Here is a 57,671-nt window from a genome sequence, read left to right on the forward strand (position 1 = left end):
GGTACAATTGCATCATCAAAATAGTTTCCAGCCTGGGTATTCGCGGCTTCAACAGGGTAGGGCTTTTGAGCTATCGGGATAGCAATGCCTAACCCTATAACTGTCAAAACAAGCAAGGCAACACCGTAACGCCGGTATCCTCTGGTTCCGTCAGTTTGTTTGGCTGGCATTAGTAACACAGCGAAAATCAAAAACATAAGAGCAAGATCAAGACGCGGGACGAGTGCCCAGCCGTTTAAACCCGATTCCCAGAGTGACCATATCAGTGTTGCGATAAAACTTAAGGCATAAAAATAAAGACCAACGATCCAGCGAGATAAGAGCATGAGCCCAATGATGACCCAGGCAATGCCTGTAATTAAATAATATGGACTACCTGAAAGCTTAACGAGGTTAAATCCCAGGACTGCCAGTACGGCACCAGACAGGATCAGCAACAGGCCAAACCCCAACATTCCCAGCGTTCGCAGGCGCGAATGCCGGGCACTTCCTTCACGTGATGAATTCATGGATAAGCTCAATAGATGTGTAGAAAATGTGCTTACAATGTCCATGGTGTAATTTGAAGCCTGCATCATGAACGCTTTTAGTTACAGATAATTAACAACAAAAGATACGTATGTAACAATTTATCTATACCTTTATAATCTAGGTATGTAGAATAGTGAAGTCAAGCCCTACACCTACCTAAATATACATATATCTTATTGATTAATAGGTTTTTACTAATATGCGCCAGTCAGAGCATGGATTCATAAAAAGTGTGTTAAGACTGGAATAAGGATGAAATACATGGCCTGTAATGGTGTAAAAGCTCGCAGTAATTACGCTCTTGCGTTGCTGGTAGCCGTAACCTTTTTTATGGAAAACCTTGATGCAACAGTAATTACAACCGCTATACCCCAGATGGCAAAAGATTTTTTGATAAGTCCTGTGGTGCTGAATGTTGGAATCAGCGCCTATTTGTTAGCAGTTGCAGTAGGTATTCCTCTAAGCGGCTGGCTGGCAGAGCGATACGGCGCACGCAATATATTTGCCTCAGCCATCCTCCTTTTTACAGTTGCTTCAGTTTTATGTGGTATGAGTGACAGCCTGACACAGTTCACTCTCAGTCGTATTCTGCAGGGTTTCGGAGGGGCGCTGATGGTGCCGGTTGGCCGAATGGTGATTTTACGGGTCACCGAAAAAAGGACATAATAAAGATAATTGCTCTGATTACCTGGCCAGGACTAATTGCGCCAGTACTGGGACCGCCTCTTGGTGGGTTCATTGTCACTTACGGACAATGGCCCTGGATTTTCTGGCTGAACATCCCGCTCGGGCTTTTGACAGTCATCGCAACATATTACCTTGTACCACAGCTAAAAAATGTTGAAGTCCGTCGCTTAGATGTTCGCGGTTACCTTTACACATCTGCAGCCTTCACAACGTTGATTATCGCGCTTGAATGCCTGGGACAGGCTGAATTTCTTAGTGGCATCATATTATTAACTACCGGGGTGTTATGTGCTTTTAAGACATATAACCACAGTCTACGTTATCCAAATCCACTGCTGCCTTTTTCAACACTGAGAATTGATACTTTCCGGAATACCATAGTCGGCGGCTCGCTGTTCAGGGCATCAATCAATGCCATTCCTTTTTTATTACCATTACTTTTTCAGCTCACTTTTAACTGGAGCGCTGCTCAAGCCGGAGGTATGGTGCTATGGGTCTTTGCAGGAAATCTGGCAATGAAGCCTGCAACCACCTGGCTAATGAAGCGATGGGGTTTTAAACGCGTTTTAATAGTTAACGGGACCATCAGCTTTGTATCAATGTTAAGCCTGCTGTTTATCAACCCCGGACTGGATTATTACGTTATAGCTCTTATTCTGTTTATTGGTGGTCTGTCACGCTCTTTACAGTTTAGTTGTTATAACAGTGTTGGTTTTGCAGATATTCCACAAAATAAAATGAGCGATGCATCAATAATTTTCAGCATTTTCTTTCAGTTCAGCATGAGTGCAGGCGTTGCTATCGCTGCACTTTTACTGCGAGCCTCTATGTTCTGGTCCGGTAACGTCAGCCTCACTCACAGCAATATCAATGTTTCCTTTATTGGTATCGCCGCGTTAATCATGTTATCCCTTTATGATGCTTTTAAATTAAAGAGCAATGCAGGTTTGAAGATATTGTTAAAATAACGCTGACTCAGGTTCTGCATAAAAGCATGTCAATACAAACAGTTATTTAAAATCTTAATTATCCGCTATAACAGCGGGGAAGGAAGATAGCATTCCTGTTGCAAGGCTTGGTTATCTGGATCTTATGGCGCTGATGTACCCCTGATTAGACGTTCACCCGGTAAAGAAGAGATGCCCGTAAACTCAGCGCAAAAAATATGGTGATTTCTTCAGACGCAAAATCCATGGGACAAATGGCCTATAAATTTGCCATCATTATTGATATCGTACCGTAGTTTCATGATTTGAATCCTTATGTCACTACACCTGCGCCTCAGGGAGCTTTAGTTCTTGTCAGGTATCTTGGTCCAGTCGAACCAATCCTCAGCTCGTCTGTGGCGGAAAAACAGTGGCAGGCTCGCTCATCGGCATATTTGAAGAAACACAGGAGATGCTGGATTTGTGCGGCAGTCACGGCTGAATCAGACACCTCAGGATCTTTTAAGATGACTTAAAAGAGAGGTGCCCATAAGCGGTAAACGTTATCCCTAAGAGTTCAAAATTGAGGCGGTCTATCAGGCGGTTTCGTGGTCATTCCATTGTAAGTGTCGCCACCCGTCCTGATATCGCCACGCACAACCTCTATGTCTGGATAAAAAGTACGGCCCTGATTCATCAGCCAATAAAACTCAGTCCGATACCCTGTCTGAGATCCGCCGACTCCAGAAAGAACTAAAGCGGGTTACCGAAGAGATATATATTAAAAAAATCGCGGCGTACATCGCAAAGCTGTCCGACTGAGATACGCCTTTATGCGCGACGACAGCTGTTGCTGGCCTGTTCGTTTGCTCTGCCGGGTTCTGGATGTTCATCCGAGTGGATTTTATGCCTAGCTTCAGCTGCCGTATTCACAGCGACCCCAGGCAGACCAGATGCTGACCGGAGAGATCAAACAGTCTGGCTTGAGTCAGGCTGCGTCTCTGGTTACCGCAAGATTCATCCCGACCTGCGTGATACAGGTCAACAGTGCGGGTTGACCGGGTCTGGCGACTGATGAAGCATGCCGAAATATAGGCCTAGGTTGGTTACCGAAGCCCGCGGGCACGCAAAGGTGAAGCCAGTATCGTGACGCTCAACAGACTTCAGCGGCAGTTTAATCCGTACGCGTCAGATAAGCGTTGGGTAACGGACATAACCCACATCCGGACCCACGAAGGCTGACTGTGTCTGGCCGTGGTTGTTGACCTGTTCTCCCGGAAAGTTATCGGCTGGTCAATGCAACCCCAGATGACAAAAGAGATTGTCCTGAATGCCCTTCTGATGGCCATATGGCGGTGTAATCCTCAAAAACAGGTTCTGTTTCACTCAGACCAAGGCTGTCAGTTTACAAGTCATGAGTGGCAGTCGTTCCTGAAATCACACGATCTGAAAGGTAGCATGAGTCGTCGCGGCAAATGTCACGACAACGCGGTTGCAGAAGGCTTTTCCAGCTACTGAAACGCGAACGGATAAAGAAAATGAGCTACGAAGAGCGGGGTGAAGCCTGCGGTGATGTTTTTGATTACATCGAAATGTTTTATAACAGTAAGCATTGGCATGGTTCGAGCGATCAGATATCGCCGACTGAATATGAAAAACCAATATCATCAACGGCTCGGAAGTGTCCAGATTATCCATAGCAATTCAGTACATTATGATGACTCGCCGGGAACTCTCTTTATACCAAGTGTAAAAATCTTTATTAAGGTTATCATGTCCTTTAGGGTTATCATTCTTCAAGAATAAAATTGAATCTTCTCATCTGACAGGCTTAATATTCGCATAACGATGTCAAAAATTTGAGGCTAAAGTCTGAACAGATGAGTAAAAATGCCGAAATTTCCGCCAATACTAATTCAAACGGCCTACCCCCACCTTTAGTCACTGCCAAAGAAACACAGTCAGCTGTAGCTTATAGATTGCTCAAGCAGCGGATACTCGATGGCGCGCTGCCGGCTGGTACGCAGTTACTTGAACATGAAGCAGCCGACTTGCTTGGTATGAGCCGGACGCCCGTACGTGAAGCCATGATCCGGTTACACAAGGATGGCATGGTCGACATTCGCCCTCGTCATGGAATGCGGGTTTTGCCCATCTCTGCCGATGACATGCAGGAAATTTATGATGTTCTTACTTTACTTGAAGGCTCAGCAGCCGCGACGCTCGCAGAAAGAGGGATAACGGATGAACAAAAGCAGGAGCTTGAAGCTACGGTCGCCGCAATGGATCGCGCGCTGGAACAGGATGATCTTCAGGCTTGGGCTTCTGCTGATGAAGTATTTCACGCGAAGCTCATTGAGTTCAGTGATAACAAACGCATGATCGGCATGGTTTCTCAACTCTGGGAACAGTCACACCGTGCCAGGATGTTAACGCTAAAAATGCGCCCCCGCCCGACCAAATCTAATCGGGAACATCAGGCTCTGATTGAGACTATTTCTGCAGGAAAGGTGAAGCAGGCACGTCAGATGCACGAATCACACCGTAAGAAAGCAAGCTCGATGCTCGTGAAGCTCATCAGAGAGCTAGGCGCCACGCAGATTTAATTAACCGAACTGCGGGACTAAAATCACATCCTGCAGTTACCCGGTTTCCGTTCCGCTAGCATCATGGATGCTTCACATCTTCCTGCATAAAAGGACCTTTTTATTAAATTCAATGTAAAATTTTCTAGATTAAATTCCGGCTTAAATTATAACTTTTCATGCATAACACCCTGATCAATAAATCCTTTAATGCATACAACTCTCGTTGTGGATCGTGAATTCTTAATGATGTGGTGTGTTTAACACTGCCGTTTAGGTTTTATATTCCAGCGCAGCTACAACAGCTTTGCATGACATTACATTATAAATTACTGACATGACTCATTTGGGCTTCTACAGCCCTTTTTATTGCCTGATCCTTTAATGATTTATCCGAAGCGTTGCCAGCCCTTCAAAAAAACTGCGTCACTATCATTCCTAAAACGCAATCGCCGCTTTCATGATAACTGGTCACAAATTATTTTCCTGCAAGTTTGATAACGATCACACATCCGTAACTTTGCCATTTTAGGCCAATTGACTTAAATCAATGCACTAATTAACGTATACGTTAACGAGTGTGTTACGAGTACGTAATTTAGTACACACAGGAAACGAGGAAGTACAACATAATGTTCAAGGCGTATCTCGCTGACACAACCAGGAATAACTACTATGTCTAAAGCACGCTATGCACTGGTGGCTGTAGCTTTCAGTCTTACCGCTCTGCTCTTTGTTGACCGAATTGCTATCTCCGTTGCAAAAGGCCACATCGAATCTGATTTTGGTTTAACGGATACTGAATTCGGCTGGGTACTTTCAATGTTTTCGCTGGGCTATGCACTTTTCCAGTCCCCCACAGGAGCTATGGCTGATAAATGGGGCCCACGCTCCATGCTGGCGCTGTTTGTGATCACCTGGTCAGCGTTAACCGGCCTTACTGGTCTGGCCTGGGGATTCGCGTCGCTCATGGTTGTGCGCTTCCTGTTCGGGATCGCCGAAGCGGGTGCTTTTCCGACATTTGCACGTGCCATGTACAGCTGGTTACCTGCAAGTGAGAGGGCTTTAGCGCAGGGTATCAATTTATCCGGTGCACGTATTGGTGCCGCATTTGCATTACCGTTTGTGGCATGGATGCTTGACGCTGCGGGCTGGCGAGAGTCTTTTTATATCCTGTGTGCTGTCGGTGTCATCTGGGCTGTGTGCTGGTATATGTGGTTCCGCAATGACCCGGCCGATCACCGTTCAATCTCGAAAGCAGAATTAAAATTCATTGAAGAAGGCCGTGAGACAAAGCTTTCTAATGCTAATGAGCGCGTTACCATAGCCGAGCCAGTGGATATGTCCTTCCGCTCAAAAACGATGTGGCTGCTCATGCTTCAATATTTCGCGCACAGCTTCACCTTCTATTTTGCCTTAACGTGGTTATTCCCGTACTTACAGAAAACCTATGGCCTGAGTGCTGTCACTACCGGTTTTCTGGCAGGTGCGCCACTAATTGCCAGCGCAATTGGTAACTGGGTAGGTGGTGCTACAGTAGATATGATGTACCGCAGAGGATACGGACTTTGGTCACGCCGGCTGCCTGCCATCATTGGTTTTATCTTGTCTGCGGCCGGCCTGGTTGGCGCGATGATGAGTGATTCAGCATACATGGCTGTTGCCTGGCTCTGCCTTGCGATGTTCGGTACCGATGTGACCGTACCACCATCATGGGCATACTGTATCGATGTGGGTGGAAAGAAGTCTGGCGCAGTCTCAGGCAAGATGAATATGTGTGGTAATCTCGGCGCCTTCCTGACCAGTATCGCCTTCCCTTACATGTTGACAGCTTTTGGTAGCACCATGCCTTTCTTCATTTCAGCAATCGTTCTGAACCTGATTGGTGCTTACTTCTGGTTCCTGATTAACATCAAGAAAAAAGTCATGGTGTCTTTGCTAAAGCTAGCTGACAAAAAAACGTAGTGTTTACTCCTGGCCAGCTCTGCTGGCCTTTTTTCGTTTCAGTTAAAATGAGATTCTTAAGGTATGACAGCTCCTGTAGTGAATGCTCTGCTGCCCGTGGTGATATTGATACTGATAGGTTTTGCAGCCGTGCGTAGAGGCTGGCTGAAGAGCAGTGCAATAATGGATATTTCTAACCTGGCCTTTCTCATCCTTGGTCCCGCGCTCTTCTTCCGCAGTATGGCGCAGGTGCATCTTAACGAACTGGATTTTAAACCTGTCATCGTTTACTTCCTGACGATATGGGTCGTGTTCTTCGCCACGATGTTTACACAGGGCATTAATCGCCGGGGTGCGATCATGGCGCTTTCAGCCACCTTTTCGAATGTGGCAATGATTGGGGTGCCGCTGATCAACTTTACCTGGGGGCAGGAAGGACTTATCGTACTATTCACACTAATGTCAGTTCATACGCTAATTATGCTGACAATGGTTACTAGTCTCATTGAGTTTTCCATATCGAGAGAACTGGCTGCAGGAAACACAACTTTACGTACAGGCAGGTTAAGGTCTTTTTTCAGGACGTTCGGCGTATCTATGCGTAAAACGCTTCTGCATCCCGTCCCACTACCTGTTATTTGCGGAATACTTTTCGGTTTGACCGGACTTAAAATACCCACACCGGTAGATAACGTTCTGGTTCTGCTTGGACATGCTTTCTCGCCGGTGGCGCTGATCCTCGTAGGAATGACGCTTGCTACCAGCAAATCAATATCACGCTGGCGTGTACCTCTCATGATGGCATTGGCTAAGAATTGCCTTCATCCTGCCGCATTACTCATCATGGGATTACTGACTAACCTGTCAGGCTTAAGCCTGAAAGTGATGATGATTACCGCTGCTTTGCCCATTGGTGCTAACGTTTATTTGTTTGCCCATCGTTATAAGGTGGCACAGGAAGAGGTCACCGCAGCGGTGGCTATTTCAGCGGTATTGGGACTGATAACGCTGCCAGCTGTAATGCTGCTTCTTTCATTTATTGGTTAGGTAAGAAATAAAAAAGCCATTACCTCTTTAGATAATGGCTTTGGATCCGGGCGGAACTTAATCAGTTTTAAACAACAGCCATAATGGCCGACAGGATAATGAGAAAATACAAAGTAAGCTCTCAACAGAGTATGCCAAACGTCGCCACAGCCAGTGAAAAAGGGCCGCCGCCTCAGACATCAGCTTTTCATTCCACTCAATGCTTCTTTTTCTGGCTCAGTGAGATATCTCACCTTCATATCTTCAAGAAGGAATTTCAGCTTCGCTGTTTCTTCCAGCTCTTCGGCATTATCTGATGCATTAATGAAGTCAGTACCTGTTACCACCGGGCCATGATTTGCCAGAAGCACCGCGGTATATCCTTGCGATGTATATTTGGCAATCTCCTTACCAATTTCATTTGATCCCGGACGGAAATAAGGCAAAAGTGGCAGTTTACCTATCCTCATGACGTAGTAGGGGGTGAAAGCCTCAATCACGTTTTCTTTCTCGATATGATCGATCGACGAAAGCGCAGTAAGATAAGTAGAATGGAGATGAACCACTGCATTTACTGCCGGATTACTACGGTATATATCGAGATGAAAACCGACTTCTTTAGAGGCTTTTTTACCCGATATAAGCTCGCCATCAAGGGTCACTACGGAAAGTTCATCTTCCACTAAACGCCCAAGGCAAGACCCCGTCGGTGTGGCCAGAATATTACCATCGGGCAGTTTGAGTGAGAGATTACCCCTCCGCCGCATGTGTATCCGCGCTGGAAAAATGACAGTCCCTGGGAGACCATTAACGCTCTGTAATTCATCATCAGTACCTCGATTCCTGGATGAGAGACTTGGCACGTTCAAAAAAATCATCGTCACCAAAATTGCCTGATTTCAGTGCGAGAAACAGGCTCTTATCCAGCGTTGCAACCCAGGGAACGCCGGGGCAAATTAACTTACCCACCAGCAGTTCTTTAACATTGAGTGCCTGAGTTACGGCACCGGAGGTTTCTCCACCTGCGCAGATAAAATTACTGAATCCGCGCTGCTTCAATTTTTTAACCATGTGCGTAAACAGCACTTCGATACGTGCGGAAACGTCAAAGTCATATGTCGCCTTAATTTCAGCCAGACGTTCCTTGTTGACTGTGGCACAGATCATTGGAGGGTAATCAGCAGAAACATTCGCATTTAACCATTCTGCAATTTCCTCACTGTAGGCGTCGACATCGTCAAGCTTATCGACATCAACCTGATGTGTGCGGGCAAGGGACTTATAGGAGTTTACCTGCCGGTTTGTCTGCGTCGAGCAAGAGCCTGAGATCACCACTGTTTTACCCTGGCTTGGCTTAAAGGCCTTACTTCCTCCAGTATCACCCTGACGGTTGGACAGCGCTTTAGCCATGCCATGACTCAGACCCGAAGCACCAGTAACAAAGGGATGATTAGCAAATGCAGCACCTATAGTCGCCAGATGTTCATCATTAAACGCATCAATAACAACGTAGCGGTTCCCCTGTTTTGTCAGCCCCTCAAAAGCCTGACGTACAGCAATAATCCCTTTCTCAACGGTTTCATAGTCGATCAGGCCGGTAGTTCCCTGCGACTGACTGTCCATAAGTCTGATCAAATTGGCATCACGCATTGGCGTCAGCGGGTGATCTTTCATGCCCGATTCGTCCAGCGGTTCACCTTTGACAAAAAGATTACCATAGAAAACTTTTCGGCCGTTGACCGGTAGCGAAGGGACAACGATCGTCGAAACCAATCCCGCTTCATTCAAGATGGCATCAGTAACGGGGCCAATATTGCCCTCAGAGGTGCTGTCAAAAGTTGAGCAATACTTGAACTGAATGACATCGCAGCCTTGTTTTTTCAGCCACTTCCAAGTAGCTACACAATCTGCAACGGCCTTTTCAGGTTTTTGTGTTCGACTTTTAAGACTTACTACGATGGCATCTGTTTCAAGTGGCACGTCATTTAACTGGACACCACTCAGCTGGATGCAACTCATTCCCTCTTCAACCAGAAAACTGGCTGCATCCGTGCCGCCAGTATAATCATCAGCAATGATTCCAACTTTCATAAACGCCCCTACTTCTTACTGCAGATGTTTCTTCACGGCATCAGAAATCTCTTTCAGGCCGGAAGTTCCACTCAGTTCATAAGGCAGCAGCTTTTCTGCCTCATAGGCTTTAAGCACCGCATCTTCAATATTTCTGGACGCGATCGCCAGCTCCTCGCAGTCGTGTTTCTCTGCCAGGTAATCAAGCATCATGGAGGCTGAAAGAATCATTGCGGTAGGATTGGCTTTACCCATGCCAGCGATATCGGGTGCAGACCCATGGCAAGGCTGGAAAAGTGCGTGGGTATCACCGATTTCACCGCTTGGTGCCATCCCCATACCACCCATAAGTGCTGCAGCGAGATCGGACAAAATGTCACCGTACTGATTTTCAGTAGGCATAACGTCAAATTCCCACGGACGGCGAACCATATCTAGCGCTGCAAAATCGACATACTTGTGCGCCGCATTGACATCAGTAAAGTCTTTGGCCACCTCATAAAACCATTCACGCGCGTGATGCTGTGAAGACAGCACGTTGGCTTTATCGATGTGTGTCACGAGGTTTTTACCGCGACCTTGAGAAAGACGACGGCGCGCGAGCTTAAAGGAGAAGTCAAAGAGCTTCTTCGATACCGTACGCGAGATACGCATCAGGTTATGTTTGTATTCTTCATCGTCTGTCGTGAAGCCGCGCGGGAACGCGAATAAGCCTTCGGTAGATTCGCGAATAATGACGAAGTCGAGATTTTTGGTTCTCTCATCAACTAAAGGTAACGGTAAAGATGGGATGGTTTTACACGGGCGGACACCAGCATAAAGACCCAGACGCTTGCGCAAATCATGTTGTGGTCCAATTTCCGTGCCATCCGGGTAACGAATGTCCGGATGTCCCATCGCACCCAACAGAATCGCATCAGCTTTCTCTGCTCGCTCAAAATGGCTTTCAGGGAAAGCATCGCCAGTTTCAGCATAAAACTGAGCCCCTGCGTCTATATGGTCATAGACCAGACCTACATCCAGATTACGTGTAGCCGCATCCATAATCTCCAGAGTTGGAGCCATGATTTCACGACCGATTCCATCGCCTGGCATAACTGCAATATTGAATTTTTTCATGGGTTACCTCGCCATTATTTTTGAATAAGGTCGTAAAACATAACGTCTTTGCTCACCAGCATTCCGGCAGTTTCAGCATCAAAGCTGAGAAAATGAGCAGTCTTCAGATGCACTTTGAAAGCTTCCATATCTTTATATTCTTCATAGAGAAGGAACTCGACCTGATGTGATTCTTCATTCGTCATTTCAGAAACACTGAAGAAATCACAACCTGGCTCAGTCAATGAAGTGGCAGCATTTGAAAGCAGGAGGGGTTTGAAGCGCGGGTAGTCATTCTCATCCACTACCATCTTCACTAAGACAGTTAACATTTGCCTACCTTTCGTATTCGTTAATGTATGCATTAATCAGGGTGCATGTTACGATACACTCGCCTTTTGCAACAGTGCCACGCGTTTTTTTCACAAAAATTATACGCAGGTCACACTTGTGATTTCACATATGAACATTAACAGAGCCACTGGGAAATCAGGATAATCAATAAGTTACTGATTTATTTGGTTGAAATTTGAGAGATAGAATATGATCCCGTTTCAGCGCCAGAAACTTCTCCTGCAGATCGTCGAAGAATGTGAGTACGTCAGTATAAATTTTCTGACTTCTCATTTCGGTGTTTCTCATATGACTATCCGTCGAGATATCGCTGAGCTTGAAAAGCATCAAAAGGTCAAGGCGGTTTCCGGAGAGGTACGTAAAGCCGGCGGTGAAAGCACGGAATTGCCGCGTGCATTTAAAGTCAACATCGCGCGGGATGCAAAAACTGCAATTGCTAAATCAGCAGCAAACTTACTGAATTTCGAAAAAGTGATTTATCTTGATGCAGGCACTACCTGTTACGAGATAGCACGTGAACTCGCCACGCGAAATGATCTGATTTTTATCACCAATGATATTGAAACGACGAACCTGCTCATAAAGTTAACTCGCTCAGAGGTTTACTTCATTGGTGGTAGAATTGATAAAGAAAATGGATCTTCTGTCGGTTTGCTGGCATCGGAAACACTAAGCAAATTTAACATAGATTTGGCCTTTATCTCCGCTGCCGCGTTTAACGCTACAGGAATATCTTCCAGTGATGAGAACAAAGCTCAAATAAAAAAAGGGTTTCTTTGGTTTCATTAAAAAGCATTCTTGTTGCAGACGCGTCAAAATATGGGCTAATTGCACTCCATAAGTGTCTACCTCTTAATAAATTCGACACGCTAATCTCAGATAGTAACCTCCCCGACCATGTTCGTGAGAAACTTGAGACAAGCGTCTCAAATATTATCATCGCCCAACCTAATGTGAATGAATGACTTTTACAATGTGAATCCATGTGATAAATTAATTATCAGTAAGTTTTGGGCGAAATCTTCCCGGCTACTAACACGATTAATTTATTGATATTAAAAACATCCTGTTCATTAGATAGCTTAATTAACCCCCCTGTCTTCTCTTCATCCATAAAACCCAATAATTGGCAATCTGAAAACGCTAATACTGCAACCCGTCACACAAAGCTTATAGGCTTAATATTTATATTTCCGTTCAAGTCACATTTATTAACCACCCGCATAGCCATTTATTATTTTTCATATTTAGTTATTACCGAGTTTAACTTTTTATGTACATGTTGTCCTGCCTCCAGCCCGGACAGCTTTGCTTTTTGCAACGCCAGATAGCTTAGTTATGGAGCATTCAAATCATGTCTAATTCAATCGACACCTCTTCAGGAATGAGCTGGAGTATTGGTGGAATATGCAGACTTATTATGAAAAATCTCTACCTACAGGTAGTCATCGCAATGGTGATTGGGATTTTATTGGGCCATTACTTTCCATCTATGGCAGCGGAAATGAAACCGTTTGGTGACGGTTTTATCAAGCTAATCAAAATGACGATTGGCATGGTCATTTTCTTTACCGTGGTGTCCGGCATCGCCAATATGCGCAACTTCAAAGAGGTGGGCAAAATTGGTGGTGCTGCGCTGATCTATTTTGAAATCGTTTCGACCATCGCATTGTTGATTGGCATGGTTGTGGCGCATGTCCTTCAACCTGGTGCCAGTTTTAATGTGGATCCGGCCAAACTCGATGCAAGTCAAATCAGCCAATACGTTACTGCCTCTCATACCGGTGGAATGGCTGATTTTATACTTAGCATAATTCCCAAAACGCTTTTGGGTGCTTTTACCGGTGACAGTATTCTCCCTGTTGTCTTTGTCTCTGTGTTAATGGGGCTGGTACTGGGACGTATGGGTGATAAGGGTAAACCTTTGCGCGATTTTGTAGACGCGGGTGCAGAATGGATTTTTGGCATCATCAACGTGATCATGCGCTTCGCACCGATCGGTGCTTTCGGTGCAATGGCATTTACCGTAGGTAAGTTTGGCGTTGCATCTCTCAATTCTCTGCTCGTGCTAATTGTTTGCTTCTACATCACTGCTGTGATTTTTGTTTTTGTGATACTGGGTTCAATCGGCCTTAAATATGGCTTTAATATCATGTCCGTGTTGCGCCATTTCAAAAGTGAACTCCTGCTGGTATTAGCGACGTCTTCATCTGATGCAGCTTTACCATCGGTAATGCGTAAGCTTGAAGATCTGGGTTGCCGTCCCGGTACTGTAGGTTTAGTTGTGCCTGCCGGTTATGTGTTCAACTCTGATGGCACCAATATCTATCTTACAATGGCCATACTTTTCCTCGCTCAGGCCATGCATGTCGAACTAACCATCTGGCACCAGTTGATGATTTTGGCCGTAGCTACCCTCACCACGAAAGGTTCAGCTGGCGTACCTGGCGCAGGCTTTGTATCGCTGGTTGCCACTCTAGCTCTTGTACCCGAAATTCCACTGGTGGGCGTAACGATGCTTTTGGGTATTGATCGCATCATTAGCGAAGGTCGCGCGATAGTTAATGTCATTGGCAATATTGTTGCCACCCTCGTTATTTCCAATCGAGAAAAAGAAATTACTCCACAAAGCCTGAAGCTGGCCATGCTTCAGGAAAAACATAACAAATCTCAGCCTTCTTAATCTGTCATTCATTCCAGAGGTAGATATGACAATTGAAAATGATGTACTGGTCTCTGAAAACCAATTAACTGCATTTAGCACTCAGATTTTAAAGAATATTGGCGTTCCCTCAAATGATGCTGAAATTGTGGTAAAGAACCTCATTGAGGCCGATCTGCGAGGAGTTTACTCACATGGCGTAGTACGTTTCCCAATTTACGTAAAGAGGATACTTGATGGTGGCACGAACCCAAAAGCCAGGATGAGTATTCTACGCGAGACACGGACTACTGCCGTTATTGATGGCGATAACGGACTGGGTCATCTCGTCGGCGTTCAGGCCATGCAATTAGCTATAGAGAAAGCTGCCGAAGGCGATTGCGTTTTTGTTGCAGTGAAGAACAGCAATCACTTCGGAGCTGCAGCCTATTACACCGAAATGGCTGCGCGACATAATATGATTGGCTTTTCCTTCACTATAGGCGCAATTAATCACATGACGCCCTGGGGCGGTGCCGAAGCCATGCTGGGGAATAACCCCTTCTCCGTAGCTTTCCCGACACGAGAAGATTTTCCCGTGGTTCTGGATATGGCATGCAGTATCGCGGCGCGTGGAAAAATTATCGTTGCGGCCAAAGAAGGTAAACCTATTCCGAACGACTGGGCAACCGGGCCGGATGGGCTTCCCACCACTGATGCGGTTGAAGCACTGAAGGGCTTTGTTACGCCACTCGGTGGCCCTAAAGGTTATGCTCTGACTTTAACCGTTGGTCTTTTGAGCACCATGCTGTCAGGTGCATTCTTTGGCAGTGATGTCGGAGACCTTTACGAGGAAACATCAACAGCGCAGAACAGTGGTCACTTGTTTGGTGTCTTGCCAGTGTCTTCATTTGATGAGATAGAAAATTATTTAAGCCGGATGGATAAGGCAATGGCCGATATGCGTAACGCTAAGAAAGCCACTGGTATTGAACGTATATACCTTCCAGGAGAACGTGAGCATCTCTCTTTATTGAAAAGTCGTAAAGAGGGCATTCCGTTAGGGCAAGCATTATTTAAGGAGTTAGTTGCGTTAGGAGAAAAACATCATTTATCTCTTGAAAAAATTGGGTAGCACGTAAATTGCAAATTCAACTGCCCGGATAGCTAAATCCGGGCCCATCTGAACTAACGGCTTAACGTCAGATGCTTTATCAACGCTGATGTCCCATCATTAAGCGCACTGCTGTTTGACCACGCTATCCACAATTGCCTGAATGACCAATGATCATTCAATTTAATAATACGCAAGTTTCTCTCTGGCGGTGCGTATTACAGCAGAACGCGGCAAAACTGAAATGCCCAATCCCGCCTCAATAAGGCTGATGACGGCTTCAAACGAGGTAACCTGAAAGGGAATATCAAGCGTTTTACCTAGAGAAACAGCCGCGTCTTTAATGAGATCCAGAATGGCGCTGCCATTATTGAGTCCGACGAAGCGCTGATCGACAATTTGCGAAAAGTCACACTCCTCTCCCATTTCTGGCCTGAACATTGAGGGTGCCACTACGACCATCTGATCAATGCGATAGGTTTTCTTCTCCAAGCCTCGTGCATCAATATTACCAGAGAAAATCCCGATATCAATTTCGGCATGATTCAGTGCTTTTATAATTTCAATGCTCAGTCTCTCTTCAAGCAAGATCTTCATATCCGGATGTAAAGTTTGAAATGCATAGAGATCATTGGGTAGAAATTGCACTATTGATGACGTATTAGCCCAAACCTTTATATTTTCACTGATCCCCACCAAAAACTCATTCATGTTCTTAGTAAGCAAGTCGACGCTTGCCACTACTGACTTTGCCTGCATCAGTATGAATTCACCGGCGGGTGTTAAATGTAACCCCTGAGGACGACGGTCAAAAAGACGCTGGCCTATAAGTTTTTCCAGTTCATTGATTCGTTTACTCACCGCGGAAAGCGTCATAAATACGTGCTCAGACGTCAGTGTCAGGCTGCGCGTATGCGCTGCAAGAACAAAAATCCGAAGTGTTAACAGATCCAGATTGCTGATGTTGATCACACTTAAAGCTCCCGACTTGTTTATTAAAGGCATTTGTAACGAAGAGATAAAATTGATAGAAAATGAATAAGAATCCTATCTGTTAAGTTTGAAGGCTGTCAGCCAGGGTCCGTTTATAACTCTAATATCAGATATAACCACGTCGCGGTGGTAAAATGCCATTGAGATAATAATCCCCCACTGCGGCATATTTCCAGCGTACAGGATCATGCAGAGTATGAGTTCTCGCGTTCCGCCAGTGCCGGTCCAAATTGTACTGCGCCAGTAAAGCTTGAGAACCGGCATGCTCAATAAGCTTATTACTGGCATTCAGGCAAAGTTCGGTTGAAAGTATTTTAACTTCGGCGACCGCTATTGATGCTTTCGCCAGAGACGATGCTCCAGGGGATGATTTAATAGAATCGACGACCTCAGCAGCGTCTATGATCAGCGTTTCAGCGGCGTGCAAATCTGTCATCAGGGCACCAAAATCTGCCAACAGCAAGGTGTCCTTTGCGGCAAATCCCATTTCACAGTCTATCCATGGCCGTGAACGACTGGTCACAAACGATCTGAAATCATTCAGAGCAGCTCGCGCAATGCCAATCTGTATGGCTGCATGATAAAGCTGAGAATAGGGTCCTAACCGGGTTGGATTATCAAATAATGACTGAAAAGGCAGAACGTCTGCCCTGTTGACCAACACATTATCGAGCAGCACCGTGCCGCTGGCTGTTGTACGCTGTCCCATTGCCGTCCAGTCATTGCGCAATGTCAGTCCGCTGCTTTCTTTTGGCACATAAGCCATGTGCTGGAATCCATCATTGTCTTTAACAAAAACGGCCAGCCAGTCGCACAACAATGCCCCAGTGCAATATGCTTTAGTCCCATTGATGCGATTACCAGCTGGTGTTTTTGAAATAATAGTGGAGCGATGTAAAGCTGATGCAGTTTTACCCTGAGTTTCAGCAACAGCATTGCCAAAACGCTTTCCCTTTAATACTTCATTAAAAAAATATTGCTGCTGTTGCTTGTTACCCAGTAAACGGAAGCACTCAACCGAATAGAAATGCGTTTGTGGAATTTGGCCAACGGATGGGTCGGCCTCGCTTAGTTTTATCACAACTTCCACCAGCGTACGTGCGCTCACATCGGCACCACCATACGCTTCAGGTACAGTTATCCCCTGCAACCCACTTTGCGCTAAGAGGACAAGCTCGCGAACGGGTAAAGCACGCGTAGAATCACGAGCGGCAGCAGTCTCTTTGATAACGGGAATAAGAGCTTCAATGACTTCCAGCGCTTCGCTGTTCGATCGTATAACATGGGCAGGCTTTGAGATCCCGGGTGCGGTGAGGCGAATAAATTCTGACACGCGTTGCTCCAATTAAATGAAAGAATGACGTTGAGGAAACTCATCATTGAGCCAGTAGCTGCCAACAATTTTATACTTCCAGCGAATCGGATCATGAAGAGTATGCGTACGGGCATTGCGCCAGTGGCGATCCAGACCATGTTGGCTGAGTGTCGAACCCGTGCCGGCCAGCTCAAATAGTTTTTGTGAAGCATCCAGTGCGATTTGCATCGTCAGAATACGGGCTTCTCCAACCGTAACTGAGACTTCGGCGGACACCTCAGCCGAAACGCTGCTGTCTTTAAACCTATCCAATGTGCAGGCTGCTTTTCTCAATAACCCGAGGGCAGCTTTTTGTTTTACAGAGAGCAAGCCGATAGCCGCCACAATATAGGGGTCGTCTGCCGCCGCTTCCTTGCCGCTGTCTATCCATGGGCGCGATTTTGTTTTAACAAATTCCATCGTATCGCTGAGTGCAGCAGAGGCAATTCCAGCGTCTATCGCCGCATGCAGTAGTTGTACATAAGCGCCCTGTAATGAAAGCTGATTGTCATACAGTTTATGCGCAGGCAGGATCTGCATCTCATTAACCGATACCTGGTCAAATACTATGCTTCCACTGCCAGTAGTACGCTGCCCAAAACCGCTCCAGTCGTTGTGCAATGTCACGCCAATGCCATTAGTGGGCACTAAAACTCGTGTCAGTTGGCTATTATCATCAAGCGCCAACACCTGTAGCCACTGCGAAAACTGAGATCCGGCACAATAAAATTTGGTGCCATTGAGGATAAATCGGCTCTCATGTCGGTTAAGGGTTGTCTTGATATCACGAGCATGTTTAGTGTTACGTTCCGATGACGCACTGCCAAATCTCTCTCCTGCCAGAATGCGTTTAAAGTAGAGGCGTTTTTGTGCGTCCGATCCCAGGGTTTTAAGGCTGTTTATTGCTTCAAAATGCGTTAATGGAATTTGACCGATAGAGGGATCTGCTTCTGAAATTACACGGATAATCTCGACAAGCGTAGTGAGGGAAATATCGGCACCGCCGTAGGCGACTGGCAAAGTACAGCCTAAGAGACCAGAAGAAGCAAAACGCTCCATCTCATTTTCAGGCGGCGTTCTCTTCTCATCGCGCTCAGCCGCATCCTTTTCATAATATTCAGCCAGTGTTTTGGCTACCAACAACGCCTCGTTATCATTTTTTATTAATCTGGTCGAATTTTCCTGATCGACTGGGTATTGATTCTTTAACATATTAAGCCTGCCTTTACGCTTTTTCTCTGTGAATATTAAGTGCTGAGAAGGATTGCTTGACCGGCATGATTTCAATTGAATTGACATTGACATGTTCAGGCAAAGTCGCAATCCAATAGACTGTCTCAGCAATATCTTCCGCACTCAGCGCTTTAACATTCTCATAGCGTTTCCTCGCTGCCTGTTCATCGCCATTCAGGCGTACGGTGGTAAATTCTGTACCACCAATTAATCCTGGCTCAACATTCGTAACCCGGATATCTGTACCAATTAGATCTGCGCGCAAGTTCTGGCTAAACTGTTTAACAAAAGCTTTAGATGCCCCATATACATTTCCCCGGGATAAGGATATTTACCAGCGACGGAACCGATATTAATGATATGCCCGAAATTCGACTTTATCATTTTTGGCAAAATAGCATGCGTAAGCAAAGCGAGTCCTGTGATGTTAGTATCTATCATCTTTTTCCAGTTTTCGGTATTGGAACATTGTGCAGTTTCCACCCCCAATGCCAGACCTGCATTATTCACAAGCACGCTAATATCGGAAAAATCATCCGGGATCGCTTTCAGGAAATTTGTATATGAATTGATATTGGAAATGTTATGCTGTAATGGAAAGAAACTCTCTCCAAGCTCATCTTTAATAATACCCAGACGCTCTTTTCGTCTCCCTGTACCGATGACTGCCCTTCCTTCAGCAATAAATCTTTTAGCAATAGCAAGACCAATACCTGAAGTAACACCGGTTATTAATACTGTCATAATGCCTCCTGTTGAAATATCCGCATTCTGGTTGAACAGTAGTTACAATCCACTTGAGAGATAATCAACCTATATTTCCACAGAAGAAACCTAACTGAAATGAAGCGGATTTTGCGGTGATAATTCGGTTTTTATTGTTTTTAGTTATTAGCAGGCGGATTCTGGTTATAAAAAGGGCAGCCTACATGCGAATAATAAAATTAGTTATGCGCAATATGTCATATGCATTTATTAATGATAAAAAATACTTTAGGCGTAATGAGCAAGCCCAATACCTTGTCGGGAATTAATTACACCGCAGGAAGTTGAAATGACATCGTTTAATAAAAAGAATTTGGTCACTGCTATCATTACAATAAGCTCTGTGACATTTATCCTTTCGACACATGCTGCAACACCAGCGGATACTCTTGTAGTGGCAAAAAACTTGGAGGATGTCATCTCGCTGGATCCCGCTGAGGCGTATGAAAACACCACCGGCGAAATCATTAACAACAGCTATTCAAGGCTAGTACATCGCGATAAGCATGACGCGACCAAAATCGTTGGCGACGTGGCACAGAGTTGGGATGTTTCCAGCGATGGCAAGACATACACATTTACGCTTAACCCAGCCGAGAAGTTTCCGTCCGGTCGGGCCATCGCCGCAGAGGATGTTGTTTACTCTTTACAGCGGGTGATCTTGCTAAATAAAACCCCTGCCTTCCTGCTGCGAAATTTCGGCTGGAATAAAGACAATGTAAACAGCAATGTTCAGGCAATTAAAGGTAAAGTCATCATTCATATACAGGATGCAATCGCACCGCAATTGGTGTTGCAGATTCTGGCAACATCAGTAACTTCAGTTGTAGATGAGAAGCTATTACAGCAGCACTCTAAAGATAACGATTATGGAAATGGGTGGTTACGCACTGCCTGGGCGGGTTCTGGCCCCTTCTCTATCCAGACATGGCAACCCAAGCAAGCCATCGTTCTGGAGAAAAACAGTGCCTATTATGGTGAGCAGGCAAAAATTTCACGCGTGATTTTCCGCCACGTACCTGACAGCAGTACTCAGACGCTTTTACTTACAAAAGGAGACGTAGATTTAGCTTACAACCTTCAACCAGACCAGTTAGCTGATTTAATCAAAGACAAACAATTTAAAACTGTCGACTCGCTGAAATTGACACAGATCTACATTCCACTCAACCAGAAGGTCGAACCGCTTAAAAGCGACAAAGTACGTGAAGCACTGAAATATCTCATCGATTATCAGGGGATCAAGAATAATCTGTTAAAAGGCCAGTGGGTTATACATCAGTCTTTTTACGGTATTGGACAGCCCGGCGTACTGACCGACAATCCCTACCATCTTGACGTAGCCAAAGCTAAACAGCTGCTTGATGAGGCTGGATATAAACAAGGCTTCGAGCTCAAAATGGATGTAGAGAATACTTCACCTTACCCGGATATAGCTCAATCAATTCAGTCTACCTTTGCACTGGCAGGTGTAAGGCTTAAACTGGTCACCTCCGACCGCCGGCAAATTGTCACTGAATATCGAGATCGTAAACATCAGACCATTTTATGGCATGCCTCCGTAGACTATAACGATCCCAATGCATCCGCAGCTGATTACGCCTACAACACGGATAACAGTTTGCACTCAACAAACCGTAACCGGGCCTGGCGTAGCAGCTGGATAGACCACAACATCAATAAACTTACCGATCTCGCTCTTCATGAAAAAGATCCTCAAAAACGCCTCTCTGATTATCAGACGCTACAGCGCGATATGTGGAAGGTTTCACCTTATATATTTCTGTTCCAGCAGAAAGAACGTCTTGCCATTAATGGCCATGTTCAAGACCTGGTCACCGGGCCAAATTACGACGCAACACTCTATAACTACGTCGTAAAACGTTGAGGAAGGCCGAACTGATGCGTGTGATCAAAAGACTGAGCAACAACATGGCTGTGTTTATAACTACCGTTATTGGCCTGCTGTGTTTCACCTTTCTGATAGGCAAGTTACTGCCTATCGATCCTGTATTGGCGATTGTCGGTGAACATGCCACTGCGGATGTGTATGCGCAGGAAAAGGAAAAGCTGGGCCTGAACAATCCCATTCCAGTTCAATTTCTGGATTATCTGAAAAAAGTAGTGCAGGGGGACTTTGGTACCTCTGTGACTACGGGCAAGCCGGTGCTGCATGACGTGTGGAGTGCAGTACCAGCGACTCTTGAGCTTGGCACGACAGCAATGCTGATTGGCCTGTTACTGGGTATACCCTCAGGCGTGTTGGCTGCTGTATACAGAAACAAGACGCCCGACCGCATAGTGCGCTTCTTAAGCATACTTTCACATGCCGTTCCGGGATTCTGGCTTGGGCTCATTTTCCTGCTCATTTTTTATGTTGAGTTGGGATGGACGCCGGGCCCGGGTCGGCTGGATATCGCCTATCAGTACAGTATTCAGCTAAAAACGGGATTTATTCTCTATGACACCCTTACCCAAGGAGAATTTGATGCATTCAAGGATGCCGCTGCGCATCTTATCTTACCTGCAATGGTACTGGGTCTGGCTACGGCCTCTTATCTGTGCCGACTGACCCGCGGCTATATGATCGAGGCATTAGCCTCTGAATATGTCACGGCTGCCCGAATGAAGGGAATGCCGGAGCATGTGGTGATCTTTCGGCATTGTATGCGCAACATTGCCGTTCCTCTCTTAACGTCAACAGCGCTCTGTTATGTGCATCTGCTAGAAGGTGCCGTGTTAACAGAAACCATCTTCACATGGCCTGGATTGGGACTGTATATCACTCAGTCTATATTCAGTGCAGACCTTCCGGCGGTAATGGGTGCGGTAACTTTTATCGGCATATTTTATCTGATAGTAAACAAATTAGTCGACTCACTCTATCCCCTTCTTGACGCCAGGATAAACAAAAAATGACTTATGAATCAGATGTTGAGAGAAGTAAATTACAGGAAACCTCAACTTCGCTGTCTCCCGTGCAGCCAGGTCTTCTTCGTTTTTCCAGCAGCCTTTATAAAGTGCTATCAGGTAATAATCTTTTGCTATGGGGCACGCTGATTTTATTTATCACATTTGTGGCGGTGTGCTCAGCCGGTTTGATTAGCCATTCAGATCCTGGATTACAATCGTTGGACGATCGCGTGCAGCCCCTTCTGCTCTGCACTGGTTTGGTACCGACCAATTAGGACGTGATATTTTTAGCAGAGTACTTTACGGAGGGCGTGCAACGCTTGTGATCGTATTGTGTTCAGCACTGGCCATTGCGCCAGTGGGCTTACTGGTCGGCATTCTGGCAGGTTACTACGGCAGTTTTATTGATAATCTGTTCATGCGCTTAACCGATATTTTCTTTGCTTTCCCCCGACTGGTGCTGGCCTTAGCGCTGTCGGCAGTACTGGGTGCTGGGCTGTTTAATGCGGTATTCGCTATCGTCATCAGCGCCTGGCCACCCTACGCTCGTCAGGCACGCGCTGAAGTGTTAACGATTATGGAAACGGACTTTATTAAAGCTGCGAGGCTCTCAGGAGCCTCAGATTTTCGGATTATATTTCACTATATATTGCCGCTCTGCATGTCATCAGCTTTTATCCGCTTAGCACTCGATCTCTCAGGGATCATCATTATCGCTGCCGGTCTTGGCTTCTTGGGATTAGGAATTCAGCCTCCTACGCCGGAATGGGGTGCAATGATTTCAGAGGGACGCCAATATATTTCTACGGCATGGTGGATTTCAATTTTTCCAGGTCTTTCAATACTTTTTATGAGCGCTGCATTTACCCTGCTGGGTGACGGCCTTCGCGATACCTTTGACCCAAAAAGGAGCTGTCAAACAATGACCATTCCTCTCCTTGAACTCGAAAATCTCTCGGTTTTCTATCAGGGCTGTGGCGTAGTGAAAGACGTCACGCTGACGCTTAATTATCAACAAAAAATCGCAATAGTTGGTGAATCGGGTTCAGGTAAAACGCAGCTTGCCCGTGCTATTGCCGGTATTTTGCCGGACCGCGCTCAAGTGACGTCAAAACGATTTCTCTTCTCGAGCAGTGAGTTGACGATGCTCAGTCGACGTGCACGCCAGGCCATGCGAGGCCGGGAAATCGCAATGATTATGCAGGACCCCCATTACTCTCTGAATCCGGTGATGCGTATCGGTGAACAGATCACCGAGGTTTACCGCTATCACTTCAACCTGCCACAGAAGGTGGCCAGGCAACATGCTCTTAAGGCCTTGTCCCGGCTACATATAAACGATCCTGAAAAGGTCTTTAATGCCTGGCCACATCAAATTTCTGGTGGGATGGGCCAGCGCGTCATGATCGCGATGATGATGGCTGCCTCACCAAAACTACTCATTGCGGATGAACCAACCTCATCACTGGATAGCTCAACCTCGATACGCGTCATTAATGAGCTGGATCAACTATTTAACCAGCACAAGATGAGCCTGATTTTTATCACCCATGATATTGAACTTGCGACGCGTTTTTGCGACGACATTATTGTTATGTACCGTGGTCAGATCGTTGAAAAGTTGCGCGCAAATCTTATTCAGCATGCACAGCATCCTTATACACAGGGTTTACTCAACTGCATACCACGTGCCGGGAATTTGCCTGAAAGACTCCCTACGCTGCATACAGGAGCGATGGTCATATGATGACTAATAACGTTCTGACTGTGAATGAACTTTCGTTACGCTACGGCAATAAGCAGGTACTCGATAAGATCAGCTTCTCAATCGCTAAAGGAATGAGTCTGGGTATCAGCGGTGAGTCGGGTTCAGGAAAATCAACCCTTCTCAAGGCGGTGATGGGTCTTGTTATACCCGATAATGGTGACATTTTAATTGCTGGCGCTGCTCGCTCCACACGACAAAGATTAGGCTTTTTTTCAAAGGACGTTCAAATGGTTTTCCAAGACCCTTTTGGATCCCTTCATCCGCGCCACACCATTCGTAAAATCATATCTGAACCAATAATAATCAATAATGGTGAGTTTCAAGAAGAAAGGGTAGAGTCGGCCTTAAAAGAAGTTGGTCTGAATAATTCTTTCTTAACTCGCTACCCTCATCAGCTTTCGGGAGGGCAGCGTCAGCGAGTATCAATAGCCCGAGCCCTCATATTGAAACCTAAGCTGGTTGTTCTTGACGAACCGACCTCAGCATTGGATGTTTCCGTGCAGGCTGAGATCTTAAATTTGTTAAAAGACATTAAAAGCAGTCATGACTTAAGTTATTTGCTTGTAAGCCACAATCCGGCCGTGATTGAATACTTGTGTGATAAAGAAATGCTGCTCGATAACGGTCGATTGGTAAATACAGATTAACCAAAATTGATAGTACAAGGACACCCGGCGTTAACACCGGGTGTATATAATATTATTGTTTGATTGAGTAATTATAAAGAGTCGAGTCACTGGGCCCTGTCACTAAATATTTTACCCTCGAACTGGTCGCTAAACGTTCTTTTTGCTGAAAGAGGAAGATATAAGGTGAAACCTTCCACATTTCACGCTGTAGCGTCTGATATTCAGCAATTCGCTTATTTTGATCACGTTCATGTAAGGCTTTGTCAGTCAGTGCATTGATATCATAATTTATCCAACTACTGCGCCATGCGCGGTTTCTGTTTGAGGATGACGGACTATTACTCAGGTTATATGCAAAATCAGATGCGGAGACGTTTGGATCATTATAGGATCCTGAAGCATGCCATAAAATGGTCTGATGTTTACGATCTCGATATTCAGTGACAATTTGCCGGCGGTCGGAGGTGACCAGTTTAAGCCTCACACCTGCCAGTGCAAAGGTAGACTGAATTGATTGAGCTATATCCGGGTAAGGTGAGGTATTCTCTACATCCATTTTGAGCTCGAAGCCTTGTTTATATCCAGCCTCATCAAGCAGCTGTTTAGCTTTGGCTACGTCAAGATGGTAGGGATTGTCGGTCAGCACGCCGGGCTGTCCGATTCCATAGAAGGATTGATGCGTAATCCATTGCCCCTGAAGCAGGTTTTTCTCAATGCCCTGATAGTCTATCAGCCACTTCAGCGCTTCCCTCACTTTGTCTTTTTTCAGGGCATCAACAGTCTGATTAAGTGGTATATAAATCTGAGTAAATCTTAAGGTATCAACGGTAGTAAATGCTTTGTTCTTTAGTAGGTTATTAAGCTGATCGGGCTGTAGATTTGAAGCAATGTCAATATCACCTTTTTCGAGTAATAACGCCTGAGTGCTGCTATCAGGCACATGTCGAAAGACCACTTGGTTCAAATGTGATTTATTGCCGAAATAGGTGGGATTTTTTTCTAAAACGATCACCTGCTTAGGTATCCATTTTTTAATAATGAATGGCCCGTTGCCTGCCCAGGCGGTACGTAGCCACCCGTTACCATAATCATTATTGACCGCATGTTCTTGCACAAGTTTTGCATCAATTATTGTCCCTGGCGCAGATGCCAGAATCTGGAGTACAAGTTGAGGGGCGATGTTTTCTTTGACACGTAAAACTACGTATCCCCTTCTATAAAGACATTCTGCTGGATATTGTTTTCATCCCACCCGAAGGTCTTCAATAGAAATGAGGGTGTTTTATTTAGTAGAACAACGCGTTGTATGGAATATACAACATCATCAGGTGTAATAATTCTTCCCGACGGGAAGCGTCCATCATTTCTTATATCAAAGGTAAATGTTTTCCCGTCACCAGATACTTTCCAAGAGGATGCAACATCGCCATTGATTATTTCGGGATTTTTTGGATCGCGCCTAACCAATCTTGAATAGGAATTATTTAAAATCTCGCTCACGGTATTCTCATATGCCTCCGCGGGATCGAGTGTGATGATATCCTCAAGATTTTTAGCTATTACCAGCCTATTTTGTGGGGTCGCAGATTCAGAGTGCTGAGCAAATATTGACAACGTCATTCCACCCATTGCGACGGCGAGGGTTTTGATGCGAGCTTTTATGTTAATCATTTTCTTCCCGTTAATAGAATTAATACATGGTAAGTAGGAAGCTAGAAAATGCATGGCAAGGCGATAACTTACTTTTTTGCATAAGGTTTTTCATTAATGTTTTTTTATTATAAGTTAATCCATAAGGTAGTAAAAATTAAGGTTAACACTTAAAACTATATAGCTTCAGAGCCGAAATACATCGATCTTCGATTTTTTCATTGGTTTTTATTATCTTTATCAGCTTATTTCTTAACGGGAAAGGGGGATTGATGATGACTCAACTGCGAGGTATTCCATTCCAGATGGATAGTCGATAAATTCAATTCGAAACGGGTATTTAATTACAGTCGTTATTTAATTTTTTTGAGTTATTTGCCTTGCCGTCATGCATTTTGAATGAAAGCGATTAACAGCAGATCACCTCAATCTGGAGCGTATTATGAGTGTTTTATCAGTTTCAGAACACATGGATAATCCCACCGATCAACAACTTTTAGACTTATTCCGTCCTGTATTCAGGCTTATCGCTGAGAATGCCATACAGCGTGAAATCGATGGCAGTCGACCCCACGAAGAAATGAAGTGGCTACGAGAGTCGGGATTTACAGCTGTCCGCGTTCCTCGTGCCTTTGGTGGATTAGGTGCGAGTTTACGACAGCTCCATCTGCTGCTAATCGAGCTGGCGGCAGCCGATTCGAATCTGTCACATGCGCTTAGAGTACAGTTTCGCTTTATTGAAGGGCACCTGAAACAGCGTGATACGCCCTGGAGCATTGCATGGCTTAAAAGAATTGCGTCGGGCGTAGTTATAGCTGCAGGCAGTGCTGAACGCTTTGGTGCTCATGGTAAACCAGCCACGCGCGTATCAGAAACGGCCGGAAAATTTTATGTAAATGGGCAAAAATTTTATTCAACTGGATCTATTTACGCAGACTTTCTTTCCGTTACTGCGACTACTGATCAGGGAGAAGTCGTAACGGTATTGGTACCGGTTAGCGCTCCCGGTGTTGAAGTGATCGATGACTGGGTTGGATTTGGTCAAAAATCCAGTGGCAGCGGTACTGCAATATTTACTAATACCCCGGTTGATAAAGAAAACATTATGCCTCCCTCCCGTGGCACGGGTGGTCACTATGCACATGTGCAGTTATCGCATCTTGCAACCACTGCAGGCATTGTTCGCCGGGCAACCGACGAAATCAGCGAGTTCGTATCCACTCGTCACCGTACATACAGTCAGGCCAGCGCGGAAACACCTGCAGATGACCCCTTGGTTCAAACCGTAATTGGTCGAGCAGATGCCGCCGCATATTCTCTCAAAGCACTGGTGCTTCAGGTTGCCATGCAACTGGATGACTTGGCTGAAGCCCGCTGGAAACTTAGATGCGGTAACAGCAGCCTGACGCAACAGGCTATCGACAAACTTGAAAATGAGGCGGGCCTCGATACGTATCGCGCACAGACAGTGGTTTTTGATGTGGCACTGCGTACGACAAATGAAATTTTTGAGGTTGGAGGTGCTTCAGCCATAGACCAGAGACGTCATCTTGATCGTCATTGGCGTAATGTCCGGACGCTCGCTTCACACAACCCGCTGATTTATCGCCATCGTCAGTTGGGTGAATTTCGCCTTAAGGGGAATTCACCTTTCGACAAGAAAGGAAAAAGTCAGAATCTGGCCAGTGAAGATGCAGGTCTTGGGGTGTGAGAACACTTTTCTTGAGGAAAAACAGTAATGGATAAGCGTCAGCTCCATCTCAATCTCTTTATATTCGATGCCGGACACCATGAAGCTGCCTGGCGCATGCCGGAATCTGATCCACATGCAAATGTCAATTTCACCGCATATAAAAAATTAGCGCAACTTGCTGAAAGCGCGAAATTTGATTCTCTGTTTCTGGCAGACAGTCCGGCGATGATGGGAGAACCCGGGCGTAGGCCAACAGCGCGCCTGGATCCTACTATTCTGTTGTCAGCCATTGCCGCAAGCACGGAAAAGATTGGTCTTATTGCGACAGCTTCAACAACCTATAACGCACCATACGAACTAACCCGACGTTTAAGTTCACTTGATCATATCTCATCCGGTCGTGCGGGCTGGAATATCGTGACTACCTCCATTAAGGAGGCGGCACACAGCTTTGGCCTACCTTTCCATCCGGGTCATGCGGAACGATATCAACGCGCAGATGAGTTCTTAAGGGTGGCAACTGAACTGTGGCAATCTTGGCAGGCTGATGCGGTAGTGACTGATAAAGAGGCCGGAATCCATGCTTATGCCGACAGGATCCATTCAATTATACATCATGGTGCACACTTCAGCGTGGAAGGCCCTCTTAACATTTCGCGAAGTCCGCAAATCTATCCCGTGCTTGTACAGGCAGGGTCAAGTGAAGGGGAAAAGCATTTGCGGCCAAGTGGGCTGAAGCAGTGTTTACGGCCCAAACAACTTATGAAGAAGCACAGCATTTTTATGGCGAAATGAAATCACGAGCGGTACAACATGGTCGCCGGCCTGAGCATTTACTCATCATGCCGGGAGTCGTACCTATTATTGCAGACACGCTAACAGAGGCACGTGAGATTGAGTCAGCATTAAATGAGCTCATCATTCCCGACTATGCCCTCTATAAACTTGCAAACTTGCTGCAGGTACCTATTGATGATTTAAATCTGGATTCATTTATCCCTGTCAATCTACCTCCTGAAACCCATGTTGAAGGTGCTCGCAGCCGACGAACATTGGTGGTAGAGCTTGCCCGGCGTGAAAAACTTACAGTGCGTCAGTTAATTAGACGGTTGGGTGGTGGTCGTGGGCACTGGACACTGGTGGGGACACCGGATCAGGCAACAGATGCTCTGCAGCACTATTTCGAAAAAGGTGCTGCCGACGGTTTCAATATCATGCCAGCACTTTTGCCCTCAGGGCTGAGCACTTTTATTGAGAAAGTTGTGCCCAGATTACAGGATCGAGGCATATTTCGCCGTGAATATACGGGCTCCACTTTACGTGCACATTACGGTTTGCCACTGCCGACAGCACACAGCTAATTCAACTCATGGAGGAATGTATGTCTAAAAGGCTACGCCTTGCCGTTGAGCTACCAGGAGAAGATCTTCTTACAGCTATCAGCAGCGCTGACCATTTGATCACAAATTATATTAAACAACTCAATCCAGTCTACCTGCTACTTGGTGCGGAACGTAATACCCCATTAATGGGTGTTTCACCGAATCCAGGGATACTTGCGTGCTGGATATCCCGCAGATTAAAAAATTGCGGTTTAGTTATAGCTGCATCGCTACAGCGTGACCATCCTTATAATCTCGCACGTCGCGTAGCATCGTTTGATCACATCAGTAAAGGCAGAACCGGCATCCTACTGATGGCTGAGGATCATGGTCAATCATTGGGGCTTGTTAAGCGCTCGTCCTGGATAGAGGAGCCGCTCAGCGCTCTGGCAGTTGCTGATGGCATGATAGCTATGCGCAAGCTATGGCGCACTTGGCCACGTGAAACTCTACACGCAAATCCGGAAATATCTTCGGCTGCTAAGGTAAGATATGCCGTTCATCAGGGTGTATTTTCAACGAGCGGGCCGCTGAATAGCCCAACAACGCTGCAGGGGAACCTCTGTTGTTTTGGTATGTAAACCCATATCCCTGGCATGATGATGACCGTCATTGTTTGTCCTATGCGGATGCAGCGATAGTTAATTACGCAGACTTTAAACAATTCATCAGCTGGTCTTCCTCTGAAACCAAAAATGCCAATGATCGCCATGAATCAGTTCAAATTCATGTGCGCCTAAAATTACAGGATTTGAAACAGGATGTTATTAACGATCTCGAACAACATGCTGAAGTCACCGCTCTGATATTAGTTTGTGACAAGCTATCTCTACCTGATTTGGTAGAAAGAGTGCTGACAATATCCCGCCTCAGCGCATTGACGAACTTACATGAGCCTTTTGAAACCTTGCGCTCGTTACTGAAAATTCCCCTCGCACTGAACCCGATTTGTCTGCTAATCCAACAGCTTTTAGTCCCACACCAGCGGAGCCAGCATGAAAAATAACGCTGCACGTAAAATGATAGTGAACGTGAACGTACTGGATTTCGGCCATTCTGGTTCTGCACGAGCCTATTCTGGCCTTCCTGCTGATACAGTCATGTCCGCAGATTTTTATGCGGAACTGGGTAGAATTGCAGAGCAGGGAACGCTGGATGCCTTCTTCCTTGCAGACCACCCTTCTCTTACGAACGACCCACGAAGCAGCAGGGGTGCCAGAGCACTTGAACCAACTGCAATACTGACAATAGTAGCTGAGACCACAACTCATTTAGGGCTTGTGGGTACGCTATCTACCACATACAACGATCCTGTTGAACTGGCAGATCGCTTTCTGACACTGGATCATTTGAGTGGTGGCCGTGCAGCATGGAACGCTGTCACGACTTATAGTGCGGCAACAGGGCCAAACTTTGGACTTATAAATAATCCCGACCGTGAGACACGTTATCGCCGGGCAGAAACCTTTGTTGACGTAGTGGCTCAACTCTGGCGCGGTGCTTATACCGGAAAGGATGTACATATCGATAATACAGACTTTAAATTAAGCGGCCGGCTGTCGCTGCCGGGCTCTCCCCAAGGATTTCCTTTATTCATTCAGGCGGGGGATCTGACCAAGGTCGGGCGTTGGCAGCCAGAACAGCAAATGCTGTTTTTTCCGCTGAAATGGTTTTATCTGCAGCGCGGGAACATTATAATTACATAAAAAAACTGCAGTAGCTAATGGTCGGAAGCATGAAGATATAGCCATATTACCTGGACTGGTAACTGTCATTGGCAGCACTCATGCAGAGGCTGAAGAGCGTGAAATCGCCCAGAAATCAAAAGAGCCTGGTGATTATGAAATACGCCGACTCAGTGAAAAGCTCGGATTTGACCTTTCAGAGCTTAAGCCAGATGACCCATTGCCTAAAGAGGCAATAGCGGATTTTCCAGATCCACAGCTATTTAAAGGTTCAATGGGTTTCCGTGAGGCCTCAGTTAAATTGCTTCGTGAGCGTCAATATACCGTACGTGAAGCGGTATCCGCATTAGCTGGAAGTGGTCATAAGCGAATAGTAGGAACACCAGAAGACATAGCAAATTTCATGCAACAATGGTTTGAAGCCGGAGGAGCTGATGGTTTTAATTTAATGCCAGACGTTCTTCCAGATGGGTTAGAAGCTTTTGTTAATGAAGTTGTACCAATACTGCGCAAAAAAGGCATCTTTCGTCATGAATATGAGGAAATAACCCTTAGAGAACGATGGAAAATGCCTGCTTACTAAAAAATGAATTAGAATGTTTTATATTTTAGCGCCCTGGAAAACCAGGGCATAACGTTATCTAGTCAAGATGCAATAATAAGAGAGCCTATCTATGATTTTCCTCTGGACTTAAAACCCAACCCAAGAAATTCTTAAATGGTAAAATCCCTATCTAAAAATAATAACAAATTAGCCAAACCAACATTATCAAATGATCCGCCCCTTTCTTCGAGAACATAAATGGTTGAAGAGGTCAGTGAAAATTGAGTAACGCTTCAGTAATCCTGCATCTATAGTTATAAACAGTTCAGAGCGTAAACACTCTACGGTCAAGCCATATTTATGCACCTTAAATGTTGTGTTATAAAACAACCTAATAGATTCATGCAGCATTTGAGATTAACCTAAAATCTCATCGGGGTTGTCCGGCATCAGTGTTCCCTTGTTGAATAACAGCCCATATACTCCTTTATAGAAAGTATCAGAACTATACCCGCGTCTATTAACCCAACGGCAGAGTTCATATGGTTCATCATATTTCGGTAAAAAGAATTCTATAGGGAAGACAAATCATTACCTATCCGGACCACCTGATTAGTTTATCAGTAGCCTTAAGCTAGCATAGTGATGCAGAATCGTGATCCTTAATGGCCTAGGCAACGTATACATAAATAATGCATTAATATGCCCACCATGCTTATCTATTAAGCTGGTTTATTTTTGGCCTTTCGCGCTATCACAAGACCGCTCTATTAAGATAGTAGTTTTACCTTGAGTTATTATTTCACCCAAAAGGAGTTGCCATGAATAGATTCTTTCAAAAAAACGGTTCATATTGCAAAAAGCAATATGAACCTTGACCTGATATTTACAATTTAACGGTTTTCTTTATGCACTACGTTTGCGACTGCATAGCGCTCTGTAAGGGGGCCTTTTACTTGTCTACCCCCAATTCAGACTGAAGTTTTTCCATATCCAGTGAGCCATTCCAGCGAGATATGGCGATAGTGGCAACACCATTACCTATAACATTTATCAGCGCTCCACCCTCCGAAATGAATCGGTACACTCCCAGTACAAGTACAAGGCCTGCGGCAGGAACACTGTTCATTGAACCTAGCGTCGCGGCAAGTGTAATAAATGCTCCTCCACTCACGCTTGCAGCCCCTTCGATGTGAGCAGCAGTATGATCAGCATTGATATCTGGTGTTCAATTGTGAGATTTATGTCCAATGCTTGCGCTATGAACACTGCGAGCACAGTCATGTTGATGCAACTACCATCAAGGTTAAAGCAATAACCAGAGGGCACAACGAGCCCAACTACTGGTTTATCACACCCTAACTTCTCAAGTTTAGTAATCAGTCTCGGCAATGCCGATTCAGATGAAGACGTTCCAAGAACGAGAGCCAGTTCTTCACGAATATAGCGGAGAAACCGCCACAGGCTAAATCCGAATAGTTTTGCCACAATATTTAATACAACAAAGACAAAGAAAAAACCGGTCAGGTAATAGCAGATAAGTAATGAACCATAAGATGACAGAGAACCTATACCATATTTGCCGATGGTAAAAGCCATTGCCCCCATTGCACCTAAAGGAGCCAGATACATTACAATTTTTAGCATGCGGAAGAATGTTTTAGAAATGAGATCAATGGTATTTAGCAATGGCTTACCAAGATCACCAAGCAGTTGAAGGCCGAATGCAAACAATATCGAAATAAACAAAACCTGCAGTATATTTCCTTCTGCAAATGCCCCAAATACCGTGTCGGGAATGATATGGGTCAGAAAGCCAGTAACTGTTTGCTCATGCGCGGCCTTGGTATATCCTGCAATCGCGCTTCCATCAAGTGATGCAGGATCGATATGCATCCCTTCCCTGGTTTTAAGAGGTTCACACCTATTAGTCCGATGACCAGTGCCAGTGTGGTTAGCACCTCAAAGTAAACCAGGGAGCGCCACCCTACCCGGCCTACACTTTTAAGGCTTTTCATGCTGGCAATACCGCTGACAATCGTACAGAAAATAATGGGTGCAATCAGCAGGCGAATAAGCTTAATAAACGTATCGCCAAGAGGTTTAAGATCCACACCAGCACTTGGATAATAATGGCCAATACCTATCCCTATGATAATGGCAATGATTACCTGAATATATAAATGCTTATACCATTTATTTTTATTGATATTCGAGGCAGCGATGTTCTGAGACATAATAAATCCTCGGGTGGTGAGTGCTATTTGTAGGGTAACTTCGAGCATGTCATTGCACGCCCTGATATTTAAATAACGCTATTTTTTACAGACCCGCCGAAATATCCGGCAAGATTGTAGTTAATACCTTTAACTAAGTTATTCACACTGCTTTCACTGGCCCATGCTATATGAGGAGTGATAATCAGATTAGGGTGTTTGAGTTTTAACAACCTGTTGCTTTCAGAAGGTGGTTCGTGGCTAAGCACGTCTAACGCAGCGCCCCCAAGTCTTCCCGACTCAAGCGCAACGATCAGATCATCTTCATTGATAAGCGGGCCACGGGCAGTGTTGATGATCATTGCTCCAGGCTTCATTTCTGAAAATACTCTGCGATTGATGACCTGACGGGTTTCCGGGGTAAGCGGACAGTGCAGCGTGAGAATATCACTGCTGCGTATTACCTCATCGAAGGCGGTATAACCTTCCCGTCTATTGCTTTGTCCAGGCCTTTCTGCAAACAACACATGCATGCCGATGCCTTTGGCAAGTCGCGCAACGGTACTTCCTATTTCGCCGCGGCCAATGATCCCGAGCGTTGCGCTTTGAATATCTTGAATTGGTGTTTTATGCAGGCAGAAATGTTCTGACTCGCTCCACTCAGTGCGTGAAGCCAAGGTGTGCTCATTCAGGCAGCGCCTCAATGCAAATACTGAAGCAATGACACCTTCTGAAACACTGCGTGTTGAGTATCCAGGAACGTTGCTTACAGCGATTCCTTTCTCACGACAATAGTCAATGTCAATACAGTCATAGCCTGTGGCCGCCACGCAGATAAACCGCAATGACGGCAGCTTTTCTAAGACTGCGCGGCGCAATGGCACTTTGTTTGTAATCACAACTTCTGCGTTATCTAGTACACTAAGAAGTTCCTCTTCTTTGGTACTGGCTCGGTAAAGCCATGTATCGCAGTACTCTGGTTTTTGTAAATCAACTGGGAGAGTACCTGCGTCCAGGGTAACTATTTTCATTCAGCCACCTGTTTTATGGGAAGATTGGTAATGAGAAATCTCGATAAGATTCAGATCAGGATCGCGAAGATAAAATGAAGTAATGGGCCCACGCGCACCAGTTCGTGTAACTGGCCCTTCCAGGATCTCTACCTGGCTTGTCTCAAAATGCTGTTTTATCTGCTCTGTTGACCAGCAGCTAATCAGACAAATATCCAGCGAACCCGGAACTGGCAGATGTGCTTTAGGTTCGATTTCTTTTCCGTACTCATGGACATTAATTTTTTGCTGGCCAAATAAAAATGCAACGCGCTTTTCACCAAACATAATCAGTTCCATATTTAGTACACGGGTATAAAAATCCATGCAGGCCTTCAGGTCACGTGTCGTCAGAACCAGATGATCAAGATGCTTAATCATGCTTTCACTCCTACTTTGATGCAGCCGCTAAAACTCTGTTCAAGTGATCTGGGCATTGCATGCAATTCATCACGCCGACCAGCTCGCACGAGACTTCCGTGCACGTTATGACCAATCAAGGGTTCCAGGCTGCGTGAGATGTCCGTCAGTTCCGCGATATTAACTTTAGTTTCATAACCCATCAGCGAAAGCATATGCACCATGTCTTCAGTGCAGACATTACCGCTGGCTCCCGGCGCGTAAGGGCATCCGCCTAGACCACCAGCAGATGCATCAAAGCGAGCGATACCTTCTGACAGAGCTGCAATGGTGTTAGCGAGAGCGAGCCCACGCGTATCATGAAAATGGAGCGTAATTTCCAGTTCAGGGAAAAACTTTTTCACGTTGCGGCAGAGGTTTGCGACCTGCGTCGGATATGCCATACCTGTGGTATCGCAAAGCGTTACCCCCTGACCCCCAGCCCTGCAAATCGGTCCACAAAGCCCAACACATCCTTTTCCGGCACGTCTCCTTCGAAGGGACAGCCAAACGCAGCGGAAAGCGACACATTGACTGCAACGGGTGAACCTGAAATCTCTGATATAACTTGTTTCAGCTGGTTGAAAGAGGCTTCTCGTCCCATACGCAGATTGGTGTTGTTATGACTTTCACTGCAAGACATCACCAGATTTGCTTCATTTATGTTGCACGCCATTGCGCGTTCGGCACCACGCAGATTAGGCACCAGCACGCTGTATTCCACACCAGCGACTCGCTTAATCCCTTTCATCACCGCCTCTGCATCACGTAGAGCGGGTATAGCTTTCGGTGATGTGAAAGAGGTCACTTCAACCTTCGCGAAACCGCAGAGACTTAAACGATCAATCAGTGCAATTTTGTCTGGCGTTTCTACAAACACAGTTTCATTTTGCAGACCATCACGCGGACACACTTCCTGCATAAAGATGCGTTTTCCTTGACCCGGTTGAATTAAACTCATACGGTCCCCTTTTGCTTCAGGCGCTCAAGATCCTCTTCACTCATGCCCAATTCCATGAGGACCTCCTCAGTGTGTTCTCCCAACTCAGGAGCACGGCTTCGCAGCGTTCCAGGCGACGCCAGCAACTTTGGTACTATTCCGGGTAGTAAGATGGATGTGCCATCAGGCAATTGCTCTTTAAGCAGCATGTCCCTGGCCTGGTAATGTGGATCGTTAGCAATGTCAGCGGCATCGTAGATCTTCCCGGCAGGGATCCCCCTTCGTGAAGCGAGGCAAGTACTTCGGTGAGGCTGTATTGCGAGGTCCAGTCGCTGATTGCGTCATCAAGCATATCAACTTGTCTGACGCGCCCGTCGTTGTGGGCCAGCGCAGGATCAGTAGCAAGGTCGGGCCGATTGATGATATCCATCAGGCGCTGAAAAATTGAATCACCGTTGCCGGCAATCAGAGCATATTTACCATCTTTACAACGGTATGCATTTGTAGGAGCAATACCGGGCAGACTACTGCCTGCGGGTTGACGTATGTGGTCGAATACAGAATATTCAGGGATCAGACTTTCCATCATATTGAATACCGATTCGTAAAGGGCAACATCAATTTGTTGTCCTTCCCCGGTGGCGTCACGATGCCTTAACGCCAGGAGTACGCCAATAACACCATGTAAGGCAGATAGGGAATCGCCAATGGATACCCCAACTCTTACTGGTGTCCTGCCAGGTTCACCTGAGAGATGACGTAGGCCCCCCATCGCTTCGCCGATAACCCCAAAACCGGGGCGATCACGATAAGGCCCGGTCTGCCCGTATCCTGATACACTCAGAACAACCAGGCGCGGATTGAGTTCATGCAGCTTTTCCCAGCTAAGTCCCCATTTTTCAAGCGTGCCAGGGCGGAAGTTCTCAATCAAAACATCTGCGTCTTTCAGCAGAGTACGCGCGATCTTCTGCCCCTCCTCCTGCCTCAGATCTAATGTGAGCGAACGTTTGTTTCGCGACTGGGCAGCCCACCACACGGATGTTCCGTCATGCAGCATTCGCCATTTGCGTAAAGGATCGCCTTTGCCGGGCGGTTCTATTTTAATTACATCTGCTCCGAATTCAGCGAGCATGCGACCAGCCATCGGCCCAGCAATGAGCTGACCCATTTCAATGACACGTAAATCTTCAAGTGGTGATGCCATACTTCCTCCGTTCACCGTTCTGTCACAGAGAAAGCATTGCGCTACGAAAGGATATTGAGAATTTATATTTTTTCAGCAACCCTTTCTTTTTGGAAAGGGTTTAATTAAAATATGGAAAAAAAACTTCCAAATTAATGATATTAGTCATAAATTTTTAATTAAAGTTAATTGAGGTATGAAGAAAAAGAAATGGTTGTGCGTTTATCTTATGTTGCAATCTGGGACAGACATCAAAAATTGCAGTAGCTTTTCCGCCTCCGGCTGCAGCGGTTTTTTAGCATTGACTCCTAATCTAAGGGTTCGCTTTCCCCAGTCATCCAGTATGTCTACTGCTTTTAAAGACGTCCCCAGAAGAGCGGGTGTGATTGCACCAATCGGCAAAATTCCAATCCCGAGCCCCGCCTGTATCATTCGACATACGGCATCAAAGCTTGTCACCTGAATGTTAACTTTTAAAATGTGCCCTGCGGCAAGAGCCGCATCCGTTATCCGACGAAGTAAGGAGCTACCCTGATTTAGCGCGACGTAATCCCATGACAACGTATCCGTGAATGTTATCTCGTGATGCTTAGCCAGAGGGTGTCCAATGGGCACGAGTAAAACAAGCCTGTCCTGCCGCCAGGGATAGGTTTTTAACGAAGTTGCATCTACATTATCTGCAAAAATTCCAATATCAACGCGGCCAGAATCGACTGACTCGATGACCTCTTCACTCAAGGCTTCTTCAAGGTGTATACGTATCCCCGGGCTATGCTGAAAGAAAGCAGCAAGATCTTCAGGTAAAAACTGAATTACCGCTGAAACATTTGCGGCGATCCGAACATGTCCTATTGCACCCTGAGCATAATCTTTCAGCTCACTCGCCATTGAATTCACACTCTCGAGAAGGGAGCGAGCGTGTCGAAGTAGACCCTGCCCGGCCGCCGTCAGCTCCATTCCTCTTGCGTGGCGAATGAATAGCTGGCAGTTCAGATTGCGCTCCAGTTCAGCGATTCGCTTACTCGCCGCTGAAAGTGTGATACTGGAACTGGCTGCGGCTTTAGTCAGACTTCCTGAGTCAGCAGCAATAATAAATATACGCAATGTATTCAGATCAAAATGACTGGTACTCAATTGGCTAACCTCTGAGGCAAAAACTATCGTGTAGAGGGTGACCTGCCCCCTTTATTAGATACAACCCTCAGTCAGTATATCGGTTTGTTTACTGCCGGGTTCCCCGTTTTGCTACCGGGCTATAGACTCTGATGGCATCTGATAATTCAGGGCTGAATGTGGACGACACCCGTTTTAATCCTTCCGCCAGTCATTAGTGATTTTTATGGCGTAAACAATATCGCTGCACGCGTGATCATTCAGGCATTCATCGCAAAAGCGACCGTTAAAACTCGCAATAAATTCGTTCTGCGTTGGCTTGCCCGGCTAGATTAAACGCAGCTCCACGCCATGCTCAAAGGTCCGTTGATCCAGCGCACGACAAGTAAATTCCGTCCTCTGGTCGGTTCTTATCGTCGCCGAATAGCTTTGAGACAGTGTAATGCTCATGATACGTGAACGTCTGAAATCCCGAAAGCGGCGGTGATCGTCAGGCATTCCTTCGTAAAATGATCCACACAGGTCAGGCGCTTAATCCAGCGGCTGCTGGCGAGTGCATCCATGATAAAATCCATCGATCCGGCCAGATTCGGAGCATTAGGGCGCAGAAGCGGAATTTGCTCTGTCGCCAGCCCGTTACGGCGGCGTCTGCGTTTTACGACCAGGTCGTTAACATGATAAATGCGGTATACCTGACTGTGATTGACGTGAATTCCCTCTCGACGCAGTAGCTGCCATATGCGCCGGTAACCAAAATGTCGACGTTCAGGCGCCAGTTCAGTGATGCTAACAGACCAGCGGGCGTTAGTAGCCGGACGTTGAGCCTCATAGCGGAAGGTTGACAGTAGTAAATCTGTCAGCCTGCAGATGACGTTGCGACAGACCCGTTGCCTCACACATGACTTCTACGGTTTCCCTCTTCTGATCTGTCGTCAGAACTTTCGGCCCGGAGTTACCTGATGCGCCTCCTTATCCGATCCAGTCAACTGGCTGTAGAAAGTTTTTGCCTCTGTCGGCTTGTATCTGTATCACCTGTCTTTCATATTCTCTGAAAATATCGACACACCATCGAGCATAGTATTCAACAGTTTTACATCCGGTCGCATTGCTATCAACCTGCTCACTACTTTGCCAATCAAACAATAGTTAACTGGTGGCAGAGCCTGTTGGGGCATGACAGTTAAGTCTACTGATATTTGCGCTGGATGTGACGGAAAGAAACAGAGTGCAGTTCCAGATGTTTGGTCTAAAAGACTTTCTAATGCTGAGGCAAGTAAATAGCGTGTAAACCGTTACCTCACAATGTGGCTTCTAAGCCGATGTGTCATAGTTGCCATTTTATTAACGTCGATCTGCGAAATTCTAAAATGGTGAGCGTCCTATCGTTTACTGTAGGGTAGCGAGGCTTTGAACAAGCCGACAGGCGCGGCAGGCTTTCTTTATCAACATATCTACAGGGTAGATCAATTCTTTGAAGATCATTAGAAGATCAATATGAGATCATTAGAAGATCCAAAGAGATCACTAATGTTATATATATATGATTTAAAAGATAAAATTACTACTTTGGGTATTCACTTTCATGAGGAAGGCATCCACTTTCATGATAAAGGTATTCACTTACATGAAAAGAGGATTTACTTTCATGTAAAAGGTCTCTACTTTCATGAGAAAAAGGTATTCACTTTCATGATAAATGAGTTTTGCTGGCCTGAGGGTGTGGATAAGTGGCAAAAGACAGTGCAATCATCGACATAAGCAATCCCTTTGCGATTGTCAGAAAGGATTCAGAAACAGTTTATCTACTGGAACCAAACAGCAATAAGACCGTTCAGCCGGTTGCTTTGCTGCGACTTAGCGTTTTTACACCTGTCGCACCGCGCGAGAAGGGAAAGCGCGATTTTATGATCGACGCTTCAGATGAGCTTTCAAGCCTTGAAGTTGCTCAGCGTGAAGGGTATACGAATATTAAAATTCAAGGAGCTAAGCTCAGTATGTCTACGGATTTTAAGACGTGGCTGGGCATCATCATGGCTTTTTCCACCTATGGCTACAGTAACGAAACGATCCGCCTTCCGTTTACGGAGTTTGCAAAGATGTGCGGCATTAAATCTGCCGATTTAAACATCCGCTCGCGCAAGCGCCTGCATGATTCTCTGTTCAACATTTCCAGTGTCACGCTCGCTTTCAGCAGCAAAGACGGTAAGAAATCCATGTTCTCGCATCTTGTGCAGCGCGCTGTGCTGAACATGAATACCGATACGGTGGAGATCACCGCGGACAGCAACCTCTGGGAGCTCTACCGTTATGATCATAAGGTTTTGCTGGGCCTTAAAGCGCTGTCAGAGCTCTCTAGGAAGGAGGCTGCGCAGTCATTGTACATCTACTTCGAAAGCATGCCTCCCGGCACGTTGTACATCTCAATGAAGCGTCTGCGTGAGCGTCTCGCTTTAGGATCGCCCGTTAAACTGCAGAACTCGATCATTCGGCGCGCGATGACCGATCTCAAAAAGATAGGCTACATCGACTTTATTGAACTTAAGAAAGGTCGAGAGATTCAGTTCGTCATTAATAGTCGCTCACCTAAGCTCCAGCCGTTACCCGGTCACTAAGGTATTCACTTTCATGAAAGAGGCAATACGGTCTCTGCTTTCATGAAAGCATCTTAGTAAAGGTCTCCACTTTCATGTAACCAAGCTTCGGGGGTATCTGTTTCCATGTCTTACCTGGAAAGTATCCAATTTTTTGCATAAATACCTTCCTTCTGAGTTCATCTGCCCGTACATGCATTTGAAAGGGTTCTACTTTCATGAAGGGGACTGCCGAAAGGTATTCACTTTCATGCAAACCTCATATTTCTGGTCGCTCGTACAGGAAAGTAGAGACCATACCTCCAGTACAGTCAACATTGTTCATGAAAGTGAATACCGTTAAGCCCTCAGAATAACGTTTCTTATGCCAGACATTATGAAAGTGAATACCTTCATAGAAAATTAGGTGTGTAAGTATACGCCATCATTATGTGCATTATTTTTATAAACTAGTGTGATTCTTAAGGCGAGCTGAATCAGCACTCATGCACGGCCAGGCCTGGAATGCTCGGTGCTCATTTCGTTGCGCTCTATCTTAATTTACTTCCGCGCATTGCGCGATATCGCAATAGCGCCGCTAAGGGTTAATTGACTGGCTATAGTGAACGATTTTCGTGCTCAGTATCGTCTCATGAAAGTGAATACCTTTCTGGACATGTTACCTGATAGTCACTTATTCCGGTTGAATATCTGTCTTTAGATGAGCGTAATGTCCCTTTCACCATGGTAGAGGAGGCTCAAATTTCCTGCAGAATTCAAACAGCGTTGCCATCTGAATATGAGAGATCATGTGACTTCTGTTTCTTAACAGTCTGCGCCGTGATGTCCGTGCAGCCCGACTCGGTCGTGCCCTGTCCGTGTGCGCCATGGACATGATCTGCACCGACCATTAATTACTAGCACTTAAGGCTACCGCCCTGTTCCACTAGTTTGCTGACTCGACGCAGCACGACTTCATCTACACGTTGTGAAACGCCGGCGAGCGGCTCAATGAAGTACTAGCGCTGCGTTGGTGGGATTTCCGGCTCAACGGTGTAACTTTGCACGTGGTGATACGTACCGCCAAGTAGCGCCGATCTTAGCCTGTTTTCCAGAAGCTATTTTTCAGGATTTTCACTCATGAACCTGTACAGCATTCTTTTCTTGGAATAACTCGCTGCTGGGCCTGTGAACATCACAGCAATAAATGTATGCCGGAATCATCAAATATTCGTAATATCCGGTATTTACAGAATTACGATTATAAGTTTATACGACTTTACTCTTTTGCGATTATGTGACATTGTTCCTTAAAGTCGCATTTACGCTTTTAAGTTTAACAAACTTGCTCGTTCTGCAATTATGGCAGCCGATCTAGTTTTAATTCCCGTCCAGCCGAGTCCTTATGATGTATGGGCGGCTGAAGAAGTTGTAAACCTAATTAGCGAAGCCAGAATATATAAAGAAACCCTTAAATCTGTATTTGTGGTTAATCGTAAAATTACAAATACGGCAATTGGTCGCGATGTTGTGGAAGCCTTGGCAACGTATAAGACACGGGTACTGAATAATACTGTCTCTCAGCGGGTAGTGTTTGCTGAGGCTGCGGGTCAGGGTAAGGCAGTGCTTGAGCTGGGTGAATCCTCTGCAGCTAATGAAATTAAAGCGCTGGTTAAAGAAATACTGGAGATCGAATAATGACAGGTAAAAAAGTGAACTTTTCGCGCAGGGCTGAAAGAACCGTTTCGGCTGATGCCTGGGTTGAAAATCGTGAACCGCCTTCAGAACAGCCAGAGCAGGAAAAAATGAAGCGCCTGACCATTGACGTAACGGAGAGCCTGCACAAGGCCATTAAGTCAACCTGTGCAAGCCGTGGCACCAAGATTGCTGATGAGGTCAGGGAACTTCTTCGGGAAAAGTATCAGCCTGACTAATTTGATGTTACATCGTTTTGACGTAAATAAAGAAAAGTAGAAATGCGATAAAACAGAAACACAGAAGCACAAATACCTTCGGTTTGTGCTTTTGCTTACTGTCGGGAACTCAGAGAAACGAATGTTGTATGATGGCTATAAAATCTCGTGCATTATCTGCTGTACCCTTTCAAAGCATGGATAGCAAGCCACAATGTACTGTGTCCAGGTAGGCCTAATTTATGCGTCAGACAAATAAATCCAGTGATATCGTATTAACGTAAATGCAGAAATACGTAATCACAGGCACTTGCAACCTTTACTGAAACCCAATTTGCGGTAAATCATAAAACCGCTGCCAGTATCTCTCGTAAAATCTGCCTCAGCTTCTCAACCTCTTGGCTAGCGGACCACAACAGTATCACTGTCCGGATAGCTCTGGGTTAAGTATCAGCCATGAATTAAAAGTAAAATCGCATAAACGTAAATACAGAAATAAAGAAAAGCGATTATGCAAAACAAAGATGTAAAGATTCTTGCGACTTATGCAGCTATTTTATTGGGGCGATCAGCAAATGTGTCGTATAAACCGGCAACGGATTCCTGTCATGAGCCACGATGTCCTGACGTTGACCGCAGTCGGGCGTGTTTGATTCTAAATAGCGCAGCGCAGAGTATAAGACAGCAGAGCCAATTTTATCGTAAAAACAGAAATGCGATTATACAGAAAGAAGGAACGCTTAGACTTGCGGCTTGTTTAAGCATTCTTCAGTGTAGATTACAGAACATGTTGTATAAGGCAGGGCCAATATCTCGCGTTTTATCAGTCTTGACTTTTAAAAGTTTGGCCACAGTCATAATGTATCAATGCCCAGTTTCCTGTGACATATATACCAGCCGGATTAATTTATAAAAAATCGTATTAACGTAAATGCAGAAAAAAGAAACATAGATGTTTGAGGCTTGCGTAACTGTTCTCCTGTTTAATCACAGAGCGCGTTGTACACGGGGTTAATAGTATGCGTTTTATCAGTCATAGCTTTTCAAAAACCTGACCACAGGCAAAACACACCTTTGTCCAGCTTGCTCAGGTATAAGTGCCAGCTGAGCATTTTCAAACCGCATCGCATAGACGTAAATGCAGAAAAACAGAAATACGATAATGCAGAAAAGATAACGTACCGGCATTGCGGCTTGGGCTGGTATTTTTTTGGCGATTAACAGATGTGTCGTGTAAACCGGCAACAGAGTTAACCTGTCATGAGCCATGGTTTTCCAACGATCAGGTCGGCAAATCAGGGAGCTAAATAGAAGTCGCGTAGGGACAAATACCGGACAGCCAGTTACACTATATCGTTTTAACGCAAATACAGAAAAAAGAAAAACGATTATACAGAAATGAAGAAATGCAGAAGATAGAACCTAAGCTTCAACCTTACTTTCAGTACATCAACGAAACGCGTCATGTAAGGCAGCGATAATTTCTCGCGTTTCATCTGCCATGGTTTCTCGATACCCTGACCGACAAACCACAACGTCCCTCTGCCAGCTTTGTTAAGTCTGCCCATAATACGCATCAGCGCCTCGCTGTTAGCCTTTGGTTTTAACTTATCAAACAGGCCTAACTGCGCGACGCTACTATTATAAAAATTGTCCAGCCTAATACCTGCCTTCACGTATCGCGGAGCGTCAGCCCACATTTGTTAAAAAACAGATATGGCCATCTTAATGATCTCTCTGGTGTCATTTGTAGGGATCTGACATTTTGCTGATCCATGAGGGGGCCAATATTCCCCGCTTTAGTCATATCCATTGGTGCGAAAAAAACGATAAACTGTCCAGCAATACTGCTTTTCTCCGTGGAGCTTTTCAGCGGCACGTTCGGCAAAAACGCACAGTAATTGACGAACTTCATCCTTACTCGTGACTTTAGTCCCGTAAGATAGGCTGCACACGATTTGCTGCTTGTTTGACGGAATTTCCTCTAGCTTCAGGCAGCATTCTCCCCGTAGCTCTCTGACGCTGCGCTCCAGAACAACGTTCAAATTCTTGCGGATGAAAACTCTGTTAACCGCTTGTATAATTTACAGAAGCGTGAGTTACGTTTACTTTCAGCGTTAGCTGGCGTCAGCCATTGTGGTTTCTGGGCTTTACGGCTCGGGAGCGGACAGCGGATATCAACGCTCCCTGCATCAGCAGTAGGCCGGGCATTCACTGGTCATAAAAGACGTGGCTGCTAGGAACCGAACGGTTTTACCCGTCCATGGAGAAGGCATTTTCATCTCCTGTTGCCTTGTTTCGTTCTCAGTAAACTTTCGCCGTGCAGAAACCAAGCATATGTGCGGTCTCGCGAAAGTCTCAGAGCTAAACGTCCGCCCCCGGCGTCTTACGGGCTGCAGTTTTGCGCTTTTTTCCTGAGTGCTGATCATCTATGAGAACGGAAAACGTTACATCTAGCGCGCAAGATATCCGCCGTCCTGTTATTAGGCCTTCAGTGAATATCGTTTACCGGGATCCGCTTAATTGCTAAACTGAATACAGATTTTCGCCGTATTCAGGCATACAAACAGGATTACGAACGTGGCAAGCGCAGACCAGCTAAAGGCACTGATTAAATCGCACATAAGCCGCGATGATAGTCACTTTTATTCAGTGGCTATGCAGGTCGCTGCGCATGAAGCCAGACAGGGCCACGGCCGGCTTGCGGAAGAACTCCTGAGCATGCTGGATAAAGGTAAGGCGAAGCTTGCCGCTGATAAAGGTGGGAAACTTGTCCCACTGTCGAATGCCGCGAAGTCCCGCACTGAGCTGGGTAACTTGTTAAGCGTCAGTGAACCCGATGATCGTATTGCTGATATGGTGCTCAGTAATTCAGCCGAAGCACAGTTGAACCGACTTGTTCGTGAACAGCGTATGATGACACGTATCCGTGAACATGGTCTTTCTCCTCGTCGTAAAGTACTGCTGGTGGGGCCTCCCGGAACGGGAAAAACCCTGACTGCTTCAGTGCTGGCGGGCGAGCTGGGCATTCCGCTGTTTCAGGTGCGTTTTGATGCCCTGATCACAAAATTTATGGGGAAACGGCCGCCAAGCTCCGTCAGATTTTTGATGCGATGGTCGATATCCGCGGCGTTTATTTTTTCGATGAGTTCGACGCTATCGGCTCGCAACGGGGACTGGCAAACGACGTCGGTGAGATCCGCCGCGTGTTGAATAGCTTTTTGCAGATGATCGAGCAGGATAACTCTAACAGCGTCATTGTTGCTGCAACGAACCATCCTGAGATCCTTGATTATGCTTTGTTCAGACGCTTTGATGATGTCGTTGAATATCACCTGCCCACATTGGATCAGGCGCTTGAGCTGCTGCGCACCAGGCTTGACGATTTCATTCCTAAGCCTTTCAGGAAAGCCGGGCTGGAAAAATTACTCGCCGGACTCAGTTACGCAGAAATCTGCCGCGCGGCAGATGAGTCGATGAAAGAAGCGCTAATGAGTGACAAAAACAGCGTGGATCTGGTGCTGCTGGAAAATGCTCTACAGGAACGGCATCAGGTCAGCCAGAAGCTGATAAATAACGGAAATTATAAATTAAATCATGACGGAACCAGCCGCTAACCGACAACGCCACATTATTCTTCCCTGTACGTTTGTCAATGAACCGTTCAGAACGCCCTCAACAGGTGGTGGCTCTTCACCACTCCTACCGGAACGAGATCGCCAGCAGCACGGCACCATGCTTATGGGCCATCTGCAGCAGGTCAAGGCCATTGCCGCGAAGGCGAAGTTAGTGCAAAACGCCGTTGGGCTTCAGAGCGGAGTCGGCATACAGGTAGAATTTGTCGGTCAGCCTGACATAGCACTGGCATTCGAAAGCTTGGGCTATGAGGTAGGTCGCGATAAGGCAAAGCACATCGAACTCCTCAGCCTTCATGTCGATGAAAATATCACCTCGGCGAACGTCTTCATTCCCGATGGGAAAATTATCCATTTTGAAAATTACCTGAATGACTATCTGACAGACCGGCGCCGCGCGGACAATGTTTCACTCGATCGGAAGGCGTTAGTCAATACGCTGTCGGCTATTCGGCTCTCAACAATCCGCTCTCTGTGGACTGATGAACCGAATCTTTTGCCAGCCGATCCTGCTGAGGAATTCTGGTGGGAGGTATGGCTACCGGTGCGCGGAAACCGGGCGGCGGTATTTGAAGATTTCCGGGCTGTAATTGCTGCCTGTCAGTGCCGCGCAAGCGAGCATGCAGTTCCGTTCCCTGAACGGACCGTGACGTGGATGTATGGCTCTCAGAGCGCTTTCTCACAGTCAGCGCTTTTGCTTAACTGTGTGGCCGAGCTTCGCCGGGCAAAAGATACGGCGGAATTCTTTACCGGCTCAGGATTCGTCGAGCAGCGGCTCTGGGCCGATGATGCACTGGCACGTCTTCAGATCCCCGCAGAGGGAGAAGATGTGCCTTACGTGTGTCTGCTCGACTCCGGACTGAACCGGGCACATCCGCTGCTGGCCCCGCTGGTGCATGAAAATGATATTCATACCGTCAGCGAAGCTTGGGGGACTGACGATCGCGTTAATCACGGTACAGGACTTGCCGGTATTGCTTTGTATGGGGACATGTTTGAAACGCTAACTGGCCAGAGTGCACTGATCATTAATCATCGTCTTGAGTCAGTGAAACTTACTAGCGGGCAGGGTAATAATAGTGCGGGTGGCGCGCATGAGCATGCCTACCTCTTTAGCAATGCGGTCACGCGCCCTGAAATCCTGAATAACCGACGCCGGGTTTTCAGCTCAGCCGTTACGGCCACGGACTATCGCGATTTTGGCAGGCCCTCCGCATGGTCCTCAATGGTCGACTCGCTGGCTGCGGACTCTGGCTCAGAGCCAGCTTATCCGCGCCTTTTCGTTCTCTCAGCTGGTAATATTTTTGACCGCGATCACTGGAAGACGTATCCGGACAGCCTTTCGGTTAACCAGATCCACGATCCGGCGCAAGCCTGGAACGCGCTCACAGTCGGAGCCTGCACTCACAAAACGACAGTTAATGAAGCTGACTTCTGGCCACTTGCGACTGAGGGAGGTCTCAGCCCCTTCACCTCAACTTCAACGCTGTGGGACAATGTGTGGCCACTGAAGCCGGACGTGGTCTTTGAGGGCGGAAATGCCGCAGCCAACAGTGAATTTGCGGATAACTTTGCGAGCCTTGAACTACTAACGACAGATGCCTATCACCATCGCCGACTGTTCTCCACCACCAATGCCACCAGCGCGGCTTCTGCGCTGGCGGCAAAAATGGCGGCACAGTTAATGGCGCAATTCCCGGATCTGCGACCAGAGACCATCCGTGCGCTGATAACGCACTCAGCCCGTTGGACCACTCGGATGCTTGAGATGTATCCACCTGCTAATCAGGGGGAATATGCGACCCTGATCCGGCATTGCGGCTGGGGCGTGCCTGATGCTGAACTGGCTATCTGGAGCAGGAGCAACAGCCTGGCGCTAATAGAGGAAAGCAGTCTGTTCCCTTATCATCGCACCCGGGATGGGATCAAAACCCGGGAAATGAATCTTCATGCACTGCCGTGGCCGGCTGATGAGCTACTAGCCCTGCAGAACACGCCGGTGGAAATGCGCGTGACGCTGTCGTATTTCATTGAGCCTAATCCATCTGCCCGCGGCTCGGCGTCGAAATTCTATTATCCTTCGCACCGTCTGCGATTTGCCATGAAGCGACCAACCGAGCGGCTGGATGAATTCAGAACACGTATTAATGCGGCCGCAGAGACCGAAGAGGGCACTTCTGCCGTGTCGGGAAGCGACAGCAACTGGCTGCTCGGATCCCGTCAGCGTCACAAGGGCTCGCTGCACCAGGATATCTGGAGGGGCACTTCTGCTGAGTTAGCTAATTGCGGCTACGTGGCCGTCTATCCTGGGCAGGGGTGGTGGAAAACCCGCCGGGCGCTAGAGCGCTATGATTCAGAGGCACATTACAGCCTCATCGTCTCTATTCACTCACCGGGTACTGATATCGATCTGCTGACACCGGTCCAAATAAAAACCGATGCGCTGATCGCCAACAATATTGAGATATCATCCTGAACAAGGCTCTTTTGCCAAGGATATCAGCCGGCTGGAACAGCCGACACGGCGCTTACGGTTTTCTTTTTTCAGTTTACGCGTCCCGTTTTGACGGAAAAAGGTATGTCGCGCTCTACTAGAGAAGTACCGACAGCGCTAGATAAGCCATCAGACAGTGATAATACATTATCACTGTCTGATGGCTGTTACTTTATGGCAGGGCGTTAGTTAAGGTTATGAAAAATGTAGTTTATATCTTAGCATGTATGCTCTTATATAAATGTGTTTGAATTATTATACTCTTCGCTTCTGACATAAATTAGCCCGTCGCGGGCATACAGTCTGCTATGAGCTGAGAGTTCAACCAATGGATATAACTCACGGGTTAAAACGCTCTGCGGGAGACTCGTAGTTTAGCATTTTTTCTCGGCCTCTCCTTAAGTTGCCTGGCAACATTATTTAGCCTTTGCTGGCTGTGAACTGACAGGTCTGTCCCTTTTGGAAAATACACTCTGAGCAGTCTGTTCGTGTTTTCATTTGAACCACGTTGTCAAAGAGACTAACAGTCTCAAATATAAACCTGTATATCAGTGGCTAAAGTAAATATGCTGTGACTGGTTATTTCAGCTCCTCTGCCCCAGGTTAATGTTTTATAAAGTTCAGCTGGTAAAGTTCGGACTTGTATGATTAGTGCTGATATTACCGTCGGCTCTAGATATCACAGATTTTAACCAGCATAACGACGAACCAGGGTTAGCGTTCCACCAGGGTGATGATAAAGGAATTTTTAGCGCTCTGTATAAGGTCACCTTCTCAGTGGCCCGGTATCGCTCAGTCTGTTATACCGGGTGGTCTGACGCTGAAATGGACAGTATCCGGGATTGCTCCCAGCCCTCTACCTTTAAGCGATTTTGTTCTGGATTTTCGTACTGTTCTTCTGCTTATCAGACACTGTTGCAGTTCTTTTTTAACGCTCCCCGGGTTTGTATGAAAAGCGTTTTATAAATTATTTCGTGTGATTGGAGCATTCTCTGACTAGCGGGACAACAGCGTGTCCGCCAGCCGGCGTTTTGTTGCGAGCCGCCCTGACGCATTTTTCTTGCAGTGATTTTACACAATGCAGGTTATTCCGTTAGCTTGCAGGGTTTAGGTCTCAGGGTACTGTCTCATGCTTTTTTGCCAGCGTTTGATGCAGGGTATTGCTTTGCGTCCCCGAGTCTCTTGATCTCGTGGCTGAGAGTCGACGAGGCTCTTGATAATTTATCTGCTATTTCCTGATACTGAGCTTTTTAACCAGCCCTCCGGATATCTCCATATCTCCTCTCGTTCATCAGGCGAAAGAGACAGCGGGTGGCCTGTTTGGGTTGGGAGAAGATACCCGCCTGCCTGAAAAAATCGTGGGCATAATCGAAGTGGGATATCTGTCGAACATTTTGTCGATATCATGCAAACAATCCCCCTGATTATACCTGTTTTGAATAACCGCTTTCTGTTCTGTCGTGTAGTAAATACGCATTCTTCGTTTCATGGTAACGCCCTCACTGTTTAAGGATAGCGTTGCATTGACCAGTTGAACTTACAGCGAAGAGCGGACATATGCTCGTTTGTACGTCTTTCACCCTTATGTGCTAACGACATGTTCTCTCCACGCATAAGGCCTGAAGCCGATGACTGCAGGTTTTCGTCTGCATTCATAGCTCCTGCCTCGTAAAGTCACATCGTTTTCCTGAAATGCCTCGTCAGAAGTGAGATCACGATATTAACTCTTGTGGATTCAGCTCTGGCCGATGTCACCGCATAGACGTTGCGCTTTGCCAGGGAAAGCCTGGTAGGGCGCGGAGCTTCCCAGAACGGACAGACTGCTCAGCATCCTCTGAAAATAGAATAGCCAGCCCCATACCTGCGCATGCTAGCTCTCTGGCGACAGAAGCACGCCCGGGGCAGTCAATCCGGTTATCGGGTAGTGCCGCCGGCAGTTCCAGCGCGGCGAGCGTATTGATTAATCCCCGGTCATTGTGATTTATCCACTGAGCCCGGGGCAGGTCATTTACACTGAACACCGGATACTTGTCGAGATAATCAGGAGAGGCATAGATGGAAGTATCCCAAGTGACCAGAAAGCGGGCTATAAGATTATCACCTTCTGGCTGCTCAACAAACCGGAGGGCAATATCAATATTACGCTCCGTCATGTCAGCAAACCCGTCATCTTCCAGCAGCACAAGCCGAATGCCGGAATAATGCTCCTTCAGCTCACGGATCATGTTTTGTATGCGAATACCTTCTGCTTTGCCAGAAGGCAGAGTCAGGCGCACCTCTCCTTCAGGAGCCGCCTGCATTTTTCGCATATCCAGGCTTGCCTGCTTCTCGATGTCTAACAGCTTTTCTCCATACTCCCGAAGTTTTCTTCCCTCTTCGGTCGGGGAAAGGCTGCGCGTGGTCCGGTTGAGCAGCTGTATCTTATAAGCTTTTTCCAGCGCGCGAATATTCTGGCTGACTGCGCTTGCACTCATGCCCAGCTGTGATGCAGCGGCGGTCATGCTGCCGAGACGTAACACTGTGGTAAAGATGCAGATAAGTTTCAGGTGTTCCATTGTGAAGATAAGCTTCATTCTGAATTCGATTTGAAGGGGATTATCCGCTTAAGCGGTGCCCCGTTACAATGTCGTTTTACGCTATTGAGGTATATATGGAACTACGAGGCTTACGCGTGACAGAAATTCTGGGTACACGCTATCCCCTTATTCAGGCTCCCATGTCGTGGGTGACCGATGCCCGCCTGGTCGCTGCCGTATCGAATGCAGGCGGTTTGGGCGTATTCGCTCCCGGTGCCGGACACGATACTCAGGCAAAGGGGCTCAAGGAGGATGCTGAGCGCATTCGGGCCCAGATCCGGCAAGCTCGCAGCCTCACTCATTTCCCCGTCGGCATCAACATTCTGTTGCTTGGCAGCGAAGAGGATCCTCTCGGTGCGTTTTCGTCTGCCTGGCTCAAAGTGGCTTTCGAAGAAGGCATTCGGCATTTCGTTACGGTTGGCCGCGCCTCTGAGACGGTTTTCCGAGCCATCAAAGAACATGGCGGCATCGTTATTCATCGGCTGTTAACACCGACCGTAGTCGGCATGCGCGAAGCTGAAAGATTTGGTGCGGATATACTGGTGGCGACAGGTTATGACGAGGGGGCCATCTTCCGGGGCAGTCGTGGGGAACGTTTACCGTTGTGCCTGCCATTGTCGATGCCGTATCGGTTCCTGTACTAGCAGCTGGCGGCATCAACGATCGCCGTGGCGTACTGGCGGCGTTCGCTCTCGGAGCTGAAGGCGTATTTATCGGCACACGGTTTATTGCAACGGAAGAGTGCCCGGCTGCACAAGTAACCAAAGAAGCGATCGTCGCCTCCGGTTATAAAAATATGGTGTATGCGTCTCCCATGCAGCGGTCTATCAGGACACGAACAGCGGACAGGCTAGCGGAAATGCTTAGAGATCCCGGAAATACCGTTGATCTGGACGCTGAGATTAGCCGCTTCGGCGGGCTGCTCCCCGCCATGCGTCAGGGAAAAACGGATGAAGGCATTATTTCGGTTAATACCGGAATTGATGTTATCCGGGAAATTCTGCCGGTCGGGAAGCTGATCAGGCAGCTCATTGAACCCTGCCGGCCGATCAAATAGCCCGACAGTAACAAGGCCGGCATGTTTACGCATGCCGGTGTAGCCGCATCTGGGTCGCCAGCACATACAGCATGGTGACTGTCACGATAATTAACAGAGTATTTTCGCCATAAGCTTCGTAAAAGAAGGCACATCCCTGCTGAAAGAGAAATCGGAATTGATCGCCTTGCGGGCAATCAGGCCGTCCAAAAACGCAAACAATATGACAGTGACTTCTTCAGAGTTAAGATCCCGGCGAAACTCGCCTGCGGCTATGCCTTTCTCAATGATCCCCGCGATGCCCCGCCGCATGATTTTATCGCTGGAAAGAATCGCCTCCTACAGATCCGGATTCCGGGCAGACTCGGCCATTATTTCAACCCAGAGATGATGGGTGACCGTGTAGCCTACGTCGGTGATACAGGAGATAATCTGACTGCAAAGGCGATCAAAATGCGAAGCGGTATAAAGTTCATTATGCGCCGTCAGAGCCGAATTCTGCTCTTCCAGAACAATAGCCCGTATAAGCTCATCTTTGCTTTTAAAGGAGGTGTACATGGCACCCTGGCTTATACCGGCGGCGTGGATATTTCACGCACACTTGTTGCACTGAAGCCTTTTTCAGCAAAGCAGGAGGCGGCTGCGGTAATCAGCTTATGATAGGTTTCGGTGTCCTTTAACATAGCGGCCTTTAACGGTGAATTAACACCGGTACTTTAACGTGTTCTTATGCCACGGGCCATAGACGGGGCTACCGGTCAGGCCAGCAGTTCCGTGTGAGACTCCATCCGGTAGGTTTACTGTATTCCGGCTTTTGCGCCTTTATTCTGTGGGCGATATGCCAGCAGGATAAGCGCGCTCACCAGAACACAGGCGGCTGCAATATGATATCCCGCCGGCAAGCCCAGCGTGTCAATCAGCTTTCCTCCGGCCGCAGAGCCGGCAGCGATCGCGACCTGTATGGTGAAGGTGAACATGGCCGAACTCGCCTCTTCGTGTCCGGTGGAAGCCCTCTGATTCCAGATGTTCATACACAGCGGCATAGCTCCCCAGGCCAGCCCCCAGACCATGACCATCAGGGTTATTGCCACGGGCCAGGAAGTCATCTGGGGCAACATAGCCAGCGCCAACATCAGCAGCACCAGCACCGTGGTGAAGGTGGCCGTGAGCTGACGGCTGATAAAGGCGGAGGCAACAAAATTCGAAGCAAACCCGGCAATGCCGTAACCGACCAGAATCCAAGTGACGGCATCAGAACTGATGCCCGTCTGCTGTAAGAGCGGGGCCAGATACGTGTAAGAAGCGAAGTGAGCCCCGAAGATAAGAAATATCAGTGCCTTGCTCTTCCTTACCGTCTGCAATTTCAGATAGTCGGCGATAATGGACAGCTTTATAGCTTTTCCTGCTGGCAGGGAAGGCAGGGCAATAAGCTGCATCAGCAATGCCGCTGCCGAGATGAGGCCGGTGGAGATAAACGCGCCCCGCCAAGTAAAGAGCCCTGCAGTAAACGTGCCGAAAGGTACTCCCAAAATCATGGCGGCCGTCACGCCGGCAAATACCGCAGCAGTGGCCTTGTGCGCCTTTTCCGGCGTAGTCAGCCTTCCTGCCACGGCCAGAGCAGTGGCCCAGAAGGCACCTAGGCACAGGCCCACCATTGCACGGCTTATCAGCAGGACGCTGAAAGAAGGCGCCCAAGCCGCAACGCCGCAGGATGCCAGCAGAAGGAATGAAAGAAACAGAAGCACGCTTCGTCTGTCCGTTTTGCCCGTGACCAGCATGATGCCCGGCGCGGCCATTGCGGCCAGTATGCCTGGAACGGTAATCATCATCCCAGCCTGGCCTTCGGTAATGTTAAAGCTCGTTGCCACCTCCGGCAGAATGCCGACAGGCAGAAATTCTGCCGTGACGGTGGCAAAAACACCCAGCGTAAGGGACAAAACGGCTGCCCATGCGTGGAACGCTGAGATCGGGGAGTTATTAGCTGAAGTCATAAGAAATTCATATTGTCCTGTGATGAAGAGCCACTGACAGGATGCAGTTAGCCGGGTGAATGAATGATCATTCATTTTAAGGGTTAAAGACTGCAGTAGCTAGTTACGCCGCACGATGTGCCTGGCAGCAGTATATCAGCCCGGAAGCATACTCCTGTGAGTGGACGAATTATCCTCTTCAGGCGGCATGATATTCGTGAGCCGGACATTTCCTGTATTTTTTAAGGCGGGTAAATATGTTACGTGAACACACTGGCGTCCTCTGCGTGGCCATGTGCTATACCCTGATCGGCATCAGCTAGCCGATTGCCAAAGAAGCAGTAGAGAGTATCCCGATCTGGACATTCACTCTACTGACGTTGCTGATTGCAGTGGTGTCGCTGTTTCTGTTGTCGCTCTTCGTTGATAAAACAGACTTGCTGAACATCCCGCTTCGTGACTGGACGGCCATTGGCGCGCAGGCTTTGTTCAGCGCAGCTCTTTTTACCGTGTTTCTGCTGTATGGCCTGCCGACGACCACGGTGGTGGCCGCTTCCGTCACCACGAGTGTGGCCTCTGCGGTGGTCCTTGTACTGTCAGCCGTATTTCTGAAAGAAAGGATGCGTATTAAGTCGCTGATTTCGGTTTTTCTTGCGGTTGTCAGCGTGATCGTATTGCGCTGCCGGGCGAAGGAGGCGGTGCAGGCCATAACGCCCTTTCAGGCCTGTTTTTCCTAACACTGTCAACTCTCTCCACGTCTGCAGTAATTATTTTCGCGCAGAAGCTGTCGAGTCAGCTGAAGCCGCTGACCAAGGCGACCGGCGTCTGTCTGGTGAGCGCTATTCTGCGCATTCCTCTTACGTTACCTGAGCTTCACGACTTTGCCCTGACATCACTGACGCAGAGTCAGATTCTGATCCTGGTATATTACGGTGTGGGCCCTGTCGTATGTTTTCTTTTTTACGGTATCTGGCGGATCTCGGCCTCCACGGCTGGCATGACGGTCGTCCCGGTACCAGTGGCCTCGGTACTCACATCTGCTCTCTTTTTGATGCCGCCATCACGTCAACAGACCTGGCGGCCGCCTGCCTGATAGTGGCATCCATTGTGATTGCCGAAATGAAATTCCGCCGCCGGGCGACGGTAGCCACGGTAAGATCCTGAGAGGTAGTTATGTCGAAAAATAAAGGAAAGAAAATGCTCCGTTAAAGTCTGACGGTACTGTGCGCACTGGCGGTTGTGGCTGCTGCAACTGCGAACGCTGTCATACTGCCCGCAGTAAAGGAGTACGTGAAACTTAACCATCCCATCCGCGAAAAAATGGAAACGTATTCCGGGCTGAGTGAAGTGAAGCTGTATACGAAGGGCGTCTGGAACCCGAGCGGGTCCATCATCGACGGCATTAAGCTTCTCGGCATTTCCAGCACCTATCACCTATATAGATGCGCCTTTTCATATGAGTAAAAAGGGTGGGTAAATTGTTGGCTACCCTTTAAAGAAACTGGTTAATCTGCCGGTGATTGTCGTGGGAAAAGCACCGGAACGACGGACGTATGAGGTGGAGGATTTTCAGGGCAAAAAGGTGGCCGGAAAGGCCGTCCTGCTACATACCGGGCAGGGCAGGTATTTTGGCGAGCGGGCTTACAGCAAAAACTCACCTTACGTGTCGACAGAGACCGCAGATTGGCTGGTCAGGCATGGTGCCGTTCTGGTTGGCATAGACGCGGTACTGATTGATGATTAAGACCATACTGAATCCACACCGGTACACGATATCCTGCTCAGCAACGGCGTCATTATTGCAGAGGACATGACTAATATAAGCGCAGTAAAAGTTAGGGACACTTATCTGACTGCCGTCCGTCCCGTATGCCGATGGCAAGCTTTCCCGCACGGTTTTTTGCTACTGTAAATTAGTTGTTTGTTGCGTCCTGTCTATACACTTAGGGTGCATGAAAGGATGATTCAGCAAAGGAGGGGCTAGGATAACGCTGGCCCCTTTTGATCAGATTACTTCAGCAGGGGCAGTTCATTGAGCAAGTTTTTGAGGTTTATCATATCCCACGGCATGTGTTCAGCAATGGTGAGTCCGACGGCTTCAGCCTCAGAGCTCGCCTGATTAATCAACGTGAGCACGTCTTCCATAGTCAGTTTCCCTTCTGCCACATCGCCAAAGTCATGTTCTCCACGGCCCGGACGGGCAAAGAGAACGGACCGGAAAATTGACGGATCCAGTACATCAAGATCTAGATGAATTGCCAGATACTCAATTTTCTCCCTGGCAATCCAGTCCATTACCTCTTTACCACCGTTTTTGACCTGCTCAGGGCCTGATGTCGCAATATTATGACTGGAGAGGTAGTCGCTTTCATAAACCAACGGATCGTGGATACCGGCGATCATAATTTTCGACGGCAAAAGCTTGTGCATGACGTGATTCACTAAATCCTGATCTCCGGTACCGATCAGCGCGCCCAGCACGTGGGCATGGGCATTCGGGTACTGTTCAGCTGTCTGAACGTCAGGATGGGAGTCGACCCATAGCACGCCCAGCTTGTCCCCGTACTTTTTGAGCAGATGCGCAAAAGGTGCAAGTGAAACAAGGCAGTCGCCGCCCAAAATGACAAGCGCGTCAGGATCGTGCTTTTCAATCAGGGCGGCTGCATCATTCAGCTGGCTGATAATCTGTGGCTTGCCGGTAATGCCGTCTACTTCGGTCAGGGACTGGTTGCCGGGTGAGGCAACCGGAACTTCCTCTACTGGTCCTTTGGCTTCCGGAGCGAGGAAAGAAAGAAGAAGAGATCCGAGATGATAGGGAGGGTTGTTTCCGCCCTGCCACTGGGGAAAAGAAAGTCGAAGAGTCTTCCTGGTCATATTATACCTGCCTTTATTTTCGATAACTTCTGATAATCATGAAGCAGTCCGATTTCTGGCTTTCAGAACAGTAACTGCCATATCGAACAATTATAAATAATAATGAATGACTGTTCAT

At 47.0% G+C, this 57,671-nt stretch carries 44 protein-coding genes and 11 pseudogenes (1 of these 55 only partly in view); 30 read left to right on the forward strand and 25 right to left on the reverse strand.

Annotated features, from left to right (window positions below):
• Nucleotides 1–509 carry the beginning of a membrane-bound PQQ-dependent dehydrogenase, glucose/quinate/shikimate family gene (locus KQP84_RS02910; protein WP_215845147.1) on the reverse strand. 2,029 nt of this gene lie to the left of the window's left edge, so the window shows 509 of its 2,538 coding nt (coding positions 1–509); its start codon is at nt 507–509; its stop codon lies beyond the left edge, outside the window.
• 274 nt (nt 510–783) lie between these two features.
• On the opposite strand from KQP84_RS02910, the gene KQP84_RS25155 reads away from it, so the two are divergent.
• The 6 genes and pseudogenes from KQP84_RS25155 to KQP84_RS02935 all read left to right on the forward strand — a co-directional run bounded on the left by KQP84_RS25155 (nt 784) and on the right by KQP84_RS02935 (nt 7,720).
• The gene (locus KQP84_RS25155) at nt 784–1,197 is read left to right on the forward strand and encodes an MFS transporter (protein ID WP_252515168.1); all 414 of its coding nucleotides are present in this window, start codon (nt 784–786) and stop codon (nt 1,195–1,197) included.
• Between the two features lie 47 nt (nt 1,198–1,244).
• Entirely contained in the window at nt 1,245–2,186 is a 942-nt protein-coding gene (locus KQP84_RS02915) for an MFS transporter (RefSeq protein WP_252515194.1), read from the forward strand.
• Between the two features lie 540 nt (nt 2,187–2,726).
• Nucleotides 2,727–3,802 (forward strand): annotated as a pseudogene (locus KQP84_RS02920) (IS3 family transposase); the annotation flags it as partial.
• Nucleotides 3,803–4,024: 222 nt separating this feature from the next.
• Nucleotides 4,025–4,750, forward strand: coding sequence for a GntR family transcriptional regulator (locus KQP84_RS02925; protein ID WP_215845148.1), 726 nt, complete (start codon nt 4,025–4,027; stop codon nt 4,748–4,750).
• A gap of 654 nt (nt 4,751–5,404) precedes the next feature.
• Nucleotides 5,405–6,694, forward strand: coding sequence for an MFS transporter (locus KQP84_RS02930; RefSeq protein WP_215845149.1), 1,290 nt, complete (start codon nt 5,405–5,407; stop codon nt 6,692–6,694).
• Nucleotides 6,695–6,757: 63 nt separating this feature from the next.
• Entirely contained in the window at nt 6,758–7,720 is a 963-nt protein-coding gene (locus KQP84_RS02935) for an AEC family transporter (protein WP_215845150.1), read from the forward strand.
• Nucleotides 7,721–7,899: 179 nt separating this feature from the next.
• On the opposite strand, the pseudogene otnC reads toward KQP84_RS02935, so the two are convergent.
• From otnC to KQP84_RS02955, 4 genes and pseudogenes are all read right to left on the reverse strand, one after another.
• Nucleotides 7,900–8,528 (reverse strand): annotated as a pseudogene (otnC, locus tag KQP84_RS02940) (3-oxo-tetronate 4-phosphate decarboxylase).
• Nucleotides 8,528–9,790 (reverse strand): 3-oxo-tetronate kinase, encoded by a 1,263-nt coding sequence (gene otnK, locus KQP84_RS02945; protein WP_215845151.1) that lies wholly within the window; start codon nt 9,788–9,790, stop codon nt 8,528–8,530. Before otnK ends, otnC begins: the two are co-directional and overlap by 1 nt.
• 15 nt (nt 9,791–9,805) lie before the next feature.
• Complete coding sequence (locus tag KQP84_RS02950; RefSeq protein WP_215845152.1) at nt 9,806–10,888, reverse strand: isocitrate/isopropylmalate dehydrogenase family protein; 1,083 nt, start codon at nt 10,886–10,888, stop codon at nt 9,806–9,808.
• A 14-nt stretch (nt 10,889–10,902) separates the two neighbouring features.
• A complete protein-coding gene (locus tag KQP84_RS02955; protein ID WP_215845153.1) occupies nt 10,903–11,199 on the reverse strand; it encodes a putative quinol monooxygenase in 297 nt (98 codons plus the stop codon).
• A 211-nt stretch (nt 11,200–11,410) separates the two neighbouring features.
• On the opposite strand from KQP84_RS02955, the gene KQP84_RS02960 reads away from it, so the two are divergent.
• The 3 genes from KQP84_RS02960 (at nt 11,411) to KQP84_RS02970 (ending at nt 14,997) form a co-directional block, all read left to right on the forward strand.
• Nucleotides 11,411–12,010, forward strand: a complete 600-nt coding sequence (locus tag KQP84_RS02960) for a DeoR/GlpR family DNA-binding transcription regulator (RefSeq protein ID WP_215845154.1) — start codon at nt 11,411–11,413, stop codon at nt 12,008–12,010.
• A gap of 595 nt (nt 12,011–12,605) precedes the next feature.
• A complete protein-coding gene (dctA, locus tag KQP84_RS02965; protein WP_370661473.1) occupies nt 12,606–13,904 on the forward strand; it encodes a C4-dicarboxylate transporter DctA in 1,299 nt (432 codons plus the stop codon).
• Nucleotides 13,905–13,929: 25 nt separating this feature from the next.
• On the forward strand, nt 13,930–14,997 hold the full coding sequence (locus tag KQP84_RS02970; protein WP_215845155.1) for an Ldh family oxidoreductase: 1,068 nt from the start codon (nt 13,930–13,932) through the stop codon (nt 14,995–14,997).
• Nucleotides 14,998–15,159: 162 nt separating this feature from the next.
• On the opposite strand, the gene KQP84_RS02975 is transcribed toward KQP84_RS02970, so the two are convergent.
• From KQP84_RS02975 to KQP84_RS02990, 4 genes and pseudogenes are all read right to left on the reverse strand, one after another.
• On the reverse strand, nt 15,160–15,948 hold the full coding sequence (locus KQP84_RS02975; protein ID WP_215845156.1) for a LysR family transcriptional regulator: 789 nt from the start codon (nt 15,946–15,948) through the stop codon (nt 15,160–15,162).
• A 127-nt stretch (nt 15,949–16,075) separates the two neighbouring features.
• Complete coding sequence (locus KQP84_RS02980) at nt 16,076–17,302, reverse strand: SfnB family sulfur acquisition oxidoreductase (protein WP_215845157.1); 1,227 nt, start codon at nt 17,300–17,302, stop codon at nt 16,076–16,078.
• A gap of 12 nt (nt 17,303–17,314) precedes the next feature.
• Nucleotides 17,315–18,535: an SfnB family sulfur acquisition oxidoreductase gene (locus KQP84_RS02985; RefSeq protein ID WP_215845158.1), complete on the reverse strand. Its 1,221-nt coding sequence runs from the start codon at nt 18,533–18,535 to the stop codon at nt 17,315–17,317.
• A gap of 166 nt (nt 18,536–18,701) precedes the next feature.
• Nucleotides 18,702–19,300: pseudogene (locus tag KQP84_RS02990) on the reverse strand (SDR family NAD(P)-dependent oxidoreductase); the annotation flags it as partial.
• 310 nt (nt 19,301–19,610) lie between these two features.
• Here KQP84_RS02990 and KQP84_RS02995 point away from each other — a divergent pair.
• The 5 genes from KQP84_RS02995 to KQP84_RS03015 all read left to right on the forward strand — a co-directional run bounded on the left by KQP84_RS02995 (nt 19,611) and on the right by KQP84_RS03015 (nt 24,649).
• Nucleotides 19,611–21,209, forward strand: coding sequence for an ABC transporter substrate-binding protein (locus tag KQP84_RS02995; protein ID WP_215845159.1), 1,599 nt, complete (start codon nt 19,611–19,613; stop codon nt 21,207–21,209).
• A gap of 14 nt (nt 21,210–21,223) precedes the next feature.
• Nucleotides 21,224–22,240, forward strand: coding sequence for an ABC transporter permease (locus KQP84_RS03000; RefSeq protein WP_215845160.1), 1,017 nt, complete (start codon nt 21,224–21,226; stop codon nt 22,238–22,240).
• Nucleotides 22,237–22,509 carry a hypothetical protein gene (locus KQP84_RS03005; protein WP_215845161.1) on the forward strand — a complete coding sequence of 91 codons (273 nt, stop codon included), beginning with the start codon at nt 22,237–22,239 and terminating at the stop codon, nt 22,507–22,509. The genes KQP84_RS03000 and KQP84_RS03005 overlap by 4 nt, the downstream gene beginning before the upstream one ends.
• Before the next feature lie 83 nt (nt 22,510–22,592).
• On the forward strand, nt 22,593–23,981 hold the full coding sequence (locus tag KQP84_RS03010) for a dipeptide/oligopeptide/nickel ABC transporter permease/ATP-binding protein (RefSeq protein WP_215845162.1): 1,389 nt from the start codon (nt 22,593–22,595) through the stop codon (nt 23,979–23,981).
• Nucleotides 23,978–24,649 carry an ABC transporter ATP-binding protein gene (locus KQP84_RS03015; RefSeq protein ID WP_215845163.1) on the forward strand — a complete coding sequence of 224 codons (672 nt, stop codon included), beginning with the start codon at nt 23,978–23,980 and terminating at the stop codon, nt 24,647–24,649. The genes KQP84_RS03010 and KQP84_RS03015 overlap by 4 nt, the downstream gene beginning before the upstream one ends.
• A gap of 52 nt (nt 24,650–24,701) precedes the next feature.
• On the opposite strand, the gene KQP84_RS03020 is transcribed toward KQP84_RS03015, so the two are convergent.
• Together KQP84_RS03020 and KQP84_RS03025 are read right to left on the reverse strand one after the other, a co-directional pair.
• Entirely contained in the window at nt 24,702–25,811 is a 1,110-nt protein-coding gene (locus KQP84_RS03020) for an ABC transporter substrate-binding protein (RefSeq protein WP_215845207.1), read from the reverse strand.
• Nucleotides 25,812–25,831: 20 nt separating this feature from the next.
• Nucleotides 25,832–26,302, reverse strand: a complete 471-nt coding sequence (locus KQP84_RS03025) for an ABC transporter substrate-binding protein (protein WP_215845164.1) — start codon at nt 26,300–26,302, stop codon at nt 25,832–25,834.
• A gap of 421 nt (nt 26,303–26,723) precedes the next feature.
• Between KQP84_RS03025 and KQP84_RS03030 the strand changes: the two genes are divergently transcribed.
• The 7 genes from KQP84_RS03030 (at nt 26,724) to KQP84_RS03060 (ending at nt 31,624) form a co-directional block, all read left to right on the forward strand.
• Nucleotides 26,724–27,992, forward strand: a complete 1,269-nt coding sequence (locus KQP84_RS03030; protein WP_215845165.1) for an acyl-CoA dehydrogenase family protein — start codon at nt 26,724–26,726, stop codon at nt 27,990–27,992.
• Nucleotides 27,993–28,019: 27 nt separating this feature from the next.
• On the forward strand, nt 28,020–28,769 hold the full coding sequence (locus KQP84_RS03035; RefSeq protein ID WP_215845166.1) for an NtaA/DmoA family FMN-dependent monooxygenase: 750 nt from the start codon (nt 28,020–28,022) through the stop codon (nt 28,767–28,769).
• Nucleotides 28,715–29,335 carry an LLM class oxidoreductase gene (locus KQP84_RS03040; protein ID WP_215845167.1) on the forward strand — a complete coding sequence of 207 codons (621 nt, stop codon included), beginning with the start codon at nt 28,715–28,717 and terminating at the stop codon, nt 29,333–29,335. Before KQP84_RS03035 ends, KQP84_RS03040 begins: the two co-directional genes overlap by 55 nt.
• 20 nt (nt 29,336–29,355) lie before the next feature.
• Nucleotides 29,356–29,937 (forward strand): LLM class oxidoreductase, encoded by a 582-nt coding sequence (locus KQP84_RS03045; RefSeq protein WP_215845168.1) that lies wholly within the window; start codon nt 29,356–29,358, stop codon nt 29,935–29,937.
• The gene (locus tag KQP84_RS03050; RefSeq protein WP_215845169.1) at nt 29,922–30,362 is read left to right on the forward strand and encodes a hypothetical protein; all 441 of its coding nucleotides are present in this window, start codon (nt 29,922–29,924) and stop codon (nt 30,360–30,362) included. The genes KQP84_RS03045 and KQP84_RS03050 overlap by 16 nt, the downstream gene beginning before the upstream one ends.
• A complete protein-coding gene (locus tag KQP84_RS03055; RefSeq protein WP_215845170.1) occupies nt 30,352–31,062 on the forward strand; it encodes an LLM class flavin-dependent oxidoreductase in 711 nt (236 codons plus the stop codon). Before KQP84_RS03050 ends, KQP84_RS03055 begins: the two co-directional genes overlap by 11 nt.
• A gap of 199 nt (nt 31,063–31,261) precedes the next feature.
• Entirely contained in the window at nt 31,262–31,624 is a 363-nt protein-coding gene (locus KQP84_RS03060) for an LLM class oxidoreductase (protein WP_215845171.1), read from the forward strand.
• A 913-nt stretch (nt 31,625–32,537) separates the two neighbouring features.
• On the opposite strand, the pseudogene dctA (KQP84_RS03065) reads toward KQP84_RS03060, so the two are convergent.
• From dctA (KQP84_RS03065) to KQP84_RS03100, 7 genes and pseudogenes are all read right to left on the reverse strand, one after another.
• A pseudogene (gene dctA, locus KQP84_RS03065) lies at nt 32,538–33,822 on the reverse strand (C4-dicarboxylate transporter DctA).
• A gap of 68 nt (nt 33,823–33,890) precedes the next feature.
• Nucleotides 33,891–34,832, reverse strand: a complete 942-nt coding sequence (locus KQP84_RS03070) for a D-2-hydroxyacid dehydrogenase (protein ID WP_215845172.1) — start codon at nt 34,830–34,832, stop codon at nt 33,891–33,893.
• Complete coding sequence (locus tag KQP84_RS03075) at nt 34,833–35,231, reverse strand: VOC family protein (protein ID WP_215845173.1); 399 nt, start codon at nt 35,229–35,231, stop codon at nt 34,833–34,835.
• Nucleotides 35,228–36,210: pseudogene (locus KQP84_RS26115) on the reverse strand (hydroxymethylglutaryl-CoA lyase). Before KQP84_RS26115 ends, KQP84_RS03075 begins: the two are co-directional and overlap by 4 nt.
• Nucleotides 36,207–37,393 (reverse strand): annotated as a pseudogene (locus KQP84_RS03090) (CaiB/BaiF CoA transferase family protein). Before KQP84_RS03090 ends, KQP84_RS26115 begins: the two co-directional pseudogenes overlap by 4 nt.
• A 201-nt stretch (nt 37,394–37,594) precedes the next feature.
• A complete protein-coding gene (locus tag KQP84_RS03095) occupies nt 37,595–38,506 on the reverse strand; it encodes a LysR family transcriptional regulator (protein ID WP_215845177.1) in 912 nt (303 codons plus the stop codon).
• A 111-nt stretch (nt 38,507–38,617) separates the two neighbouring features.
• Nucleotides 38,618–39,459 (reverse strand): annotated as a pseudogene (locus KQP84_RS03100) (integrase core domain-containing protein); the annotation flags it as partial.
• A gap of 753 nt (nt 39,460–40,212) precedes the next feature.
• On the opposite strand from KQP84_RS03100, the gene KQP84_RS03105 reads away from it, so the two are divergent.
• The 3 genes from KQP84_RS03105 to KQP84_RS03115 all read left to right on the forward strand — a co-directional run bounded on the left by KQP84_RS03105 (nt 40,213) and on the right by KQP84_RS03115 (nt 42,989).
• Nucleotides 40,213–41,097, forward strand: coding sequence for a RepB family plasmid replication initiator protein (locus KQP84_RS03105; RefSeq protein WP_215845178.1), 885 nt, complete (start codon nt 40,213–40,215; stop codon nt 41,095–41,097).
• A gap of 1,320 nt (nt 41,098–42,417) precedes the next feature.
• Entirely contained in the window at nt 42,418–42,753 is a 336-nt protein-coding gene (locus KQP84_RS03110; protein ID WP_252515173.1) for a ParA family partition ATPase, read from the forward strand.
• A complete protein-coding gene (locus tag KQP84_RS03115) occupies nt 42,753–42,989 on the forward strand; it encodes a plasmid partition protein ParG (RefSeq protein WP_215845179.1) in 237 nt (78 codons plus the stop codon). Before KQP84_RS03110 ends, KQP84_RS03115 begins: the two co-directional genes overlap by 1 nt.
• A 1,367-nt stretch (nt 42,990–44,356) precedes the next feature.
• On the opposite strand, the gene KQP84_RS25160 is transcribed toward KQP84_RS03115, so the two are convergent.
• Nucleotides 44,357–44,644 (reverse strand): DUF4113 domain-containing protein, encoded by a 288-nt coding sequence (locus tag KQP84_RS25160; RefSeq protein ID WP_215845180.1) that lies wholly within the window; start codon nt 44,642–44,644, stop codon nt 44,357–44,359.
• Nucleotides 44,645–44,767: 123 nt separating this feature from the next.
• On the reverse strand, nt 44,768–44,923 hold the full coding sequence (locus KQP84_RS26120) for a DinB/UmuC family translesion DNA polymerase (protein WP_370661474.1): 156 nt from the start codon (nt 44,921–44,923) through the stop codon (nt 44,768–44,770).
• Nucleotides 44,924–45,884: 961 nt separating this feature from the next.
• Here KQP84_RS26120 and KQP84_RS03125 point away from each other — a divergent pair.
• Nucleotides 45,885–46,585, forward strand: a pseudogene (locus tag KQP84_RS03125) (AAA family ATPase).
• A gap of 124 nt (nt 46,586–46,709) precedes the next feature.
• Nucleotides 46,710–49,079, forward strand: a complete 2,370-nt coding sequence (locus KQP84_RS03130) for a S8 family peptidase (RefSeq protein ID WP_215845181.1) — start codon at nt 46,710–46,712, stop codon at nt 49,077–49,079.
• A 357-nt stretch (nt 49,080–49,436) separates the two neighbouring features.
• On the opposite strand, the pseudogene KQP84_RS03135 reads toward KQP84_RS03130, so the two are convergent.
• Nucleotides 49,437–50,586, reverse strand: a pseudogene (locus KQP84_RS03135) (IS30 family transposase).
• Nucleotides 50,587–50,848: 262 nt separating this feature from the next.
• A complete protein-coding gene (locus tag KQP84_RS03140) occupies nt 50,849–51,670 on the reverse strand; it encodes a LysR family transcriptional regulator (RefSeq protein ID WP_215845182.1) in 822 nt (273 codons plus the stop codon).
• Between the two features lie 143 nt (nt 51,671–51,813).
• Between KQP84_RS03140 and KQP84_RS25165 the strand changes: the two are divergent.
• Nucleotides 51,814–52,730: pseudogene (locus tag KQP84_RS25165) on the forward strand (nitronate monooxygenase).
• Nucleotides 52,731–52,820: 90 nt separating this feature from the next.
• Here the strand turns inward: KQP84_RS25165 and KQP84_RS03155 are convergent.
• Both KQP84_RS03155 and KQP84_RS03165 read right to left on the reverse strand, forming a co-directional pair.
• A pseudogene (locus tag KQP84_RS03155) lies at nt 52,821–53,392 on the reverse strand (TetR/AcrR family transcriptional regulator).
• A 114-nt stretch (nt 53,393–53,506) separates the two neighbouring features.
• On the reverse strand, nt 53,507–54,700 hold the full coding sequence (locus KQP84_RS03165; protein ID WP_215845185.1) for an MFS transporter: 1,194 nt from the start codon (nt 54,698–54,700) through the stop codon (nt 53,507–53,509).
• Between the two features lie 305 nt (nt 54,701–55,005).
• On the opposite strand from KQP84_RS03165, the gene KQP84_RS03170 reads away from it, so the two are divergent.
• The 3 genes from KQP84_RS03170 (at nt 55,006) to KQP84_RS25835 (ending at nt 56,423) form a co-directional block, all read left to right on the forward strand.
• The gene (locus KQP84_RS03170) at nt 55,006–55,416 is read left to right on the forward strand and encodes a DMT family transporter (protein WP_215845209.1); all 411 of its coding nucleotides are present in this window, start codon (nt 55,006–55,008) and stop codon (nt 55,414–55,416) included.
• A gap of 32 nt (nt 55,417–55,448) precedes the next feature.
• Nucleotides 55,449–55,772: an EamA family transporter gene (locus tag KQP84_RS26125; protein ID WP_370661475.1), complete on the forward strand. Its 324-nt coding sequence runs from the start codon at nt 55,449–55,451 to the stop codon at nt 55,770–55,772.
• Between the two features lie 432 nt (nt 55,773–56,204).
• Nucleotides 56,205–56,423 carry a cyclase family protein gene (locus KQP84_RS25835; RefSeq protein ID WP_215845186.1) on the forward strand — a complete coding sequence of 73 codons (219 nt, stop codon included), beginning with the start codon at nt 56,205–56,207 and terminating at the stop codon, nt 56,421–56,423.
• Nucleotides 56,424–56,689: 266 nt separating this feature from the next.
• On the opposite strand, the gene KQP84_RS03185 is transcribed toward KQP84_RS25835, so the two are convergent.
• A complete protein-coding gene (locus KQP84_RS03185; protein WP_215845187.1) occupies nt 56,690–57,553 on the reverse strand; it encodes an arginase family protein in 864 nt (287 codons plus the stop codon).
• Nucleotides 57,554–57,671 lie beyond the last annotated feature (118 nt).

The sequence above is a fragment of the Candidatus Pantoea bituminis genome, assembly GCF_018842675.1.
GTDB classification, from domain to species: domain Bacteria; phylum Pseudomonadota; class Gammaproteobacteria; order Enterobacterales; family Enterobacteriaceae; genus Pantoea; species Pantoea phytostimulans.

Coding starts and splice junctions, on each gene's coding strand:
- KQP84_RS25155 (WP_252515168.1), top strand. CDS start 784: ATGAAATACATGGCCTGTAATGGTGTAAAAGCTCGCAGTAATTACGCT.
- KQP84_RS02925 (WP_215845148.1), top strand. CDS start 4,025: ATGAGTAAAAATGCCGAAATTTCCGCCAATACTAATTCAAACGGCCTA.
- KQP84_RS02930 (WP_215845149.1), top strand. CDS start 5,405: ATGTCTAAAGCACGCTATGCACTGGTGGCTGTAGCTTTCAGTCTTACC.
- KQP84_RS02935 (WP_215845150.1), top strand. CDS start 6,758: ATGACAGCTCCTGTAGTGAATGCTCTGCTGCCCGTGGTGATATTGATA.
- otnK (WP_215845151.1), bottom strand. CDS start 9,790: ATGAAAGTTGGAATCATTGCTGATGATTATACTGGCGGCACGGATGCA.
- KQP84_RS02950 (WP_215845152.1), bottom strand. CDS start 10,888: ATGAAAAAATTCAATATTGCAGTTATGCCAGGCGATGGAATCGGTCGT.
- KQP84_RS02955 (WP_215845153.1), bottom strand. CDS start 11,199: ATGTTAACTGTCTTAGTGAAGATGGTAGTGGATGAGAATGACTACCCG.
- KQP84_RS02960 (WP_215845154.1), top strand. CDS start 11,411: ATGATCCCGTTTCAGCGCCAGAAACTTCTCCTGCAGATCGTCGAAGAA.
- dctA (WP_370661473.1), top strand. CDS start 12,606: ATGAGCTGGAGTATTGGTGGAATATGCAGACTTATTATGAAAAATCTC.
- KQP84_RS02970 (WP_215845155.1), top strand. CDS start 13,930: ATGACAATTGAAAATGATGTACTGGTCTCTGAAAACCAATTAACTGCA.
- KQP84_RS02985 (WP_215845158.1), bottom strand. CDS start 18,535: ATGTTAAAGAATCAATACCCAGTCGATCAGGAAAATTCGACCAGATTA.
- KQP84_RS02995 (WP_215845159.1), top strand. CDS start 19,611: ATGACATCGTTTAATAAAAAGAATTTGGTCACTGCTATCATTACAATA.
- KQP84_RS03000 (WP_215845160.1), top strand. CDS start 21,224: ATGCGTGTGATCAAAAGACTGAGCAACAACATGGCTGTGTTTATAACT.
- KQP84_RS03005 (WP_215845161.1), top strand. CDS start 22,237: ATGACTTATGAATCAGATGTTGAGAGAAGTAAATTACAGGAAACCTCA.
- KQP84_RS03015 (WP_215845163.1), top strand. CDS start 23,978: ATGATGACTAATAACGTTCTGACTGTGAATGAACTTTCGTTACGCTAC.
- KQP84_RS03025 (WP_215845164.1), bottom strand. CDS start 26,302: ATGATTAACATAAAAGCTCGCATCAAAACCCTCGCCGTCGCAATGGGT.
- KQP84_RS03030 (WP_215845165.1), top strand. CDS start 26,724: ATGAGTGTTTTATCAGTTTCAGAACACATGGATAATCCCACCGATCAA.
- KQP84_RS03035 (WP_215845166.1), top strand. CDS start 28,020: ATGGATAAGCGTCAGCTCCATCTCAATCTCTTTATATTCGATGCCGGA.
- KQP84_RS03045 (WP_215845168.1), top strand. CDS start 29,356: ATGTCTAAAAGGCTACGCCTTGCCGTTGAGCTACCAGGAGAAGATCTT.
- KQP84_RS03055 (WP_215845170.1), top strand. CDS start 30,352: ATGAAAAATAACGCTGCACGTAAAATGATAGTGAACGTGAACGTACTG.
- KQP84_RS03070 (WP_215845172.1), bottom strand. CDS start 34,832: ATGAAAATAGTTACCCTGGACGCAGGTACTCTCCCAGTTGATTTACAA.
- KQP84_RS03075 (WP_215845173.1), bottom strand. CDS start 35,231: ATGATTAAGCATCTTGATCATCTGGTTCTGACGACACGTGACCTGAAG.
- KQP84_RS03110 (WP_252515173.1), top strand. CDS start 42,418: ATGGCAGCCGATCTAGTTTTAATTCCCGTCCAGCCGAGTCCTTATGAT.
- KQP84_RS03115 (WP_215845179.1), top strand. CDS start 42,753: ATGACAGGTAAAAAAGTGAACTTTTCGCGCAGGGCTGAAAGAACCGTT.
- KQP84_RS03130 (WP_215845181.1), top strand. CDS start 46,710: ATGGGCCATCTGCAGCAGGTCAAGGCCATTGCCGCGAAGGCGAAGTTA.
- KQP84_RS03140 (WP_215845182.1), bottom strand. CDS start 51,670: ATGAAGCTTATCTTCACAATGGAACACCTGAAACTTATCTGCATCTTT.
- KQP84_RS03165 (WP_215845185.1), bottom strand. CDS start 54,700: ATGACTTCAGCTAATAACTCCCCGATCTCAGCGTTCCACGCATGGGCA.
- KQP84_RS03185 (WP_215845187.1), bottom strand. CDS start 57,553: ATGACCAGGAAGACTCTTCGACTTTCTTTTCCCCAGTGGCAGGGCGGA.